We start from the raw sequence: 57671 nt of genomic DNA, 5'->3' as shown, positions 1-57671 counted from the left end.
TTTTAAACGACTGAAATTTAATAAGGAAGAACTGAACCAGAACACGCAGCTCGCATATTTGGATGGCAGAGGAGATAAAAAAAAGTGGTATCCCGTAGCGGCTAGAATTAACAAGAACTTGAACGCTCTTTACAAAGACCAGCCCGATTTGTTGGGAAAGGTAATCGGATTATCTGCTGCCGGAGTCAGTCGTTATCGGTATCTCGACAGTGGCAATAAAGTGGTCCCTATCGTCCACATAATAGTTGAGCCTTGCCGAGGTCGCGTAAGAATAGGATAGGCGTGTGTTTATATTGTCAAGGCCTGTATGAAACCCGGTATCATTTATTCCGGTATTCTTTAAGTTATCAGTCTTGATAGTTAGAATTCCCTCCTCAAGGCTAATACTGATCCTGCCCGGATCTTCTTTTATGCTCATATTACCGTGCTTGATCATATTTTCTGCTAAGCCTATGAGTATGAGGGGAATTATACTCACCTCCAAAGACTCCGTCGCATAGCTGAATTCAATGTAGATTTCCGGCTGTTTGATCCTGCTCAGTTCGATCAGGTTTTCAACCTGTTGGATTTCAGGTTTCAGTGCGACGATATCGGGGCCGTGGTCACTTTCGATCGCATAGCGCATCAGTTTGGATAGGTACAGTATGGCTTTTCCTGCTTTTGGCTCTTTGCCTAGTGCCTGGTCATAAATATAGGTTAACGTATTGAAGAGGAAGTGCGGGCTGATCTGGGCCCTGATATGTGCATTTTTCGCACTGCTCAGCTCCATGGCCATTTTTTCTTCCCTCAATTCCCGTTCTACTGCCTTTTTTTCCAGGCCGAGGCTTATTTGTTTCTGTACCACAAACTGCTTGATATAGAAAAAGGTGGTAGCAAAGGACATAAAATAAAATCCCCGCCAAAGCGTGCTCAGCACAAACCCCTTCGAGATTTTTCCGGCAATAGTGCCCGGTACCCATGTATCTGCTTCCGTGATACGGTCAACCGCCAGGCTTGAAAACATATAGGCTGCCAGTAGCAGTATTGAAAGTGTAATGGCCTTTGGGATATTGGTAGTCCACCTGTCCACACAGGCTGGGAGCAGGAGGCAGGCATGGACATAAAAAAATAAGATGTTCACCGGATAATGGGAGAAATAATTTATTGGATCGGCAAATCCTCCGGCAACAACAGCCACTGAACTTGATTCGTGTAAGATAAATAGCAGCCATGCGAAAATGTGCCATCTGTAAGTCTTTAAGAATTTTTTGACGCTGTACTTTTTCTTCTTCGCGGTAGTATCCATAGGCCTTGCGCAGTTGGTTCGTTTAGGGTTTTTGGTCAGGCTAAGTTTCCCTCATGAAAACAAAAAGCCACATAAAATTGACGAAAAAAACTGTGTTTATTTTTCGTTCCAAAGATGGGTCTATGAGCATATCGACCGATCCAACCGTTACGACCACTATATTGATCATAACTACCCATCCCCTGGACCGGAAATGATATCAGGTATCCCGTCTGATCCGCGGCGTATGCCGTTCTATATAGGAGACGAAATCTTTTTTGAAAGATGAGGTCATCAAGACCTCGTATTTGCCAAGGCTGATTTTGTTTCCTTCAATGTTCTTGACATGGTCTGCATTAAGAAGGTAGGATTTATGGACACGGTAGAATTCCCTGTTCTTGCACAACAGTTTCTCAATCTCTCCAAGGGGCATATAAACAGAAAAATTTTCTGTAGGGGTGTAGATGTGAATGTGGTGATTCGCACCCTGTATATACATAATATCTCTCTTTTCAACCCTTTTCAATTTTCCCGGTTCCTTATCGGTCCTGAAGAAAAAGGCCGTACAGTCCGCGCTGTCGAAATTTTTAAGGACGTAACATTCCCTGATAACTGTATTTACAACCTCTGCAAGATCGTCTAAGCCGAATGGTTTAAGCAGGTAGTGTTTTGCCCTTACTTTGATGGCGTCCAGGGCATACTCCTGATAAGAGGTGGTGAAAATGATATTGTGGGGTGTATTCCTGAGGTTTTCTGCCAACCTCATGCCGGACATGCCAGGCATATCGATATCCATGAAGATTAGATGGTTGTCTTGGTAACTGTTGATCGCCCCGAGTGCTTCGACTGGTCGGGTAAAGGTTTGATATACCGTCAGTTCGGGTATGTCTATTATGTGCTTTTCAAGTATGCTGATAGCATACTGGTCATCATCAACGATGGTGCACCTGATTTGTTTTTTCATGGGATGAAGGTTAGATAGAACTAATTTAAGAAATATTCTTTTAGGGAGTATAGGCGTTTAGGATGACTATCTAAAAAAAAAGTTCTGACGAGTTTTTTGGCCGTCAGGAAAAGGCTTTTTTGGAATTCCGGCTATGAATATTCGGATTGTAGTTTGTTAGGCTAAGAGAACCCAGAACAAGAAAAGCTAATTGTGCGGCGAATATCAGGTTTTATGGAAACAGTTTTTCATCTAAGCAGTGCAATTGCCTAGTTTCATACTTTATGATTAATAGAGTTTAGTTGGCTTTAATTCGGCTTATTACCGTTGACAATGACCAATTATCTCGTGATTTATTATTAAAATTCTAGTATAAATAGGCGAAAAACGATTTTTAATGTGTAAAATATAATTAATGCTTTTTTAAATAAATGTTTGTGTTTTTCTTTGTTTCGTGTCTTTTTACTTCAATTTTATTAGGCATCCGAGTTAATGCGTTGGTTATTGCAGAACTCTTGAAGAACCAATTGTACTTCTTGAAGAAATTGCTAATTTCCTTAATCTCTTTTGGTTTGTCTAGAAAATCACTTGATAATAATTTATTTTTAACGGCATATACAATTTCTGGAGTTTTAGTCAAAATACTTTTTACTTGAAGATTATTGCTATGTAATAGAACTAAATCTTCTCTAAGATTTGGACTGGGTTTGAATCTCTCTTCAGAAAGTTGGTGTAAAGAATATCCTGTCAAAGTGGTGATTTTTTCTAATAAATTTAAATTGTAGCCAGTTTTTGCTTTCTCAATATTCACAAGACTAGTTTTTGAAATTTCGGCTACTATTGAAAAATCTTGCAAAGAAAGTCCAATACTCGTCCTTATAAGTTTTATATTTTTACCAATGATTATTTTTCCAAGGCTCATTCGCAAATAAAATCAGTTAAATGATTTCATTTTGAACACGGAATATTTTGAATTGAAATCGTTTTTTTTTATATTTGATAATAATTGAAGCATTAATAAGAGTCTTGTGGTTCGTAATCTCACGCCGTAACACGAGACAGCAGTTTTTTAATGCCCACGTCTATAAAAGAGATGCTATATTTGCATATCTAAGTAGATGTGGGAGCTGCTGTAATTCCATGTTACGTAAGGCGTGAGAACTTTAAGAACCGTGGTGTGCAGCTCTCACATTTATTGAGAACTATACCTAACAGGACTCGTATTTCATACGAGTATGAGAAAACAGATAATCAGGCGAAATTTAAGTTTTTGCTCATCTATGATGGGCGATTCGGATATCTGTGTCTATTCCATGCTCGACTTTCAGGTGCTTCTGCACTTGGCTCTATTATCTTGTCCCTTCAACAGGCTTTATGCGCTAAAGCCGAAAAATCCCGAGTGAGAAACCGTAGCCCTGCCAACTGATATTTCAGAAACATGGTCCTTATAATGCTTTCAGTTAGCAGGGCTTGCTTTTTATTTATTATCAACCAATAATTTAATTACAGCGATTGGATCGATGCGGCATTGCTATGCCTAAAATTTTGACTGATGTGGAACGACGCGCTATGCGTATGTGCGGTTTGCTAAGTTATTCTGAATCCTTCGCTGGCTAACCAAACATGATGAAAAAAATTATACTGATCAAGGTTTTGATCTTTGCATCCCTTGTCTCTTGGGGAAAATTTCAGACTTTGACAATCAAGATAGGGGAGAAAGTGCCTGAAAATTTCTGGACGGCCACCCATAAGTATTTTATTAACGGAAGTATCCGGGAATCGGATCTATCCTCCTTTAAAGGCAAATTTATAGTGATAGATTTTTGGGGGACCTGGTGCGCGCCCTGCGTGCAATCCCTGCCGGATCAGTCCAGACTATTGGCAGATTTTAAAGGCCGGTTTGAAATCCTGCGGGTTTCAAGGGAAAGTGCTGCTGCCGTTACAGTTTTTGGGGCATCTGGTAAGAACCCTTTGGGAAAGCAGCTGACCTCCATTGTGGCTGACACCTTAATAAATGCAATGTTTCCCCATAAGGTTTTGCCGCACGCCATCTGGATTGATCAGGGCGGTACGGTGCGCAATATTACCGATGGGAACGAGGTGAATGCGGTAAACATTGACCTTGCTTTGCGAAAAATCTTCAGCGCACCCGCCGTAATTCCCATTACAGCAGATGTGCCATTATTCACGAATATTAATCCCAAGAATATGTTAGCATTCAATATGATCCTTAAAGGGGAAATCCCGGGGCTGGGCAGCGGCAATGAAAAACGTGAGAACTCTGTAAACACCGGCCTATTGATCAAAAATTCCACCCTTAAATGGGTTTACAGTTTACTTGCACAAAACCGTTATGATTGGTTCTACAGGCAGAGGATGCTGCTTGATTTTAAGGATACGGAGGCATTTGTCAATAAAAAATTGGGGAAAGAGAATCTGTGGACGGTGGATTTCTGGGTTCCCAAAGCTCAGCAGGACAATCTGTGTCAGTTGATGATGGATTTTGCCAACGGCTATTCAGGATATAAGGCAAGTGCCATAAGGATTGATGCCGAATGTTACGTACTGGCCTGCCTGGAACCGGATGCCAGTAAGTTATTGAAAACAAAGGGTGGGAAAGCTTCCAACAATGTATTCTATCCCGGTGGAAGGATGGTCAATCAGCCTATTGCTTATTTTATCGTAAAGCTATTGGGTAGGCGCTGGATGAGCTTGCCGGTTGTGGATGAGACAGATATTAGCTATAAAGTTGATATGGATGTTCCAGTGTGCGATTCTGTCGATGAACTGAACCGGTACCTGCAAAAATATGGACTAGTGCTTTCGCTTTCCTCAAGGAATATGGAGATGCTGGTCGTGGAGAGAACAAATGGTGCTAACAATTCAGATGATTAAGATGAAACAGATAATCACGATTATGTTTTTGTTGGCTACCGTTAGTGGTTTCGCGCAGAACAAGTTCAAATTGATGGTGTACGATAAAGAAACCGGAGCTGCACTTTCGAAAGCTAAAATCCTTGTTCTGGGGAACGGAACGGTCTTTTATAGTGGTGAGGACGGAAGCTTCCTGCTGCCTGAAGTTAATGGGGAGATGAAGTTGAACATCTCTTATGTAGGTTATATTGATGAACAGGTCTTGCTGACCGTTCCGCTGCCAAAAGATATCGTGGTGTATCTGAGGCAAAAAGAAAACAAGCTGGAAGATGTCGAGGTCAACACCGGTTACCAGCGGCTTCCCAAAGAGCGCTCAAATGGATCTTTTACCGTACTTGATAATAAGCTGTTGAACCAGCAGGCCGGACAGGGCATACTGACAAGGCTCGAGGCGGTCACTTCCGGACTGATTGCAGACCGGTCGACCAGTTCGACAGGCAGGCTGATGATCCGTGGGATCAGCAGTATTAGGGGACCAAAGGAGCCTTTGGTAGTTTTGGACAACTTTCCTTATGAAGGTGACATGAATAACATCAATCCAAATGATGTGGAAAGTATCACCATATTAAAAGATGCCGCCGCGGCAAGTATTTGGGGAAGCCGTGCCGGCAATGGGGTAATCGTGATCACCACCAAAACAGGGAAATACGGAGCTAAAATGACCCTTAGTACCAATGTCAATACAGCATATTCACCAAGACCGGATCTGGGTAGTCTTCCGCAGATGGGTTCTTCAGATTTTATTGATACCGAGATTTTTTTGTACGGAAAGGGTTTTTATAATTCGCAGATCAATAGCAGTACGCATCCGGCACTGACTCCATTGATCGAGCTTTTGCTGAAAAGGGATAACGGGTCTATTTCCACCGAAGCGGCGCAACAGGAAATCCTGCGCCTGAAAGGCCTGGACGTGAGGAATGATTTTAGGGATTATGTTTACCAGAACATGTACAGTAACCAGTTTGCAATGAATCTTTCAGGAGGGGGTACCGCATTTAAGTGGCTTGCCTCAGCCGGATATGACCGGAGTGTTTCGGAACTGGACGCGAAATATAATAGGTTCAGTTCGAAGGTACAGATGGATTTTAAGCCCTTAAAAAATTTGGAAGTAAGCTCTGGTTTTTTGTTCACCCAGAGCAGGTCTTTAGGCGGTAAACCGGGTTATGGAAGTATTTCTTCGGTTAACCAGTCACTATATCCCTATGCGCAGCTCGCGGACGTGAACGGATCAGCCTTGGCTGTTCCAAGAGATAAGAGGATCAGCTATCTGAACGGACTGGCGAACGGACTTTTGGGTGACTGGGCGTATTATCCCCTTGAGGAGTTTTATCATACCGAAAACAGTACAACGGTGTCCGACCTGTTGCTCAATACCGGGTTTAAATATAAATTGCCTTTAGGTTTTTCGCTTGATTTCCGTTATCAGTTTGAAAGGCAGTCCAGTGAAAACAGAAATTTCTATGACGGCCAGAGTTATTTTGCACGTAGCATGGTAAATGACTTTGCGCAGTATGTCAATGGGATAATCGTATATAAGGTTCCCAAAGGAGGGATACTTGACAACCTGAACAATGTGCTCGTGGTCAATAACTTTAGGGGCTTGCTCAAGTATGAATACCAGAAAGCAGACCATGGTGTTAGTGTTTTTGTCGGGGCCGAATCAAGGGACGCTATATCTGATGGTATAACTTCCCGGCTTTATGGTTACCGGTATGATATCCTAACCTCAGGTACAGTGGATTATACCGTGCAGTATCCCTCGCTTTCCACCGGTAACGGTTCCTTTATCCTGGATAGGAACGGAGTGGGGAATACGGTGACCAGGTTTGTTTCGGTGTTTTCCAATGCGGCCTATAGCTATAAATCAAGATATACACTTACCTTGAGCGGGCGTAGGGATGCATCAAACCTGTTCGGTCTGAACACGAACAATAAGTGGAACCCGTTATGGTCAGCAGGTCTGGGCTGGAATATAGACCGGGAGGAGTTTTTTGATGCAAAGTGGGTTTCACTGCTCAAGCTGAGGTCAACCTATGGGGTATCCGGAAATATTGATCCCTCGATGACCGCACTGACCACGATTGCATATGCCGGCACCAACCCGAATGTTTCCGAACCTTACGCAAGGTTTAACAGCTATGCAAATCCCGACCTGAAATGGGAGAGTGTTGCCATGTTCAATCTCGGACTGGATTTCGCGATATTTAACCGCAGGATTTCAGGATCCATCGAGTTCTTTCATAAGAAGGGGAAGGACCTTTTTGGCAATGCGCTGCTTGACTACACGGGTGGTGTGGGGGCAAATATCTTAAAAAATGTTGCGCAGATGAGCGGTAACGGGATAGAACTGCAGCTCAATACGGTCAATGTGGATAGGGCAATGAAGTGGACGACCAGTTTTAATTTTTCAAGGTATGCCGACAGGATCGATGAGTACTTTTTATCGAATATGCAGGGCAGTGCGTTTCTGGGCAGTGCAAACAGTCCACCGGTTTCGGGAGTGATCGGGAACCCGGTATACAGTGTTTATGCCTATAAATGGGCCGGGTTGGATCCGCTCACTGGTGATCCTATAGGGATTTTGAAAGATCAGCCGAGTAAAAACTACAATGAAATCGTCGGTTCCGGAACCCAGCTGTCTGATCTGCGGTTTTTCGGTTCAGCGATCCCGAGAATATTTGGAAGTGTGGGAAACGGCTTGCGATTTAAGGGCTTTGAGCTTAACGTGCAGATCAGTTATAAACTTGGTTACTATTTTAAACGTAATTCTATGCAATATGGTAACCTGTTTTCTACAGGGCAGGGCCATTCTGACTATGCGTTGAGGTGGATAAATCCGGGCGATGAGCTTCTTACCGATGTACCCTCGCAGATTTATCCCAATGTAAATGCAAGGGACAACTTTTACCGTAATGCAGAAGTACTGGTTTCAAGGGGAGACCACATCAGGCTGCAGTACATCAATCTGAGTTATAGCCCTGTACTGAAAAATAACAAGATTTCAAGCTTAACTGTATACGCCAATGTATCCAATCTGGGGATTTTATGGGCAGCGAACAAGCACAACATCGATCCTGACTATGAGATCGGCGTAACTGCGCTTGCCCCATCTAAGCTGTTTTCCGTTGGCCTAAGGGCCGCATTTTAAATTTAATTGGATTGAAGATGAAAAATATATGTTTAATTGCCGCAATTGTTATTGTACTGTTTGGCGGCTGTAAAAAGTTCCTTGACGAAAAATCGGACAGGAAACTGGCGGTTCCACAGAACCTTGATGATCTCCAGGCGTTACTCAACAGTGAAAACCTGATCAGCCTGGTAGACCCTTCTGCAGGGGAGATCAGCTCAGATGATTTTTACCTGACTGATGATGATTATAACGGACTTTCCCAGGACCGTGAACGGAGGCTGTACCTGTGGCAGAAAGACCATTTGTTTGCAAATGCTTCCTCGCCCAATGACTGGCAGAAGCTTTACAGTCTGGTGTATACCGCTAATACCGTTATTGAAGGCATTGGGAAAATAGAAAAGAACGGACAGAATGAGATGCGGTATAACAGTATTCTGGGGCAGGCTTATTTTCACAGGGGCCGCGCCTATTTTAGCATCCTACTGCTGTGGTCAAAGGCTTATAACCCTGTGACGGCCAGGGATGACCTTGGAATGGTGATCAGGGAATCCACTGATTTCAACCTTCCTTCTAAAAGGTCTGACGTGCAGGCTAGCTATGATTATGTGCTCTCGGACCTGAAACGTGCAGCTGCGCTGTTGCCATTAGTCTCGCCGAGCCCGGTCAGGCCGGGCAGGCAGGCAACGCTGGCTATGTTGTCGCGGGTATTCTTAAGTATGCGGATTTACAGTCAGGCATATCTTTACGCAGATTCCTGCCTGAAAATCAGTGCGAGCCTGTTTGATTATAATACGGTTAACGCTGCTAAGACGATTCCCTTTACCAGGTTTAATAGTGAGGTGCTTTTTGACTGCTATAATTCAACCCCAGCTGCATTGGCAAATACCCGGGCCAAGATCGTTCCGGAACTTTATGGCAGCTATCTGGACAATGACCTTAGGAAGACACTGTTTTTCAGGAGCAACAGTAATGGAACTTACGGCTGGAGAGGCAGTTATACCGGCTCTACAGGATTGTTTCCAGGGATTGCGGTAGATGAGGTGATTTTGAACAGGGCTGAATGCCTGGCTAGGAGCGGTAACTTTCAGGAAGCACTCGATGATCTCAACGCCTTACTCATCAAACGGTACAGGACAAATTCGTTCAGGCCGCATACTTTGGCCAATACGATGGATGTAAAAAAACTGGTGCTGGATGAGCGGAGAAAAGAACTGACCATGAGGAATATCCGCTGGTTGGATCTGAAAAGGCTTAACCTGGAAGGGGCAAACATTAACCTGAAAAGGTCTGTTGGGGGGATTGATTACATCATGAATGCAAATGACCCAAGGTATGCTTTAGAGATACCCGAGGATGTAGTGTCACTGAGTAATATTGAACAGAATCAAAGGTAAGAAAGGGCAGTGGAGATACTCCGCTGCCCTTTGAATTGATTTACTGTTCCGGTGTTCTTCCCGAAGATAAGGCAAGGATGTCCTCTGTATCTTTTCCATCCAGGAATGTTTCCAGCGCTTCTGGTGTATTTACCCCATTTGGAACTTCGATCACACATGGATAATCACCCGGCGCACATAATTCGGATGGCGTAGAAGTGTGCTCATACTTCTGGTAATCTGTGGGATCATTGTCGCCGTCTGGTTGATATGCCCAGAATGTACTGAAACGGGTAGTAAATGCACTTTGTGTAAATACAAGGCCGAACCCTAACAAAAGGGCTACAAGGCCTAAGTTGAACTTTTTTAACATGGTATTTTAGTTTAAGTTTCCCTTATCTGAAAAGGAAAATAAGTTAATTGATCTTCTCTGTGGTCGTGCGATCTTTGATTTTTGTTGCATATCGGATCTGACCGGGATCCATTGTTTTAATAACTATATGTCACCCACCTCCCGCTTTAGATGAATATATATTACAGATGCCGACAATAGCAGAAAGAATGAATTGAAGTATAAATGGGCCTTCCACCCGAGGAATTTCAGGACGCCCCCACAACTGCAGGGAACCTTATTGAAAAACCCTGATAGGATCAGGATGATATAGGCTGTAAATGCCGAGATCAGAAAAAGAGAAATTACAAGACCAGCAAGTCTTGTCTTATCGAATGTGAGCAGGGCTGCTGTTACAAGTTCTGTTATTGGAACGGCATATAATAGCATTCCGGTGAAGATTTTGCTAAAAACCTGCCTATCCAGGTCTGAATGAAATCCATTAAGATTTCCAAGCTTACTGGCTGCCGTAGTGGCCCATAACAGAATCAGCATGATATATCCAGCTGTATAGATGTTATTATATTTCTTTATGCCCATATTGTTTAATGCATCTGGTTTTAAGGGGATGCCTGGTATAAAGTTCATAAAAGCAGAATGTCAACAGGTTAGACTTAAATAGCCAAATCCGCTTGTAAGCCAAAATACCGGGTAATATTTATTACCTTTTTAAAGCTTTTGATCTTAACTGGCTCAATACTTTGGGATGTATTCCAAGAAAATTTGCAATATGTTTAAGTTCGCAGATAATAAACAGTTCAGGCCATACTGCCATAAGGATTTCTAGACGACCCCGTGCATCCTGTTGTGCAAGGGAGATCGAATGTTCCATCAACCTGCAGAAGATATCCTGGGAAATCCTGGCTTCCATCTTCGAGTATTCAGGGAACAGTTTAAAGAGGTTTGGGATATGTTTTTCCGGAAAGCCCAACAGTATCGAGTCCTCTAAAAATTCAAGGATAAGGTCTTGCTTAAAATAACCGCAGAGTAGGTTCATGTGTGGAAGGAAAGTGTTTTTCGGGTAGAATTGGACAGTTATCTCTTTTTCCTCATCGAAAAAAAAGAGCCGCACCGTTCCCAATACAATGAATACGGTTGTGCTGAAGAAAACGTCGGCGAGTTTTAGGGCATGTTTCCTTTTAAAGCTTTTCTCCTGTAAAATTTAGGTGAGGTAAGATTTTAAGCCTATCGATGGTTTTTGATAGGATTCAAGTTTTTCAAAGTAAATTTCTTTTTCCATGATCTTATGTTTTTCATAAAGAAACAATCTTTTATGATGTTGTCAAGTTGCTGTTTTAGCAACCCACAGCAACCATGGCCTGTAATTATATTTTTGGTATTTTTTGCGATCAAATGGGATAGAATAATATTGGATTGGAAAAAATTGGACAATAATGATTTGGGGATGACTGTTGTGGTACGATAGAAATCAGAAGAAAAAATATTCTGAAGCTTAGTGAAAGCTTGTTAACTGGGATGGTTACGCGGGGGAGAATAGGGTATCATGCTGGCATCGACATTATATCATAGAGCCGGTGATAATAATGTTTGGTAGATTGCCTTTATTGGGCAGGCTGGTCATGGGGGGGGATGACTTCGACTGGGTTTTGGGCTAGCAATCGGATTTGCGGTTCTCCTATGAGTTCTTTTTACAATATACAGGATAAATAACAGCCTATAATTTTTCCTGTGCCAGTACCAGCATATGGCTGATCTTTGCAACCACTTTTTCAATATCTGAAATTGAGCTTCCATAATATGCATTTTTGAAACTTTTTTCAGAGATGGACACCGTATCTGGAGTTGTGAAATGCCTTGATGCATACTGGTGGATGGTCCGAGGCTTGTCGGTGATGATTATTCCCGTTTTTACCTGTAGGTGTATAAAGATTGCCAGTTGCCTTACAGTAAAACTTACACGGTAGTTCTTTTCGATCAGTCCTCCGCTGGACAGTTCTTCTGAGAGAAAATCAAGGGAACGGATATAGTCGAGCTCGGTATTGATGAACCCGATGACCGCCTCCTTGATTCCTGACAGATCCGGCTCGTAGATCAGGCTATGGACCGGTTCTATCTGGCGGATTTTTTTTAGCAAAAAATTCAGGCAGTGGACCTGTTCCGATATGTTTTCTTTCAGTTCCATCTGTTCCCTTAAATAACTGCAGCAGAAAGTATAAAAGGCGGGATGGTTACATTGTAGCGAGATGAGCATAGCTACCGGAGTAAAGGGATCGACTACGTTTTTTCGGCTTATGATTTCAATAAACCTATGCAAGGTCTTATCTAAATAATCTATCTGAGCAAATGTAATGTTGTTATTAAATTGTATGGTGGTACCAAATATTTCATTCAAAAGGATTTCAAAGCCTGCCTCTATGCCAGAGGTTTTTAAATAATCCGTCAACTTAGCTAAACCATCATGGAGATTTATGCGTGCTGATTTCATTATGTTGGAAGTCACTTCGACGTTGTAATCAAAATATCCCGGAAACGAGTTTTTGATCTCATTCACGAGTTGGGTGAGCTGGTTTTCACAGGTTTCCAGTTGGTTGATATTCCGACAGGAAGGTGAATCCAGAATTCTGAGCAGGTCAATTTTTCTTAATATGTTTATCAGTCCTATCTGGTGCTGGATAACATAAGTCCTGGCAAATGATGGTTTATTATTTGCGGAATTGGTATGCAATGCTACCAATATCCTGGTGCATTCATTTTTAAATATTTCTTGAGTTTCAGCAACATCATGGTCAATCGGCTTACCTGTTTCGCAGTAGCTATCGACCATTTTAGATAGATTGAAAAGTTCAAAATCCATATTTTCTTGCCTTAAATAGCATAATATAGGATTGTTGCAGCGGAAAAGTCAGTTGACTGCGCAAAGTAGCGCAAAGTTGACGCCAATAATTGTTTTTCCGGCGCGAAATTGATCTGTGATATTGGGTATAGCCAATTTATAACTGTAGTAATCACTGTCCTGTTAGCGGTGAAGCATGGTTGCTGCAAGCGGCAACCAATCAGCCACTTGACGGCGCTTAAGCTTTGTCTTTCCTTTGTGGAAGATAAATACATGTTTATCCAAACAGGATAAACCTGTATGGTTTTTGTTCACTAAATCCATGATTTACCATGATCAAAGAATTTTCAAAACGCAGTCTCTCTGCTATGCTGGATGAGCTGCACCAGCTGGACCACTCCTTAAATGATCCATTGGAGAAAATGAGCAGTTCGCTTAAAGTTGTCCAAACAAATATTAAACGTTTGCAGCAGATCTGTGAGGAGCAGGGGTTTTCGTCCGATGAGGAAGAAATCTATTTTTTCAAACATATCAAGCCTGCCTTCTGCTGCCAGCAGATATTTGTGGTGGAGCGTTTTATAATGGAGCGCAATATGCCCCAAAGGGATGCCGAGGCGCAGCGATTATATTTTCTCGCTGAAGTTGCCTATGTGGAACGTTTCTTTCTCTCGCAGCCACTGGCTTATGAATACTTTTCTTTAGGGCTTACGGAGCTTGACGGACGGTATTTCCTGAGGAACGGGGATGGCGGTGGACTATTGTTCCCGGAGGGGGTAGGCCTTGATCCTGATTTTTCATCTCCTGCGGATTACCTGTTTTCTCGGTTCAGGGCATATGGTATGTTAAAAGAGTGGGTGCTGGAGAAACTGGATTGTCTGACGAGGAATCCAAATGTGGCTTATGTGATGGGAATGGAGACTGGAGAGCTAAAATGGACAGGGGATAGCGTGAACCTGGCAGAGCTGGGTTATGCAATGGCATTAAGCGGGCAGCTGAATCATGGGCAGGCCGGTATTGCGCAGGTGTTCAGGTGGCTGGAGGAAAAGCTATCGGTGAATATCGGTGTGCCGGCAAGGAGGCTGGCTTCGATCAGGAGCCGTAAAAGATTGAGCAGGACGAAGTTTCTGGATGAGCTGAAAGAGGTGCTGGAGCATAAGATGGATGAAGATGATGGGCGGTAATGATTGGTTATTAAATATTTGATGGTAACGGATTTAAAGGCTAGGGAAGCCGATCAAGAATGCGCTAAGTTACTATTGAAATAAGCCTTTGTGTTCAGTAGTTTTGAGTGCCATTTTTTTAAGGATGCCATTTCTTAGGGGATTTTGGGGAAAACCTTAGTCAATTGGCTAGCCTAATCATTGGAGATGCCCATAATATCACCCAGCTGTTGCCAGAACGTAATTTTATAAGGAGTAGGATCGGGAATTCGGCTGTATTTGGCTTTAATTCCAAGTCTTTCCGTGGCAACTATCAGCAAAGTGGTGAGTTCAGACTAAAATTTGGGCTTTTTTCCAAGCGATATGAATATAATCCCGCTGGAACCAAAAAAGAAATGCTTGATTATTTCAATGGATATACGTTAACCTATGGTTTTGGCAGTACTGGTGAATTTGGATCAGAGGTTGCAAGAGAACGGGTTCGTTTAATAAAAGGTGAGATAAGGAGCAATTATGACTTACTGGATCACCGATACGAAGTTTTTGGATTTTGTCAGTTACATGGAAGCATGAGTTCAGTTTAACGATGGAAAGATCTCGCCTGTGTTTATGCCGTCCGTTGGTGTACAGTTGGAGCCACTATTAAGTATTAGTTATTATAATATGCTATTATGATTGAGCATTTCGGTGCAGTTTATACTGCGCTAGAAACGAGGATTGGTCGTGTAATCGGGAAAAGAAAGCCTCTAGTGTTTTCAGGGCTTGATTTGAATTATGTGTTTTAACCAAGTCACAACAAATAAAGGCTAATTGGGATACTTACTTTTAAGTATTGTTATCGAACGATGGTTTCGTTTTATTTGATAACATGTTTAATAGCTTAAAATTGATTGTGAGAAATGTCAACATTATGGGGAACCGTAATTAATGTATAAATCATTTCCTTACTTTCATTCAAAATAAAGGCAGTGTAAATTTTCATTTTAAATTACTAGATTTTTAACCTAAAATAATGGCAAGTAATGCTCCCGGTCAACTGTTAGGTTTCTCGTTACAATATCCAAGGGCTCTTTGGCATCTATTGAAATGCGGTCCTGAAGATAAGGTATGTTTAGAGGTCTTTGGAGACGTTGGAATAACTAAAGAAGACCACTCAAAGATATCTGAAGAAGATAAGTCATCTCAAGTAGGAAATCCGGTTACAGACCGTTCTACGGATTTGTGGAAGACCTTCTTCAATTGGACCAATGCTGTCCTCGCTGGGGAGCTTGATGCTGAATCTACCACATTTATATTATATGCGAACAAGAAGGGGATGAAGGCGATTGTCGACACTTTCCACGCAGCAAAAGATTTCGCGACATCATCCAAGGCAGTAAAAGCCGCATGGAAGAAGTTAGGTAAGATCGACGCCAAACATGAGATTTTGCCTTATGTTACTTTTCTAAAGACTAACGAGGATAGTTTGGCAAAAATAATAAAGAACTTCGAATTTGTTACGGGCTCAGGAACGGGAGGTGTAGAAGTCAAAAAGGCAATTAAGGCCAAGCATGTCAGTGATAGTCAGGTTGAATACCTTGAGCTCAGTCTTTTAGGTTGGTTGCAGAAATTCGTAATGAACAAGCTTGTAGAAAAAAAGGATGCAGTAATCACTTGGAAGGAGTTCGATGAATATGCAAGGCAGGTATTTGAAAGCGCGAGACAACGGGAACTGATTGATTTTACTTTGATTTACCCTTTAAAGGAGCACGAAGTAGATAGCCAAAAGCTTGAGAGACCACCTTATATCTTGCAGCTAGAGGCAATAGGGGTTAATGATGATGCGATTCAGGGAGCGGTTACTGCATTTCTGAAAGCAAAAACCAACAGGTTTAACTGGATTGAGCAAGAACTGATCAATGATGTTGTAGCGCAGGATTTTGAGGATAAGCTTACTGGGTTCTGGGAGACGCAGCATGAGATGGTCGAAATTACAAATTCGGCACTAAGTGAAGAGAATAAAGGAAAATTGGTTTATCTTCAATGCAGGGCCAGGAAACAGATAATCAGAGATCAGGACCCACCTGCACTTACAGTTGAGGGTACTTATCATTTCCTGTCAAATAACCTAGCTATCGGATGGCACCCAAAATGGAAAGCCACCTTTCCAAAACCAAAAGATAAAGAATAATGAGCGAGTTATTGGAAGAGGTTCGTCTTTGGAACACCCCTGTTGTGGGCGCATATTTATTATACCGGTTTACTCAAGGATATGTTTTGCGGCATGCCATTGGTACGGCCCCCGTGGCAATACATCATTTTATTGCGATCGCGATTCTAACCAGCGATAGGCTTAAAGCACCCATCAGTAATAAAAGAGAAAATCTGCAATCATATGTTAGAAGTTTTGAGGACAGTCACAGTTCGGATATTTTATTGGGCATTCAGGAACGAGTCAAAGAAAAATTATCTTATTGCTGGACCTCAATTGATCTGGCAGTTGCCAAAGGTCTGCTTTTTTGGGATTTTGATGGGGCAAAACTCTACGTAAAGCCTGAAGAATTTGTTCCCGCCTATGGTCACGGGCCTAAACAACAATTGAAAAGGGACGGGGAGAAGGCTGAAATACTTGGACAATGGTTCGCCGAACATGATATCACTACCATTTCTTCTTATCTAAAAATAATACTCTAATGCGCTTTCAGATATTAAAATTGATTATTTGGCCAAAGCTTGAGGGCTTGTTGCCTCAGATTGTGGAATTCAAGCCTGGAAAGCTCAACGTCATTACAGGTGCTTCGAGAACTGGTAAGTCTGCGATCATTCCGATTATTGACTATTGTCTGGCTTCGAAAGATTGTTCCATTCCGATTGACACGATAAGGGATCATGCCAGCTGGTACGGGATAGTTGTTGGTACGACACTGGAACAGGTACTGATTGCACGAAGAGTACCGGTAGGAAATCTGTCATCAAACGATTTTTACCTAATGCGTGGGGCAAATCTTATCCCTCCGGTGGTAATCGTTGATGCCAACGAGAGCAGGGATGGCATAAAGCTTTTTCTTGACAGTCTGGCTGCAATACCATATCTCAACCTGCATGGAACAGATGAAAATGTTCCTTACCAATCTAGGTTAGGGTTCCGCGATTTAATGGCATTTGTTTTCCAAAGTCAGGATATAGTAGCCAATCAGAATATACTATTTTATAAAACTCATGCCCATGAGCACAGGGAAAGACTGAGAAATTGGTTTCCATTTATAATCGGGGCTGAAACTACACAAATTCTACAAGCAAGAATCCGAATTCAGGAAATTGAGAAAAGCCTTGTACGCCTTAAACGTGAGGTAGAAAGAATGGGGACAGTGTCTGCTTCCTGGGTACAGAACATGCAGGGACATCTCAGGATTGCACGGGAATATGGTTTACTGGATGATGACTATGTTGAAAGCGACAATACCGATTATCTTTTGGAATCTGCTGCTGCTTTGTTAGAAAATATTCCGGATCATTCCAAAAGCTCCCTTGTTGACATTGAAGGCTCAACGGACGAATTCAGAGCCCTGGAAATGCAGGAAGAAGAACTGAGTTTTAAAATTGCATCGGCAAAAAAACGTCTTGGTGATTTAAAAGGGCTGCAGGTAGGGCTTGTAGATTACGGGAATTCTGTTAAGCGCCGAAAAGACAGGTTGCATATTTCTCAGTGGATCCAGGATATGGGTACTCCGGCTGGTGAATGCCCGTCATGTGGGAGTAAGGAACATCCTGCTGGTGTGAAAGAACTTGAAAAAATTTCCAAAGTATTCAGGGAGTTGGAAGCAGAGTCTAAAAAGGTCGCGGAGATTCCGGGAGCATTTCCACGGGAGGAGGAGAAACTGAAAATTGATCTTGACCGGTTACTAGCGGAGAAAAAACTGCTACAGGAGCGCTTTGACCTAATCCGAGCGAATGACATCAGAGTACAGGGGGAGTTTCAGAGAAGAAAAAATATGTTCCTGTTTTTAGGTCAGCTAAAAACCAATTATGATTATTTCAAGAAGCTAGGTGATGATGGAATCTATCAGAACCAGATCAACGGCTTGCAGAAGGAACTTGACGACCTTAGGAAAATTGTAGACGCTCAGGGTGTTTCCAAAAGAATCAGTGCTGCCACCGACAGGATATCAGCCAAAATGTTAAACTATCTAAAAACACTTGACGTTGAGGATAAATATCAAGATGTTGCTCCTAAGTTTGATATTAAGGATTTGAATATCAAAGTTCTGGGAAGTACCAATGACTGGCATTATTTGGCCCAGGTGGGAAGTGCATCAAACTGGGTATCTTTTCATATTGCTTTAATGTGCGCACTTCAGGACTTTTTCAACGAACTGAAAAATTCGCCGGTTCCAGGTTTTGTCATCTTTGACCAACCCAGCCAGGTTTACTTTCCAAAATTGGCAAAAAAACCTTCCGTTGATTCCCTAGATCAGGATGTCAGTTTTACCGATGATGAGGATGCAGATGCCGTAAAGAAGATTTTCCGTACAATCGCCTCCTCTATAAACAAAGGTAATGGGAACTGGCAGGCTATTGTATTGGACCATGCAGATAATACCATTTATGGTGGAGAAGATGTTCACGAAGTTGCGGTCTGGAGGAATGGTGACAAGCTGATCCCTAAGGAATGGTATACATAGTTATTGAATGTTGGCGTGGCAAGTCCTCATCAGCTTTTAGAATTTGAAAATTTACTCACCATAATACTAACGTATGGATAGAAATTCGGCGCTCGAATTATTACGCAAATCGCTCCAAAACCCTGTTGCCGATTTCAGGGAACATCAATGGGAGGCAATCGACCTTGTGGTTAACCAAAAGAAAAAGCTACTGGTCGTAGAGCGGACCGGTTGGGGGAAAAGTTCGGTCTATTTTATCAGCACAAAGATATTAAGAGACCAGGGAAAAGGACCAACGATCATCATATCTCCATTATTGGCATTGATGCGGAATCAGATTGAGGCTGCCGGACGTTTAGGAATCCGGGCAGCAACAATAAACACCAGCAATATGGAAGATTGGGATGAGATCAAACAGGCTGTTCTCAACGACAACGTTGATGCTTTGCTTATCTCGCCGGAACGACTGGCAAATGAGCGATTTGTGTCAGGTTTTCTGGAACAGATTGCTGGGCGCATCGGTTTATTTGTAGTAGATGAAGCACATTGTATCTCCGACTGGGGGCATGATTTCAGGACCGATTACCGCAGGATCACCAATATCCTTAAAATGATGCCGGATGGTATGCCAATACTGGGGACTACAGCAACGGCAAATGACCGGGTAGTAAATGATATTGTTAGCCAATTGGGCAATGTGGAAGTCATACGCGGTCCCTTAACCCGGGAAAGCATTTCGTTACAGAATATTGTTATGCGGGATCAGTCGGAACGATTGGCATGGCTCGTTGAAAATATCCCCAATATGGAAGGTAGCGGTATAATTTATACCCAAACCATACGTGATGCGAAACTGGTAAGTGCTTATCTAAATACATTTGGGATAAATGTTGAAGCCTATTTTTCCGGCGCGGAAGGTGAGGAAGCAGATAGTAATGAATATAGGCAGCAATTGGAATCAATGTTGTCGGAAAATAGAGTCAAGGCACTTGTCTCTACATCTGCACTTGGAATGGGATATGACAAGCCTGATCTTGGGTTTGTTGTCCATTATCAGGCTCCCGGTTCAATTATAGCCTATTATCAACAGGTCGGAAGAGCAGGACGCAACATACCCAACGCCTATTGTATATTGCTTTTCGGAAGGGAAGATGAAGAAATACATGAATATTTTAGGGGATCATCATTTCCTAGCACCCATGAAGTGGCACTTATACTTGAGAACATAGGGGAGAATGGTGGAATGTCCATACCCGAATTGGCACAGAGTATTAATCTTTCAAAAGGTCAGATTGAAAAAACAATCAAATATATCAGCGTAGAAGATCCCTCGCCGATTTACAAGGAGAAGACCAGATACCTGCGCACGGCTATTGAATATAAGCTGGATGTTGAGAAGATTGAGCGGTTGATGATTCAAAAGACTGATGAATGGCTAGAGGTAAAAGATTATATAGGGTATAACGGTTGTCTGATGAACTACCTGCAGCAAATTTTAAATGATGAGGTTATTGTTCCTTGCGGTAAATGTGCGAACTGTCTTGGCGGTGCAATTTTTCCGGATGAGGCAGACCATGGGCTTATCGTAAACGCGTCAACTTTTTTAAGGCATTCCGAATTCTATGTTCCCCAAAGAAAACAGACTAATAAGGGGGCTTTGAAAGAATATGGCATCCCAACGAAAATCCCCGCAGAACTTCAATCGGAGGGAACATGGGTTCTTTCGAGATGGGGGGATGCCGGATGGGGAAAGATTGTGGCAGATGACAAACACAGGGGTTTTTTCAGGGAAGAACTCGTGAGTGCTATGGGCGAGATGATAAGGAATAAAATTGATAAGAGAAATCTTCCAACATGGGTAACCTGTGTTCCTTCAAAAAGACATCCTGAACTTGTACCAAATTTTGCAGAAAGATTAGCTAAGAGTCTTAGTTTACCTTTTATTTCCTGTGTTGAAAAGATAAAAGATACTGAACCGCAGAAAGAACAGCAAAATAGTTATTTTCAATGTGTAAATTTGGACGGTGCATTCACGGTCGATGAGGAAATTCCTGATGGGTCGGTGCTACTGTTGGATGATGCTATCGATTCAGGCTGGACGTTTACCATAATCGCGGCGCTATTGCGTCGAGCGGGTAGCGGACCTGTCTATGCGGCGGCATTAACTTCAACAGCTGTTAACTAATTGAACATGACTGAAAGAACGAAAGCGACTTTACTATTCACTGCCTACTTATCCAAAATTCTGGACAAGGTACACAAACCCCTGTCGTTAACTGAATGGAATAAATTCGTAAGATGGCAGCAAAGCAAAAACCTTAGCCCTGAAGCATTCCTGGGTAAAGATGGGGAGTCGATTCTCTCAGAGTGGAATGACCAGGGGATAAGTAGGAATAGGTTGATTGGCCTTTTGGAAAGAAAGGTTGCTCTGGGAATTGCATTGGATAAGTGGAACCGGGCTGGGGTTTGGATTATCAATAGGGGGGATCAGGAATACCCGGTGAAAATAAAGGAAACACTGCGCGCTCAGGCACCAAGTATATTTTTTGGGATTGGTGACAAGGAATTATTACAGCAGAAGTATGCTGGTGTGGTTGGGTCGAGAGATGCCGATGATCTTGATTTGGAGCGCTCCACTCTCATCGGAAGGAACGTCGTACAGCAGGAATATGGGATTGTTTCAGGGGGAGCAAAAGGCGTTGACGAAACTGCAATGATTGGGGCATTGGATGCAGGAGGACACAGTGTTGGAATTCTGACGGACTCGCTCATCAAAAAATCCACAGGTTCACAGTACCGCAAATACATCATTTCCGGACAGCTTGTATTAATTTCACCATATAATCCGGAAGCTGGTTTCAATGCCGGCAACGCCATGTCCAGAAATAAACTCATTTATAGTATGTCCGATTTTTCTGTTGTGGTAAAATCGGATGTCAAGGGAGGAACTTGGGAAGGGGCGAAGGAAAACCTAAAAAATGATTGGGTGCCTTTATGGGTTTGCGAAAGTCCGGAAAAAGGTAACAGAGAGATCATAAAGCTTGGAGGACGATTACTTACTGACATATCCGGTCTATCGGTTGAATTACTTAAAGCGCCAACTAAAGACAGTAATCAGGGAATTCTATTTGAAAAAGTCTCAGTTGACAAGTCTTCATCCGGGGATTCGCTTTTAGATATCGATCAAAAAAATATTAACTCTTCGAATCAAACTACACCCAAAGCAAATGAGGATATTGGATCTGAATTCTATCAGCTTTTTCTAAACAAATGGAATTTGGTATTTCAATCCAATCCTGTAACTAAAAGTGCCCTTTGCGCTAAGCTACTCCTTACGCAGTCACAGGTTGAAACATGGATTGAACTGGCGATAGCAGTAAAATCAGTAGTTATTCAGACAAAAAAAGGCGAAGACTTGTATTCACTCGTTATATAGTTCTTTGGTTGTATGGGCAGATATAAATTACTCGTATAAATAAGGACTAAAAGAGAAACGGCATACCTTTGGTATCCAAACCCTGAATAACTCAGGTTTCTTGCGGAAGTCTTGGCTGTCAATGATTTGTTTAAATTCTTTTATGTATTCACTGGTTGCAATATCTTTCTTTCCGGTTTCAGAATAAATGGTTTTTGATTGAAGTCCCTGGCGGTAAATATTTTGAAATAAAGATTGCGAGACAGTAGGGTTGCCAATTTGTACTGCGAGCAGAAGCATTGGTATCCTGAAGCTTCCCAGCTGCTGGGGCGTTCCCTCAAAGTCATGAAGGTCATGCTGGGGAACTCCCGCCTTAAGTATCCTGTAAATATTGGTGAATCTTTTTGCTGCACGCGGGGTAACAAGGAATCTGGCAAGACTTGTTGCAAACTCTGACTCCCACACATTTATAATCATTGCATCTTCATTCAGCTCGAATGGTAAAGGTATTGCCTCGCTGTTAGGCAAGTTTCCTGGGTTTATATAGAGATCCGGCTCTTCAATAAGAATCAACTGATCAGGGTTTTTCTTGATGTGCTCCTGGATTTTGTCAAAAAAAACGTTATTTTCTTTAATTTCAGTTTCAAGCGTTGAAGAGAGTGAGCCCTGGCTTTTTGGCAAAAGCAAACCGTTCATTAGGTGTGAAAAGCTGCCCTTGCTCATTTTTTTTAAATGGAAGGGAATCTGAAAAATTTTCTCCAAAAAGTCCTGTGGACTGGCACTGATGGCAGAACCTTGCTCATCGCTGTTTGCGCCGTTTAGATTAGAGTAGGTAGCATCCAGAGATTTTAACAGCCATCTGGGATCTACACCAACCACAACGACGAAAAGAGGATAGGCCAATAGCAAGTGGACTGCCTGCAATACCTCTACAACCTTATTTGGGGGACAACGGTCAAGGTCATCAATATACAATATGATCCGCCCCACTTTTTTGCCCCCATCCGGATCATTGGCCAGTTTGGATATTAGTAATTCGAAATCTTTTCTTATGGTTGATATCAGGCCAAGGTGCTGGGTGTATTGATCAGAAAGGGATCTGTCTGCCAGAAAATTCGCAAGACTTTTTTTCTTTCTATAGTCTATAAGATCATCTTTTGCCTGCTTGACCTGGTTGGATTGCAGTATGATCTTTCGAGCCGCGTCCTGTTCTGCTTTTTGAAATTTCTCAATCTCACTGGCCAGTTGCTCTTCCTGGGAACTTGGTTTTACCCGTTTGGATTCCAATATGGTTTCTATTCTGGATTTCGAACTGCTGATTACTGAAATACTTTGCTTAACTTTTGACAGGGCTTTTCGCAAAATTGCGGTAAAGGCAACTAAGGCAGATGTAAATGAAAACATAAAAGTGGAGATGAAAGAAACAAAATCTTTCAACTCTGCTCTGAATATAAATGACAATAAAGGAACCACTAGCAGTAGCAACAACATCAATCCAACCAATAGGTAGAATTGATTTGATCCAATGATAGAAAGCCACATAGCATTTATTCTTCCAGAGGTAGTGTTGACATCGTTCAACACGTGCTGGAGGTCTACAATTCCGTCATTTGCTTTTGGAAGGCCCATTTCAGACAGACCGCTATTCAATGCGGTTAACTCATTTTTAGCCAGCATCTTTTTGATGTCTTCAAAGCTTATTTCTGATATTCCGACTGGTCTGTTAAGCCTGATCTGTTGAAGGTTTTCAAGCTTAGCTTCTTTTTCCAGTTTGGAGACCCTCGCTTTTTCCTCATCTGATTTAGTAGTTTGCAGTGCTAGTTCAAGATCGAGTATTGTTTTATTTAACGTGGATATATGCTGCACTTCCGTTTGCTTTGGAGTGACATAATCCGAAAGATTTTCAAAGATATGGTTAACAAGACTGGCCCATAGATTTGAATCTGAATAATTCCAGGCATTAAAGTTAATCTGAACAATATCTGTGTGAAAGGGCGACTGCACGTTTTGACCATATGCGTATTCAATTTTAGAACAGGCCGATCTGAGGGACTGCATAAAGAAACTTTTTCCCGTTCCCCAGTTTCCGAAGAGGCCAATTGCTAAAGGAGGATGGATCTGTTTTGACAGCATAATGGTACTGAGGCCGATCACATCCTCTTTAATGTCAATCATATCATTTTCAATATCAATAGCATCTGAGGAATAACCTGGGACAATTGTTGCGGAACCCTGAAGACCTTGAACCAGATTTACCTCACGTTGAATTGCAGACGCGACCTCCCTTGTCTGAAGTGATTTCATTGCCATTGAAAGTGCACTAGAAACACCTTTGCTTGGAAAATTCATCAGTATTGCAGCAAATGAAACAACAGCCCTCCCGTTAATATTTTTGAGAGAAAAAATGATTTTATCCAGAAATTGTCCAGCGGTAAAAGCCTTTTTTAATGCTGGCAACGCAGATTTGAGAAATGCAGCGTTACTAAGGGTATATATTGCATCGTAAGTGACATTTGGGTCGTTTGGTGATTCTAAAATAATCGCAATGACCTGTGGTATTAAATCCGGTATCGGAACTATCCTCATAATGAAAAGTATCCGCCATCTGAGCTCATAGTTGTTTGCCTGCAGATTGTTTTTAAAAAGCTCTATCAGTTCCTTATCTTTAGGGTTTTTTATAATGCGAGCAAAGTCGCCCATTAGATTTCTAGGAGAAATTTCTATACCTTCAATTAGTTTTTGCAAGTAGGGGGCTTTTCTCTGATATAAGCCGGCTAAGATCCAGAATCGAACCTTTTCGCTTGTTCTATGATCATGAAAGTATCTGGAAATGGCTTTTTGTACTTCCTCACCATTTGGATCCGCCCAAATTAACCCGCTCATAAGCCAGGATGTGGGGTTATTTGACGAACCTTGGCTATTGGCTGGCTCAGAAGCCTGTTTGGGTAAATTACCCCAATCTCCATTTAATCTGAAAAGGATTTTATTGATAAGCTCCCTTCGTTCAGAATCCGGAATTTTTGATAACCGGTTAATTATGTTTGCTCTTTCAATGTCGCTTCCGTTTACCAATGTTCCAAAAATGTCACCTCTGTTCTCACTTGCAGGTTTGATCACCGGGCCCAGCGCAATCATTAAATCGTTCATTCCCTCAGCAAAGCTGTTTGAGAGGTCAACATATCTCAGAGTTCTGAAAATGCCTGCTCCGCGATCTAACTCAGCCTCAGTGACTTTTGAAAGCAGTACCGGAATAACATGGAGCTCGCGGTCAATAGCTTCCTGAAGCAATTTAAGTTGAGTCTCGCCCCATGAAGCTTCGCCGAGAAATACAAGTATGTGGCGCGATAACTGCAAGTGGCTAATTTCTGTTTCCTCAATATTGTCGCCAAATCCAAGATCTCTCCGCCATAAATAGGTCTGGTATCCTTGTGCATCGAGTTCCTTAACTACATTGGAAATCTCTTTTTCACGGTCATTGTATAGAATAAAAGCATCGAATTCAATCAGTTGCGACAAGTTTGCCATATTTGGGGTTGTATTTATTGTACCCCAGCTGTACTATGAATTTGAGACTTAGCAAACTTTAATAAATTGGAGCGTAGGGGCTAAATTATCAAATTTTACACAAATCCTTCACACTATTTTAAACCATTTTTCCTTAAATGATTATTGATTGATGATTTGATTTTACTCGTAATTCTGTTTTGTATTTGGTAACAGATAATTCTCATCAGAAAAACTGCGGTTTTATGGGCTGGCGGATATTTAGAATTGAGGATTGGCCCAAAGAAAAGAAATGTTTTGAGTTTTCAGCACTTCTGGGTAAAAAACGTTATCCATATAAAGTGTGTATTTTACGAAAATGGTCAATCCGTTTCGGACCAAACTTTACGCGGATTTGATTGCCGGGCAATTGCCTAAATTGTCCCTTTCCCTCTGAACGCATAGAACAGTCGGTATCAAAATTCTTTCCTCCCCTAGGCCCACACTTTAGTCCAGTCAAACCCGATATCACACTCTTTCTCGCAGGTCAGCAAAGCATTGCTACTTACAAACACAACTGAATATATCGAAAAAAAAACGCACTGAGACGTTTAAATCCCATCTGAAAGACCAAAGATCACATCGAATGCAATTTTAACGCCTGGGCCTTTATTTTGGCCTGAACTTAAAAAATTAAAGGGAAGTACTTGTAAGGAAAACCCTGACCCATAGATCAGCGCGTACAGTTTGGCCCGGAACGGACTGTCACTTTGCAGCGAAAGAGGTGTCAGCTTAAACGCGGAACGCGCGTACAGAGACCATTAAGTAAGTTTATGCAGTGACATTGCCCGTGATCTGAAATTGATTGTTTAAATAGCTTTATATTTTGGCCATTGGCATAATACATACCAAAAGAGAGCTAAAACATGAGTTTTACGGCAAAGATAACGCCTGTGGCATGGGGGTTGAACGATCAAATGGCACAATCTTTTTTCTCATTTGCTGTTTATTCTTAAAATGCCTTGAGATCTCCTGGGTGATGGTTGTATAGTTGTTAAAATCTTTAGCCTGATAATAGAATATCCTGACCGATTTACAATTTTCATGTTCAAAAACCATATTGAGCATTGTCCGGTCAGAGAGGCCACAGGAATGGCCGAGGATGTAGACCTGATAGGTTTTTGAATCAATAAACCTGATCAGGTCATGATAATTTGAGGTGCGGAAATACCAGAAGGATTTAATGTAGTCGAATATGCCCCTGGTACGGTCCAGCTCAAAATTGGCATACTCCTGATCGAGTTCATCCCCAAATCCGAAGATAATCCTATTTTTTTCATCACCGAGTTTGCCGTGGATGTAATTGAGGTGGATTTTTTGTTCTTTTTTATTTTTTATATATTTCTCGGCAGTGCCGGTATAGTTAAAGTTGAGCACATGGGTTGAATCGATTGAGAATAGGTTTTCAGTGTGCATATCCTCATCGACAAAATCAGAGGGGTCAAACGGGTTATTGATGATATCAGCATACCCTTGTACCGTATTATCTGTTTCAATGGTTGTTAAGTAGGATTCGAGTTCGGTGACGATCGCTGAGAGGGATTTGTTTAGTGCGGTCACAAGTTTTGATTTATTGGACGGTTCAGTAAGGGCCAATGCAGACTTTAAATGATCATAAAAGGTATTCTCGATATCTACCCAATTTGCCATTTTACAATCTATCAGTAGACTGTAAAGTAGGTGTGATTTGACATTGATCTCAAATGGGTTGATGAAGTTCTGGCTCCATGTTCCGATTTTAAGAAATCGTTGCTTGATCATTTCTTCAAATCCGTGCTCGTAATAATGATCTATAAAGGATGGCACAGTGGAGAGCTTAGGCCCACGGAGCATATCTATCGTATTGACATCCTTAACTGTGACCGTTAGGAGCTGATCATCGTACTGGTGATTTTTCTGAGCATATCCCAAGGCCTTATTGAGGTACCATATGATAAAATCGTTGTAGCCGGTCTTGAGGCCATGGGCAAGATCAAAGCCGTTTCCGATCAATATCAGCCTGTTAATTCCAATCGTTTCATCCTTTGGTGTGTTTGTCATTTTACTTGCTATTTTCTTCAGGCAATTTAGTACTTCTGTTTGTGAATTGGAGCTTTTAGCATCAATTGTGCAGCTAAAAATATGCTGTACCTACTTGTGGGGTTTAAATAAATTGTACCGAAGATCAGTTTGAATAATTCTTTTGCATATACAGGTCAGGTTCGAGCTGGGGTGTGCTTTAATAGTTTTTAATTTTGTGTGGGTATGAAAACTAATTCGTTGGTCTATTGTTTTTATGGTGAACTTGTGTAAATTTGTAGAATTAATTCGAAAAACGATATGTTGCTTCAATTTAAGGTTGCCAACTTCAGGTCTATTGGTGAAGAACAGACATTGAGTCTGATGCCAGCGGAAAACCAGAAAGATTATCCCGAGAATATACTTGAACAGGGCAATTACAGATCTGCTAATGTCCTGAGTATCTATGGTGCAAATGGTAGCGGGAAAAGTAATCTCATAAAGGCTTTGAGGCGCTGTGTGGTGATGGTTAGCAAATCAAGTAAAGGCGCTTCATCTGACAAGCTTGATTATGAGCCTTTTCTCTTGCGTGAAACCTGGGATGGAAAGCCAACAAGCTTTGAACTGGTGTTTGTGATTAACGAACTTCGTTACCGGTATGGATTCAGCTACAACAGGGATGAAATTTTAACCGAATATCTCTTTCGAAAGAACCTGTCCAGAGAGGTTATCGTCTTTCAACGGAAAAAGGATATCATTGACACCACCTCGGCGTTAAGTGCAAATAACAAACTGCTGGATGCAGCGGTAGAGGCAACGCGTGATAACGGCTTTTTTCTTGCCGCTATGGACAGTTTAAATATTGCGGAGGCCAACCTGATTTTCAGGTTTATCAAACTTTTGATTGTTATCGATGGCTGTGAGACCTCGTTACTTTCCGGTATCGAAGAGCTATGGAAGCTAAAATCTGTCACTGACCTGGTCAATATGCAGTTTAACAGGTTGTCATTGGGCCCTGTGGGCGTCAAGGCTACAGTTGATGAGGATAGGGATAGAAGCGGCGCTTACAAAATTTTGGCAGAACATATTTATTACGATAAAGATGGTAACAACAGCGGGAAAACTGTTGAATGGGATTTTATGAAGATGGAATCAAGTGGGACAATTAAAGCATTGGAATACGCAGGCCCGATTATGGCGGCGCTGACCGTTGGGGGGATTCTGGTAGTAGATGAGATAGAGGCAAACATGCATCCCTTATTGACGCTTGACACCATTAAATTGTTTTTGGACAAAAAGACCAATCCTAATGGTGCGCAACTGATTTTTACAACCCACGATACCAACCTGTTGAGCTATTCCAAGCTCCGCCGGGACCAGATCTATTTTACTGAAAAGAATAAATGGGCATCGACAGAAATCTATTCATTATCGGATTTTGTCTATGTCAATCAGGATGGCAGCAAAGCTGGTAAAGAAAGGCCGGATACCGATAAGGAGAAAAGGTATATTGAAGGAAGGTACGGGGCTATTCCGGTTTTTGGGCGGTTGGACTATCAGCACATCGAAGAAAACTTAAACCGGGACAATGGCTAAGCGCGGTAAGTTAAGTAAGGATTTCGAAGCTGTAGATGAGGTTGTACGTCCGGAGCGTGTCAGGCACTATGCCTATCTGATTTTGATTGTCTGTGAGGATCAGGTAACCGAAAAGGTTTATTTTGAAGCTTTTAAGGATAAAATTCCCAGGGAAACAATTTTCTTGACCGCGGTTGGTACCGGGCTTGACCCGTTGGGTGTTGTGCAGCATGCAAAGTTAAAGCGGGATGAACTCGCTAAGATGTGCAAGCGTGAAGTGGATAGCGTATGGGTGGTTTTTGATAAAGATGATGCAGATAAAGAAGCTGGCAAGATTGCCCGTTTCGAAACTGCCCTTAGCGAAGTGGCGGACAATAAGTTCAATCTTGCTTACAGCAACGAGGTTTTCGAACTTTGGCTGTTGCTACACTTGATGGAGGTTGATCCCGCCAAAGCGTTGCCAAGACAAGAAATCTATCAATTGCTGCAGGATCATATTGCTGCCCAGGAGGGTCATGGGGAATTTGTGTACGAGCACGGTAACAGTAATATACTCGAAAAGATCAGGACTTTGGGTGATGAGCAAAAGGCAATCGAGCGGGCGGAGACGTTGATGCAGTATCACAAAGAGAAACATCTTTTGGCATGTAATCCAAAGACTCTGGTTCATCTTTTGGTCAATGACCTGCATGGCTGGATCCGATATTATTCTTACCAGTAAGGTGATTTTGATATTGGGGAATTGCAGCGCTTTTTTAATGTTTTTCAACCTAAGGCCAGCTGCTTGATCCGTTAAATTGACAATCCTCCTCTTGAAGGGAAGAGGTGTAATGTAAAACTGCCCCCTTTCAGGGAGGCAGATTACAGACGGTTTTTAACAGCTATTTGAAATCAAAAACGAACTTCCATTGATGATCCCCGACCTTCAAGGCCATATCCCTGTTCTCTGGAAGCAGTTTTTTTGTTGGATCAAAAGGATTATTGAAGTTAAAATCTTTTGTTTTTTCAAGATCCGCAGGGTCGAGTTTGATCGGGGTCTTAGAGAATTTAAATAATTTGACGATTTTGCGCAGCATTTTGGCCTTAAGCGGTGAACCGGTTACTACCAGCGAATCCGCGACCGGTACCATCGTCATTTCCAATGTGGCCGGCCCGGAATCGGTCCGTAATACAGGCAGCAGCTTGATCCCAATGTTTGAAAACAGTATATTAATTTTAGGTTTGCGTCCCAGGAATCTCCTTAAGTGAACTGAACCTTCTGCGCCAATATCCATCGAATTATCACTATTCAATTTTACATAGTTTAGCTTTACAATGCGGTAGTGATTTCTGGTTATGTCAAAGTCTTTACATTTTTTATCTAAACTTATTCGTACCCCATGAGTGCTATCCAGTGCTTTGTTGATTAAGTTTTTAACAAAATCCTCTTTAAAAGCCAAAGCCGCAGAGTTGAAGGGTATGTTTTGGTCAATGGTATTGTCTGTATTGTCATGGTAAGTTACACCCAGACTATTGCTGTTGATGAAAAGTTTGGTGTTTAAATGGGTTGTAGTGATGTTCAAAGCGGTTATATCCGATTTTGCAACTTTGGCTTTTGATCTGATCAGGTCAGAAAGCTTAAAGGTCTGCGAAAATTTCGATACGACTGCATCCTGCAGGTAATAGCACAAAGTTTCGTCGAGTTTAGGCAGCAGGTTATCAACGTCAAGATAGATCAGTTTTAATTTTAAGCTTATAGTGCCGTCACCGTTATCAGCCATAAGGACCTGCGACCTTAGTTTTTTGATGCTTATGGTAGCAGAGACCCGCATTCCTGCCGATGGCTGATTGTGCCTGATTTTGGCATCATTTAGCTCGATAAGCAGCGTATTGGTTTCTGGGTCAAATTTAAGTGAGCCGGATTTCACGGAAACGATCTGAAAAGGCTTTTCATAGGTGGCATTTTTGGTAATCGGTATGTCGTTTTGTAAAAGCCTATCTACGATCTTAGGCAATAGTGTGGCATTGATATTGAGGCTTGCAATAGCGGCCTGCTTGGTGAGCTGGGGCATTTTTGTTTTTGCGGGAAAGCCGTTGGTGGTGAGCAGCAGGTATTTCGAAAAATCATCAAGTGATTTGGCAGTTCCGTCGAGAATATCATTTTGAATATTTGTGCTCTTAACGTATAGTCGTTCGAGTTCAGCTATACCATTGCTGTTCAGGCTGATGTAGTCAGACATTGCCTTGTCGATATTTGGCGGTAAAGTAACCCCGATAGTTGAAAGCGATGCGTTTTTTATTTTGATCAGGTTTTCATCTATTGGTTCAGCAATTTCCTGATATAAATTGACTGCTTCAAGCGATATGTCAGAAATCAGCGAATTATTGTCACTGTAAATCTGTATCAGTTGGCCGTTGACCTTGGCTGCTTCTCCGAAAAGTTTTGTCGTTAGAACTTTTGCTTCTTCGGGAATAATTTTACCTGTTTCGTCCAGCACCTTCTGGACACCTTTAGTGAGCCCTTCGAATGGTTTATTACCTATTGTAATTTTGGGTTTGCCAATAGTCACACTTGGTGTTCCGATAGTAACCCTTGGCGTTCCGATAGTAACTCTCGGTGTTCCGATGGTAACTCTAGGCCATTGGGCTGTTGCATTGACATAAGCAATCAACAGTAAAAGCGTAATTTTATATTTCATAATTATAGCGTTTGATGAAGGACAATAACCACAGATAAGTTCGAGTGGTTGTATTTAAATTTCTGTTTATCAGATATTTGTCAATAGTATGGCTAATTGTTAAACTATGAAATACCCGATGTTGGGTATTTTTGCTAATTTGCAGTATGAGATTCTTCCGAAAGTTGTTTTACTTCATTCCGCTTAAACAACAAAACTTTAATTATTGCTCAAAGGAAATTCTATCCTTAAGTGGGGAAGAACCTAAAAGTGTGCACCCAGCTTTTTACCATCCGGTCTTGATGGAATCGTAAAGACTGAGCCAAATATATCCAATCTTCCCAGATTCCCTCCCTTCATTTTCCAATCTATCTTTCCTGCATTTGATCAACCAATCCTCAACAGAAGATGGTTTTGTAAGAAAAACCACCTTCCAGGACACGATTTAAAACAAATCAGCCCATGTTTAAAAACACATCAGCATAAGAATTATAATTTTTGATTTTAAGGCTATTAGAACATCTCCATTTCAGTTTCTCTAGGCAAAACGGCCAATTGATCTAGTCATGCTTTTTAAAAGCTTAAAACCGCTTAAGATGAGCCGATTGGCCGCTTTCAAGCGAAATCTAGTGAACAATATAGGCCGAAAAAGATGGCCACGATGGATGAAAACCAGTGGCCGCGTTTAGCGGAACCCCCATATTGGCGTACCTTCCTAGAGATGGGCCCGTTTTCCTTCGTGCAGTTCGCTGTTTCTTCTCCATATCAATCCGTTTTGGACCGCTGGTTTAGTGGATATATTTATTATATTTAGCTAAAGAAAATTAACCAGATCTCGACATGAATTTTATCATTGAACTTCCAAATCAAAAAGATTTCCAAAAGGCTAAGGAAATTGAAAAAAAGCTGAAAAGCTCAGACATTGACGGTCTGGTCATCAAAACCCGCCAGGATGAACCTGGAGTTGGTGAGATGGGCATAGGTGCAATCATGCCCTCTGTTATAGCGACCATCAAGGCCGCACAGGAACCGTTGACAAAACTTGTAGAAGTACTGGGCAGTGTTGCGACCCTTTGGAAGACCGAACTGAAGCTGAGCCGGAGCACCGAACAGGGCGAGAAGGAGGAGATCGGTATTATCACCTCAAGGCTTGGCAAAGAGGAGATACTGCAGATAGTGGAAAAATTCTACAGCAATAAAGATAAGTAGGAATGAATAGTACTGAAGATAGTCCTACGGGTAGTCTGAAGGTATTACTTGTCGGGGTAAGTCACTATTCCAATCCCAAATGGAACATACCTAATGTTGCGGTAAATATCAAAAAGCTGGAAAAGGCTTTTTTGGATAGCAGTATATTGGGGGTGCCAAGGGCCAATCTGACGGTTCTATCAAATGACAGGTTTACAAGGGAGGATTTTCTGATCACCCTGGAGAATTTTATAACCACAGTTTCCAAGGATGATATATTTATCGTGTATTATTCCGGTCACGGGGTTTTCGACTATTCGAAGGTTCAAAATAAATATACAACCTTTCTTACCACTCCCAAATCCATTGACAGGCCAACCATCAGCGGTGTGAGCATCGAAGAGTTCAGGGAGTTTATCAAAGACTCACCTGCAAAACGAAAAATCATTATCCTGGACTGTTGTTATAGCGGACGGATCCATGACGGAAAAATGGACCTTACTGCTGCTGGTTCACTTAACCATGAGGTGACCATCAAATTTAGTAAGGTAGAGGGGACTTTTACCATGTCGGCAACTTCTGAGGATCAGACAGCAGGCTACTCTCCGACAGAACCTCACAGACCAACCTATTTTACCAGTGCGTTGCTTGATGTGTTCCATGAAGGAATCGAAAACGGGGAGCCTTTCTGCTCGATCAACGAAATTTACCAGGAGGTGGAGAACCGGCTGGTAAATGGCCAAAAGAGCAAACCGGAGGCATCGTCCTATAAAAGGGGCTTTGAGATCCAGATCTTAAAAAATAAAAAATTCGTACCAAAAAGAGTGGAAGCATCAGTTATTCTGCCCGCAGTAGAGGGGACGAGCATAAACCCGGACGGAGATTCCTTTCAACAGCTGCAAAGCGGTAATGAAGGCCAGGATATTAGGGTCAGGAAACTGTTCAGGGGGCAGATCGGCATAACTTCATTGCTCATCCTGCTCTGTCTTTTGTCTGTTCCTTTTGCTAGGATGTCCTATTATTCCAGTGGCGATGATTCAATGGTGTTTACGATCGCAACAATGCTTTCCTTAATACTGTTCATCATTTCGGTTACCATATCGTTCATCACATTAAAATATCCAAAGATGTGGCTATTGACTGCCCTTGCACTACTGACCATAATCTTTCAGTTCAGGTTACCGGAACTTTCGGTAAAATATGGCTGGATCAGTGATAAGGGAGAAAATACACCAGATGTTCCCGAACTGACCGGCTCGATTGAAAGGGCGCGCAGCCGCTACGGTGACGGCAACTGGCGAAGTGCTCTTGAAATATTTTCGCTGTTAAAAGCGCGCATGCCAAAAGGGGATCCAGCGATCGGAGAAATGAAGATACTGCTTTCCCGTGCCGGTTATTATAAAGGAGAGATCAATGATGGCTATTCTGATGAAATCCTGACCGCACTGAACAACCTTAAGACACATTATGGGCTCGAGGCAGACGGTATGGTTGAAGACACAAAACCAGGTATCCAGGTATCGCTCAATACACAGACCGTTTTGTATGCGCTGGCTTATGGTGAGCTTTTGGGATTAAAGGTCCCTGCAAAGCCAACATTGTTGGAGATAAACACGGCGGTAAAAAACTTCCAGCGGCTGAACGGGCTGCATCCTGACGGTGATATTGGGGGCGTCACTATAGCCAAGCTGAAGAGTGGATTTGACCTTAATACCGGAAAGGCAATTGTTGATCAGGGCAAATAATCATGGGTAAACTTAACTGATCGGTTCATTGGGAATGATCAGTTAAGTTTTTTATTGTTTTATGGTTTAAGGAGTATTGGGACTGTCAAAAAACAGCTTGAATAACTGCTGCACTACTGCGGCTAGAATGGGCGAAATATTGATCAGTACTGTCCCCAGGCCGGCAAGCATGGCCTCGAAAGGCTTTTGGTTGGGTACTTGGCTTATTTTCATTTCCTCTGGCTGGGTGATCTGTAGTGCGTTGAACCTGAGTTTGATGGGGATATAGAAGGTAAGTAGGATCAGCGTGTGGAGCAGTCCCATCAGGTAAACAAAATCACTTGGGATAAGCGGCGTGCCAGTTACTTTCTGGTAATACTGAAAGGCTTGGGTGCTGTTCAGCGAATAAATGAGCAGCCCTGCCCAGAATACAAACAAACTCAATATGATTGCGCTGCAGGTGAAGGAGTTGTCGAAGGCCTTTTTGATCGCCAGGAACTTTTTGGCAAACTCGTCGGAGGTGATAACAGTCTTTTTTCCCGCCGACTCCGTGTTCAGGTTGTCAAAATGCCGAGACATGGTTAAAAAGCTGGTAAAACAGAAGGAGGAGATCAGGTAACCTGGAATGGCATAAAAGCGCATCCTGTTATTGTATGAAGTAAAAAAATAGTCGTCCCTGATAATGGTACTATCTGCCAGCCCCACGTAAAAGAAGTAACAGAAGATCCCCATAAAGATCAACGGCAGAAAGGTATTGATAGCCCTGTCCGTGGCCGATATCTGGTAGACCTCTCCAGCAAGCGGTTCTTTCAGGTTGAGCATATTGGCTGAAAGTATGGGAAGGAGCAGTAGCCAGAGCATCATCTGCCCGATAGTAAATACGATCCATAAGCCGAAGGCGGGGTTTTCGGCAGCGAAGGCAGTGAGCTCATGCCGTTTGTCCTGCTTAAGGATCAGGCTGGCCGTATAGCTTATCGGGCCATTTTTGTACAGGGGGTGGTCATCGATCATCCTGACAGCGATCCTTTTTTCGTGGTTTGCTGCCTGCAGCCATCCATCACCATGCAGAGTATCGGTAAAGGCTTTTTTCTCAAAATGAATGTACTTAAGGTAATAGTTCTGGCTTGCCGCAGTATCGCGGTAGGCCAGAAGAAGCTTTTCCCTACGTGTATCTGCCATGGCCTTGGCGATCAGAGACTGCTCTGCAGGAATCTTGGAAAGGGTATCTTTTTTGAGCACGGTGAGAGTGGCTTTTTCTACCATTTTGGCTATTTCCTTTTCCAGGCGTTGCTGTTTGGCCGTGACCTGGGTGTTGATTCCGTTCAGGCTGTTTAGTCTTTTGGATAGTAGGCTATCAACAAGCTCGGTACGGTTCGGCAGGATCACTCCGCCATAGGGCTTGGCATCATTGTTAAAAAATGAAACTAATAAGCAGGAGGCATATACAAACCCAAGCATACCCAAACTGATGCAGATAATAATCTGATAGTTGGTGATGAACTTGCTGAATTTTAGCCAACGCCGCTGGAAGGTGCCCACTGTTTCTGTCTCCTTTGCCTGCTCTGCTGTGATGTCCTCTTTTGCTAGATCTGGGCTGCCGCCTGTATCCGGATTATCATTTGGTGTGGATGTTTCCATGATCAGTTGAGTTTAAAGTTGAGTCCGAGAGAATAAATGGCGTCAGATTTGGCATCAAAGGGAAGCTTGCCCTTGGCATAGCTCACAAAAAGGCCAGAACTGCTCTGCAGTGCACTGACAAAATAGGTCTGGCTGGCCAGTCCTGCGTTTTTGACAGCGAGGGGCGCGCCGAGTTCCCGGTAATAGCGCAGGTTTGCATTCAGGAATACTTTTTCTTTGCCGACCTTGGCTACCAGCGTTCGGAAGGAGGTTTCCAGTTTAAAGCGGGGGAAGGGGTCAAGGTTTCCTACAAGTGTATTCCGGTCGGCATCATCTTGCGGCACGACGTAGTCAATTGTTCCTTGGAGGGTCGGTAGTGTTGCACCATAAACGGTGTAGGTCTTGTCAGCCCCGGTAATGAGCCTGATCAGGGCAAACGGGTAGTCAAAGACGTTCAGCCAGGCGAGGGTACTTTTGTTGGACCATGCCTTTGCGCCCAAATCGAGTGAAAGGCCCGGGGAGAACTGTTTTTTGCTGAAGTCCTGATTGCTTTCCAGAGCGGCCTTAGGCATGAAGCCGATGTAATACTGATCGCTGAGCTGCAGGAATTTATCGAAGCTGTCCCATTCTTTCATTGCCTCTGGGCTCTGGGGGTCTTTATACTTGACCAGGTTCGCTTCGATGCGGTTGAGTTCGGTGAAAATTTCCGGATTACCCTTACTGCTCACCCCACCAAAGAAGAACACATAGCTGAACTTGAGCTTGGTATCCAGAAAGTCCGCGGGGTTGAAGGCTTTTTTAAAGGCAACGTTTCCGGTTGCAGAAAGGCCAAAGCTGACTTCTGATCTGCGTAGCGCTTTTTCGGAATATTTGGCGTAATCAAAATTGAAATCATAGGATAGCCCGAGTCTGGTGGAAGGGTTGTCCTCGGTCTGGAAGGTCTTGAATTTGATGTTGAGGTCCCTTAAGAAATTCCATGGCTGTTTTTTATCCCCTGCCAGGCTGTCGATCAGTCTTTTCCAGATGTGGTTGTATAGGTCAGGATCTTTTATGACTGAGGCAATGGCGGTCTTGAAGCCTTCGTCCTTGCCTTCATTGGCTTTTATGATCTTCGAGGCATCATCCAGGGTAGTCTGTGCGGTAGCACCGGCCATTATGGTCGCGAGCGCTAAGGATAGGAATATTTTTTTCATATGCTTTATACGTTAACTGGTTCTTGCCAGAAATGGTAAATATCATCCGCTGCACTGGCCAGGTCTTCCACCAGTTTGTCCGCATCCAAAAGGATCGGGACAAGGACTTCCATGGCTTTCTCACGGTCGATGCTGTCCTCATAGACCGCACCGCGCCCGAACCTAAAGATCACATCGAGCTGATCAGCCATGATTCTGGCGCTTTTTAACTTGTCTGCCGCTGTGCCGAGCGGATTAAAATAAAGCAGTTCGCTCATCTTGAGCGCACCGCTGTCGGTGAAATTGCTGTCAAGCTGTTTCATTTTGAACAGGGTTGTCCACAGGGTGGTACAGGCGAGATTGTTGGGGTTCCAGTTTGGCATAATATAGTTTTTAAATTGGTTTTGAACTGTTTGCCAGCGCTTTTGATGCCGGGGTAAAATGTGCGGCTGTCATTAGTATAATATACTTAAGGGCAGTTTTTGTTTCTATAGCTTTTGCTTGCTAGTTAGGGCATATCCTCTAACCGCTTTCAAGCCTGTTAAACGAATAGGTGTTTAACTTACGCTCGGTGAGTTTTCTCTCGTTTAGTGTCCGGATGTGTGCAAGACCGATCGCTGCCCCCACTTTTGATCCCGCATCCGTTGAGCTCCAGTATGCGGTATGTGCCAGAGAAGTATCGGTTGCTCCCGCGTTCCAAAGATCCCATGGTTCTCCTTTGTAGCCGACGGCTGCAGGAAACAGGCCTTCCCTCGCCAGTGTCTGGGCAGACGGGAATACGGAGGCCAGCATGAGATCTTTGGTTGAACTGAGGCCGAGGAATCTCTTCCCGTTTTCCCTTATCGCAGACAGCCGTCCTCCAGGCCTGAGCATTCCGGTCGGGACAGCCGCTGCCATCAGCGCAATGAGCGAAAGACGAGGGCCTGACCAGGGTCGTTTTGATTCCATAAAGGTTATCGCCTCCAGTATAAGTCTACAGCCCATTGAATGGCCGATAAAGATCAGCCGGCTCTGGGGACGCTGGATAGTGAACCATAGGAGATAATCGGCTAACATCCGCGCACATATTAACGATTTTTTTAGCTGCTGGACATAACTCGCAGCCGAAACCAATGCGTTCCGGCGGTTTGATGGCCAATAGAAGGGGCAGATCACAGCAGGGTAATTTTCCATTCCCGCCTGGCGGGTAAGTTTGTCGGTGAAGGATTTATAGTTGTCACTGGATGCCTTTTGGGTATTGTTGAAGCCATGGACCAAAAGGATTAGATCTGTGCCGTTCTGTGGCAGCAAGCCCTTGATCCTGATCGATGGGGCCATTTGTCCTGTGTCGGGATCAGCGCGCAGCGAAATTTCAAAATTGGCGGTTATTTTTTTCATTTCCGGTATTTCTCGATTAAAGCGGTGATGTCGCGGAATATTCCGGCGGTAAATGCTGCCAGATAGCCTACAGTCAATACCATTATGATTAAGGCAGGCGCTGTTTTAACGGTGGTAAGCGAATAGGCTATTGACAGGGACAGAGCCGTAGCAATGGCAAATGCAGCCGTTCGTATCCTGGTTTTCCAATCGCCTGCTGTAGTGATCTGGTAAGCATCGATACGCCGCTGGATGTGGTTGCTGATGCGGTTGCGTGCAGCTATATAATCCATTTTTTTTCGGTTCATGCGCTCTTCGTGTTCTTCTTGATAATAGCCGTCCTGATAGGAATTTCGGGAAATAAACAGATCAAGGTCCATTTCTTCATCACTGCTTTGCCTATCGTAGGCTATAAGCGCGGTTAACAGGCTCCTGTAACGTTGGGGAGATTCGAGTGCGCTCTGGACACCCAGGGCGAGCTGACCGCATAACTGTTCCAGCTGAAGGCTAAAAAGTGCCCGCTCATCACCCGCTGTGGAGAGTTTTACAAGTTCCTCCATAGCTCTGTTGGCCCTTGATGCGCTGTCCCGTTCCGCATCATCACCTTCTGAGGGTGGCCGATGGGCCGATCTATAACCTTGTAGCAGCCAGGTGTTCATTTTGATGCGGTGAAAATTTAGGCGGTAGTAAGGTTTAAGGTATTCAATGACACTCATGGTCAAAAAGCCAATGGCTAGGGTCGCATAGAGTAGTGAGATGGACCGTTCGCTGAAAAAGCTGATCAGTTCCGCATTGAATTGCTGTGAAGTGTAGGACTGGATCATATGATTATCATTTTGGAGTTGAGCGTGAAATGGATATGCAATGTTGGACTCATAGCGGTTTATTTAGATGTTCTGGGAAACGTGGGGAGAGAAACCCACTTACCTCACCTTTTGGCATAACGGGAATCTGCCGGATTGGTAGGTTAAATCTATTCTTAATAGTTGTGGAAACAAATACTAGATAATGGGTATTTTGCTCATAATCAGATTTGTAGTAGTTTATTGCGGCTTTTTCAGCTTTTTGTTCACTATATAGGGGCATCCTATATCGTTTGTAGTGAGCGATAAACTGCCACCACTCCCAAAATTTAAATGGATTGATTTGGAAGGTGCGGTACAGGGTCTGGTTTGGATTGTGCGGATGCTGATTTTTGAAGCGTTCCCATCTGGTTATCCCAACTTCAAAGTTCAGGCCTTTTGCTGGGAATTCGGTGTAGGTAAAACTGCCATCTGCATTCTGGTAATGGTAGCTGTCAAGGGTAAAAAACTGGACAGGAGGTGTATTGCTGATGGCGATTAGGCACAGGAGAATGATAATGATGGTGCGTATCGCGCGATATTTCTTTTGTTTTTTTTTCATGGTTTTCGATTTATAGTTATTTACATGGCCCTTTACTTGGTCCGACTTTTCCGCCGCCCTGGTTTAGATCCATGCTGGGGTTCTTGAATTTTTGTTCACGTAGGGCGGCTGCCATTCCAGATGGCGTATCGGCAAAGCTGGTTCCGCCGGGACCGGAGAGACCAACTGAGGTGAGGGGATTGGGGATGTTGATTCCTGCCGACTGTCCGGCCTGATAGACATAACTGGCGCAGTTGAAATCGGTAAAATGGTAATCTTTTCTTTCTCCAGAAAGGTAGTTGATGAGTTTATTGAATGTGTCGCTGTTTACGGCATAGGTCGCACACATGCCATATTCCATATCGCCGTTGTCCAGGATTTGGCCGCGGGATTCCAGTTTAGCCAGGCCTGTTCCGGTGGGGTAAAGACCCATGGTCTGGGTAATGGTCTGGCCGTTTCCGGTTTTGGATAGCTGGATGGCTACATGGCCGAAACTGTTAGGGCCGACATTGAAGCTGGTGCCGGCAAATGCTTCACTGACCAGCACACGCACAGTGAATGCCGCATTAGGGGTGGTAATGGCCGAAAAACAGTCGGTCATTTCTTTGGGATTTACCGGTTTGGCATCCTCCATAGGCAGATTTGACGGCTCAGGAACTGTAGGGTTTACAGGGCCTGTACTTCCAGAGCCTCCATTACCATATTCATAATAGTAATCACCACCACCACCTCCGCCGCCGAAGTCATCGGAGATGCTCCACATCATGTCCTGGTAGAAGGAATAAGAGCAGCTCATCGAGCTATGAATATTAAGGCCGCCTTCACTGTCAATGTACCAGTCCTGGGTCCAGCCGCAGGATTCGGTGATGAACATGAGCGGGTCTCTGGGACTGGAGCCTTTCATTGTTCCGGGGTTATCCAGTATCAGGTTTTGTGACGGGGCAGGTCCCGGGCGGATTTCTCCGATGGTTTTTCCTTGAGAGAGGATGGAGCCGCCTTTAAAGTTATAGCCAAGGTCATATCGGTATATCTTTCCGGTAAAGCTTTGCTGGTTTTTGATCTTTCCGAGTTGCAGGGCAATGGGATCAGGCAAAACTTCTATGATTTCGGCTGAGATTCGTCTGGTGGTGCTGTCGCGGAAGATGCGCAGTTTGCGGTAGCCGAGTTTCTGGCCAAGGTATGTTGGGGAACCTTTTAAGACAAGGTTCCAGGAATCCGTGCCTGAATTTTTCCTATGGTATATTTTGGTGTAGTCAGGGTTTAGCTTCGCAAGGAAATGGTTGGTGCTATCTGCAGGGTGATGTTTGGCTGTCGCAATACTGTTTTTTAAGAACTGGGTGGCTTCTTCAATCGTGAGTGATAACAGCTCCTGTTTTTCTTGGCCAGGTAATGGGGCGGGTTCCGTCTTCTTGCAGGAACCGAGGAGTATGGCCTGGCATAAAAGGAACAGAAAAATGAGGATAAGGAAATTGGGAATGAGCGGGTGCTGCCCTTTGAGGTTAAAATTTTTCATGATGGTTTTTGATTTGGTTAGTGTTGGTTGTTTTTTATGTGGTTTTTGTTTTTATGGTTTAATGATGCTCCTGCCCGAGGCCGTTTTTGTGCTTGAAATCACTTTTTAGTTTTTGGACGGTTAACCTGTTAAGTGTTTCTCGGCCGATACCGAGGTAGGAGGCGATGATAATCTGTGTGGTTTTTTGGGTGATATCAGGGTGGGTTTTAAGCAGCTGCTCATAGCGCTCAGATGGGGTTTTACAGCGTAGGAATATTGAGCGTTCCTCACTCATCATGTAGTAGCGTTCCATCATTGCCCTGCCAATTAAGTTGCCTTCGCGGAAGTCGGCATAATAACTTTGGAGCTGCAGATAAGTGATGTGCTGAAGCGTGCTGTCCTGCAGGACCTCGATATATTCGTATGCGGGTCTTTGGGTGAAAAAACTGTATACCGATATCATCAGGTCATATTTTCCCATAAACCACGTGGTGCATTCGCGGCCCTCACGGTCAAGGAAATAGGCGCGCAGGAAACCTTCCTTGATAAAGTAAATGTGACGGGCTGTTTCGCCAGGCCTTAGCAGGATATGGCGCCGGGGGAATTTGTCTGTCAGCAGCTGCTCATTGAGCCGCTGCTGGAAGGGCTGTGAAATTGGGGTGATGAACGAAAGTGCGGCGAGCAGTTCGGTAGCCTCGTCGTAATGTTTTTTCATGTGGTTCGATTGTGCTTCAAACCAACTTTTTTCTTAACTGTGGGAAATAGATTTGTCTTATCAGACGGGGATACAAAAATGAATATCGGAAATTTTATGGAAAAGGTTATTGTTCATTTTTCATTTTCTGCCTGAATGCAAGCCTTATAATGTTTGCGCTTTTTGTTCACTAACCATTTATCCTATGATCAAAGAATTTTCAATGCGCGCCTTGGCGCAGCTTATGGATGAACTCCATTCCATCGACTATCAGGTGAGCGATCCGCTCGAAAAAATGAAATCCTCGCTTAAAATCGTGAGGACTGCAATTGAAAAGCTAAGAATGTTGTGTGCGGAGCAGGGCTTTAGCTCGGAAGAAGAGGAGGTTCATTTTTTTAAACACATCAAGCCGGACTTTTATGGCCAGCAGGTTTTTTTTATCGAGCGTTATACGCTGGAGCGGAATATGCCTTACCGTGATGCGGAGGCGCAGCGGCTGTATTTTCTGGCGGAGGTAGCTTATGTGGAGCGCTTTTTTTTGTCGCATCCTTTTGCCTACGAATATTACCGCGCAGGTGCAACAGAGCTGGACAGGCAGTATTTCCTGAGGTCTTCTGAAGGCGGGGGACTATTTGGGTCGGAGGCAGTGGATCTTGACAGGAGTTTTTCAACGCCTGCTGACTACCTGTTTTCGCAGTTCCGTGCCTACGGGCTGTTAAAGGAATGGATTTTTGAAAGGCTGGATTATCTGGCAAGGAATCCTGCTGTAGCATATCAGCCAGGGTCGGAGGCGGGGGAGTTGAGGTGGACGGGAGACTCGGTTAACTTAGCGGAACTTGGTTATGCGCTGGTGTTAAGCGGGCAGTTCAATAACGGGCAGGCAGGGGTGGCGCAGGTATTCCGCTGGTTGGAGGAAAAGTTGTCAGTGGCTATCGGCGTGCCTGCAAGGAGGCTGGCTTCTATCAGGAGTAGGAAACGGTTGAGCAGAACGAAGTTTTTGGATGAACTTAAAGATGCTCTGGAGCGGAAAATGGATCAGGATGATGGGCGGTAGCAGAAATAGGTATATATGTTTATGGTTTGGAATTGATTTTTGATCTGATCAATAGATGAAATATTTTTGAGAAAAGGAGCCTAAGTTTCATTAAGCTCCTTTCAAGTAGTGGACGGTTGTGTGTTTCTCATTGATTTGTTAGTACTTCCAGCGCTTTTTATCCCCTTGATTTTTTTGGATCCCTATCCCTTGGGAATGTCCTTTCCTCTTGGATTGTTCCGTCAAGCTTTTTAATCTTTACAGACCCACCATTTGTACCCAAAACTTTTGTAAGACTTCCTCCGCTTATAGCTTTTTCTTTTGTGTCAAATTTTTTGACAATTTCTTTGCTCTGGTCTTTTTTTAACTCCCATTTGTTCTCTTTGGTGTTTTTGGATAGAGTAAACTTTTCTAGATTTTTCATGATTAGTTGATTTAATGTTCTGGTAAGGCTAGTAAATTATCGTTCCATTTTCCATCTGCATGGGTACGGATGTAGGGCGACCTGCCATCGGTCGGATTCACAACTCCCACATTCGATCGGTTGCCGTTTTCTTCGACAAAAAAGGTATTTGTGCTTTTGTTGATACTCTCGATGATCTGTTCTCTGGTCCAGTACCAACTACCGGGTACGCCAGCGTGGGTAATATGTTCGCTAGTACTGTTGCGATCTTTTTTTCTGATATGTGTAATTCTACTGTCTGCCATAACTTTTATTTTATTTGGTTTATAATGTTATTTTTTCCCATCTGTCGGCAATTTCGGCACAACATGCGCTTAGCCCGTCTATGATTCTCTTATCTCTCTTTGGTGCGCAAAAAACCTTATTTGCAAATACGTCGATTACAATACAGTCTTCTGGTAAAAGGTCTAAGCCTTCGACTTCTTTAAAATAGCGCCTCGACAATGAGGCGATGCCTTGGCCAATGCTGTCATTTAGCGGCTTGGTTTTGTTAAAGCAGAGTTTTATGAATCCGTGTGTACTTAATCCCGAATCATTGCTTAATAGTATTTCTGGTCTCGCGCTAACAATAACCCCATTAATAAGTAGCTTTTTCCCCTTGATAGAGCCAGCATTCCGCATGCTCATATGGTTAAATCTTTTAGTCAGCAGATCATCCATTGCATAGAACTTCTCCAGAGCCTCTGCGCAAAGGATGAGGTTCTCAGATGATTTTCCAGTCACTGTCCTGCTTTTTTTTCGTAAGTCGCCTGCGTAGACCTTCAATACTTCCATGAATTCAAAGGAATGTTGCACGCATCCGATAATCAGATCCCTCGCATCTCCATATCTCTTAGAAATGGCAATGACAGCTGGGTTCTTAACTTTGCAGCTTTTTAGGATGTTAAGCCTGGCTAATGCGCTTGCCTCGTTGTACTCACAGAGCATCTTCGCTGTAATCTGGGGGTCTTTTACGACCTTGATGTCGATAGTTTTCAACATTTTGTTTGTCCTCCCTTTCCATGCGCAATGCGTTATGCGCTGGAAATCTTTAAGTTAAATGAATAATAATTTTAGGTAAAGACTGAGGGAGGGTTATGAACACGGTTGCGTTTATAACTTTTTTTGCCAGATCGACTAAATTTCTTGAAAATTGTAGCAGAACAAAAACCCGGTTGGTACCCTCAGCTTTGTCGGTACTAACTTATTGGTCATCAGTGCTGAGAACATTGGTGACCTTTTTTATTAGTGCCAAACACTAAATTACGGACAATACAAGGCGTGCTCGCAAAATAATTATTAACACTTATTGCGTAAGATTGGTTAAATGTATTTAATCAACTGATTGTCAGATGTTTAATGTGTTAGTAACGCTAGGCTGACGTGGTGCAAAACTTTATCTATCTGTAGTTTCCCAATTACACTTCTTTGAAAAAATGGACTCAATGGTTTTGTTCTGTTTTTCTGCTTCTTTTAATTTTTAAGATTTTTAATTAAACATGGTCAAAGGCCACAGGCAAATTTCAATGCCTATGGCGAATTGCTCTAAAACTAGGAAGCTGGTTTTACCCACGGTATAACAGGGGGCTTTCTGTGTGCTCTGGAGTTTGATAGCCATTGAAATCGCTTTTCTCATCCCTCAAATGTATTTTTTGGTAAATGAAAATGAACGGTGCTTTTCAGATACCCGTAGAAAATCTTCCTTCAGCGCTGTTTTCCGTAATATATTATTATCTCAGGGTAGTACACTTTCTTTACCTTGTTTGGATCTGTAGGCTCCCCAATTTTGTTTCATCGCCAGGCAATTGTGCAGGGCCGAAAATGATTCATACTTATGTTGGAACAATTTACATGGGGACAGTTTTTATGCTGTTATGGAGCGGTAAGCCTGCTGTGGTATCTGGGACTGCTGTTTACCGCTTACCGAAAAGAGACGCTGGCCTTGCTGGGTTTAGGGACAGACGGAGATAGAGTAGGCAGTGTTTTAAAGTTCAAGTCTCAAAATAATGCTTTTCACGATGATAAATCTGGTTCCCGCCCGGTGCAAGGAAAAGATTTCAGTAATGATACAACAGGGCTAAGTGGTAATGGAAGTGTGGTGAATGAGACAGATACTAATTGTGAAACGGGATTAAACCTGGTTCTAAATAATCAAGCTGATAAAAGCGGAGCAAGGGATCATGATCTGATGGGCAAGGCCAAACCGCAACAGGGAATGGAAAGAGTGGCGAGTGGAAACCCGGTATTTGCCCCTGCGCAAAAAGATAATGGCGAGGCCGATCAGGTGGCGAATGGTGAGGTCGCTACTGTTAGCCTTTATGAGGACCTGACGGCAGGTATTAGGGAGATTTATGAGATACTGGCAGCAAACGATGGTAACAAACAGGACTTCTTTGGAATGATCGCGGAGCTAAAGGCTCAGTTTGGTCCATTGGGTTCAAGCCCCTGTATTGCAAGGGTGAATACATTCATTAGGGATAGTGCACCGTTTGCGGTCAGTCAGGGAGAACTGGAAAGTCTTTGGGATTAAAAAATCAACTACTCTTTTCTATTGCCAGCATTTTTTGATACCGCGGTTATACCGGGCATAAATGAATAGATGAAATGCTTTTGGGGTGCAGGCTTGAACTGGGTACAATGCCAGGCAAAAAATAAGGAAAGTTTAAGGGGAATATTTTATGGATTATTTCTGGGATGGAGGCTAGGTAACACTGGCAATAAGAAATATCGGACAGGTAAAGCTTGAGAAAAATTTAGGGGATAACATTTGATGGGTTTAGGATATGAGATATAGATATAAAGCGAAAAGGAAAGAAAAGCATGCATATTTTTTAAAGGTAATCTACATCTTTTCGATGCTGCTGCTTGTGATAGCAATAGGTGTGAGGGCGCAGGACGGCAATGCCGGGATACAGGAGGCTGCGAATAAGGTGAAGGGATATTTTGATACAGGCTGTGACCTGATGTATGCCATCGGTGCAGTGGTTGGTATCATAGGCGCTGTCAAGGTATTCAACAAGTGGAATGCAGGGGAGCCTGATACAAATAAAGTGGCCGCGGCGTGGTTTGGGAGCTGTATATTTTTGGTGGTCGTGGCCACTGTTTTGAAATCGTTTTTCGGGATATAAGCCATGGCAAGGGTATTCCAGATCAACAAGGGCGTGTCGAGGCCGATCGTTTTTAAGGGATTAAAGGCGCAGTATATCGCTTATCTGGCCATTGGGCTGGTATTGCTGCTGATCACCTTTGCGGTGCTGTACATTTTGGGCTTGTCGCTTTTTGTGGTGTTGCCGGTGATACTGGGTTTGGGTACACTGCTGTTTTATGGGGTATTTGCCTTAAGCAGACGGTTTGGGCAGTATGGACTGATGAAATACCTGGCAAAGCGCAGTCTTCCAAAAGTGATCATTTTTCGCTCAAGGAGGGCATTTACCTCGCTCAAAGCTGGATCACGGAGACCTGTGGGAATCTGGTCTGGAGGCGGGGTAAAAAGTCAGCAGAGAGGAAACGGTTTGGGAAAGGATTTAAGGGGTTAGGCTATGATAGAATCAGCAAATATATTTCCCATCTACAAAATAGAGAATGGCTGTATCCTTTCGCGCAAAGGCGATATTACCTATGCCTACGAGCTGAAACTGCCAGAGATATTCTCGATGTCGGCAAGTGACTATGAAGCTTTCCATGAGGTATGGGTGCGCGCAATCAGGGTTTTGCCGGAGTATTCAGTGGTTCATAAGCAGGACTGGTTCATGCAGGAAAAGGTGAAAGCGGATTTTGAGACTTGCGGTGATGCTTTTTTGTCCAGGTCATCAGAGCGCTATTTTGCGGAAAGGCCTTATCTGGAGCATAGCTGTTTTCTGATGCTGAGTAAACGACCTGCGGGTAAAAGGCTTTCGAGTTCGGCTTACAGCAATATCCTGCGCAAAAGCCTGGTTCCGGTGCAGGCGCTGGACAGGAGCTCAATAGAAGATTTCAGGGACAAGTGCAGCCAGTTTTGCCAGATTTTAACGGATAGTGGTTTTGTGAGGGTAGCCTCGCTGGGTGATGACGAACTGGCTGGAACCGCTATAAAACCTGGCCTGATAGAGAGATATTGTTTTTTGCTCAGCTCAGATGGGATGAGTGTAGTGCGGGATATCAGGGTAAAGGATGGCCTGGTGGTAGGGGATCTGCCTTTGGAGTTATATACTTTGGGTGAGGTGGACTCCTTGCCAGCTGTCTGCGGGAGTAGGATCGATTATGATGCTTATTCGACCGATAAAGCTAAGTTTTCTATCGGTTTTGCATCTCCCTTGGGACAGTTATTGGACTGTGAGCATATCTGTAACCAGTATGTATTCGTGGGTGACGGGCAGGAAACGATCAAGAGGCTGGAAGCTAAAAAACTGCGTCTGGGATCACTGGCAGGTTATTCAAGGGAGAATGCAGTGGCAAGGGATGCGGTGAATGATTACCTGTCGGAGGCTGTGGCAATGTCGAGGATTCCGGTAAAGGCACATTTTAATGTACTGGCCTGGTCGAGGGATGTGGCGGGAAGAAGGGAAATAAGGAACAAGGTAGCCTCAGCCATGTCGCGCATGGATGCGGTGGCGAAACAGGAAAGTGACGGGGCAGCGCAGATCTGGTTTGCAGGGCTGCCGGGCAATGGGGCGGATTTTCCGATGAACGATAGCTTTGATACTTTTCCAGAGCAGGCGGCCTGTTTTTTTAACCTGGAGAGTAACTGCCGCTCGTCACTTTCAAGCTTTGGCATCCGTATGGGGGACCGATTGTCCGGAAGGCCCTTACATGTTGACTTATCGGATGAGCCGATGAGAAAGGGCTGGATCACTAACCGCAATAAATTCATTATTGGAGGAAGTGGTAGTGGGAAGAGTTTTTTTACCAACCATTTGGTGCGCAGTTATTTTGAGCAGGGAACACATATGCTGATCGTGGATGTTGGCCATAGTTACCGCGGCTTATGTGGGCAGGTGGGCGGATATTACTTTACCTATAGTGAATCTGATCCCATAGCCTTTAATCCATTCTTTCTGGGCAAAGGAGAAGTGCTGGATACCGAGAAGAAGGAAAGCCTGAAGACGCTGTTGCTTTCGCTGTGGAAGAAAGAGGATGAGGAGTATCGGAGGTCAGAATATGTAGGATTAAGTAATGCACTGACGATGTATTTTGAGCATCTGTCGGTTTCACCTGACGTTTTTCCATGTTTCAATACCTTTTATGAGTTTCTGGGTTCTGGCTATTCAGAGGCCTTAAGAGATAAGGGAGTAAGCAGCCGTGATTTTGATATCCAGAACTTTCTGTACGTGCTGGGGCCGTATTATCGGGGTGGAGAATTTGATTACCTGCTCAATGCCAGGGAGAACCTGGATCTATTGCACCAACCCTTTATTGTTTTTGAACTCGATGAGATCAAGGACCATCCCATTCTCTTTCCAGTGGTTACGCTGATCATTATGGAGTCTTTTATCTCCAAGATGAGAAAGCTCAAAGGTGTGCGTAAGATGATCCTGATTGAGGAATGCTGGAAGGCGATCGCTAAGGAAGGCATGGCGGAATACATTAAATACTTATTTAAAACGGTAAGGAAGTTCTTTGGTGAAGCGGTGGTGGTCACGCAGGAGATCGAAGATATTATTTCCTCACCGATCGTTAAACAGGCCATTATCAATAACGCAGACTGTAAGATACTGCTGGATCAGAGCAAATACCAGAATCGGTTTGAGCAGATACAGTCTTTATTGGGACTCTCGGATAAAGATAAATCATTGATCCTGTCGATGAACAGGGCCAATGAGCCTGGAAGGAAGTATAAAGAGGTGGCTTTTGTGCTTGGAAACCATTCGCAGGTGTACCGGACAGAAGTATCGCTGGAGGAGTATCTGACCTACACAACGGAAGAATCGGAGAAACTGAAAGTTTATGAATATGCCCGTATGTATGGATCGATCCGTAAGGGGATAGAGATGCTGGCCGCAGAGATGCGGGAAGAGGATTTGAAGGGGAAACCATCATGATGCAGCGTATAAAATTCAAACAATTTTTGACTAGGAGTATACCGGGTCTCTTTCGGTCGGATGCAGAAACCAGGGTTAGGCTGGGTAAAGCAATAAAAATGGTGGTGCAAATTTTAGAGGATATGAAAAGGAAATTTTTGTGGCCAGGAATAATGCTGGGAATCGTTCTAGCGGCCTGTAATGCGCTAAAGGGCAAAAGTACACTAGAAGGTACTTATATCAACCACAGCGAAGGAAAATACAGTGTCGCGAATGATACCCTGATGGTAGAGGAAGGCGGTGGCAATCTGGTACTGATCCATAGGAGGACGGGATTTAACAGGGTTGTTGATGGGAAACTGGGCAAAAGGGAATATGAAAAGGAGGAATGGAAAGCGGTATGGGACAAAGATCAGGGTATTTTGAGGGAGCTGCGAAAGGGACGGTTATTGTATCTCGACCAGGATTCAGCCCGGCTTATATTGGGAAAACGGGTGTACGGAAAGGTAAATTAAAAAATTAAGCAGAATGGTATAACATGAATTGGATCAGGAAGATGAAAAAGTATATGGTGATCCTGCCGGTGAGCACGATGACGCTGTTTGTGGCGGTGCCAAAAGGTGCCAGTGCACAGATTGCGGTGCTGGAGGTAATCAAGGCAGGAGTTAAAAAGGTGATCAAGGCTGTGGACCTGAAAGTGCAGCGGCTGCAGAATGAAACGATCTGGCTACAGAATGCGCAGAAGGTATTGGAAAACCAGTTATCGAAGCTAAAGCTGACCGAGATCGCAGATTGGACGGAAAGGCAGCGGAAACTTTATGCGGAGTATTATGAGGAGTTGTGGAAGGTGAAAGCGGCGATCAGTTATTACCGACAGGTAAAATCATTGACCGAGAAGCAGATTGCAATTGTCGACGAATATAAGTGGGCCTGGGGGCTGTTTTCCAAAGACAAACATTTTAGTGGGGAGGAGCTGGAAAAGATGGGGCAGGTGTACTCGGGGATACTTGAAGAAAGCCTGAAGAACCTGGACCAGATCCTGCTGGTGGTGAATGCTTTTAAGACACAGATGAGTGATGGGGAGCGGCTCGAGATTATTTATAAAGCTGGTGAACAGCTGGAGGATAACCTGCGTGATCTAAAGCAGTTCAATACCCGGAATGCGCTGCTCAGTATCGACCGCGCTGCATCGGCTGATGAGGTGGTGGTGCTGAAAGAGCTGTATGGGGTTCAATAATCCAATGCGGATGCTTATGTCTTAACATATTGGCTTTCTTTCAAATTTTTATGATAGGGCCAGGTGAAATCCCGGTGTGAAAAACTAAAATATTATGAATGAAAATATAGGCTTTGGCCATGAACCAAGTTTAGGACCTGGTCATAAAACAACGGTAATGAGAATTGGCTGCCTGCTATTGATGTTATGCCTACTTAATTGCTTGGCTTATGGACAGACGTTCGGCGAGTTTTTTAACCAGAAGAAAACGCAGCGTAAATACTTCATTGAGCAGTTGGCTGCGCTGAAATTATATGCTGGCTATCTGCAGAAGGGTTATCAGATCGGAAGGGATGGGATCCAGGCTGTTCGGGATATTACTAATGGTGAGTTTGGTCTGCATAGCGCTTTTATCTCATCACTTTCCAAGGTAAGCCCGGTGATATCCCGGCACAAAAAGGTGGCGGAAGTCATTGCCATGCAATTGGAGATGGTGTCGGTATTTAGGGTTTTGGGAAGGATGCATGATCTGGAGCCTATGGCGCTGGCATATATCGCTTCGGTTGGTGGCGAAATACTGGAGGCATCGCTATCCGATGTGGAGGTATTGATGATGATTATCAGCTCAGGCAGGCTGGAGCTGGATGAAGAGGAGAGGCTCAGGAGGCTGGACGAACTGCATGCTTCGGTTGAAGAGAAATACCGCTTTGTGCGATGGTTCAGGGGTGAGGTGTTGCTACTTAATAATCAGAAGGATAGGTTGTTGAATGATCTGATCGGAATTGGAGGTTTATATGAAAAGTAAGATATGGGTTTGGTTTGAGGTGTCTTATCGCTGGGCAGGCTGGTTACCTGCCCGGCATAAGATTAACATACTGGCGATGTGTTTGCTTGTCATGTTTGTTTCCCTTTTTGTGCCGGGTAAGGCAAGGGCGCAAAGCGTGGAGGTAGAGCAGTTGCTGATCAATGTAGAGAAATTGACCCAGTTCAAGAACATATTGGAAGATATGAAGAAAGGCTATGAGGTGGTATCGAAAGGTTATCAGGCCGTCCGGAATATCTCGCAGGGGAATTTTTCGCTGCACGAAGTCTTTTTGGATGGGTTGATGCTGGTCAGTCCAGAGGTCAGGAAATACCATAAAGTGGCCGGAATTATTACTGCGCAAGGGAGGATTGTATCGGAATACAAGGCAGCACTTAAGGGTTTCAGGTTATCCGGTGTCTTCAAAGACGGGGAAATGGATTATTTTTCAAGGGTTTATGGAGAGCTGTTTCAGCAGAGTCTGTCCAATCTGGATGCGCTGACCACGGTATTGACGGCATCCGAGCTAAGGATGAGTGATGATGAAAGGTTGAAGGTGATCGATAGGTTGTTTGGTGAGGTGGAAGACCAACTGGGTTTCCTGAGGAGTTTTAATGGTGAGGTGGTGCAGTTAAAGATGCAGCGGGAACGGGAAAGAACATCAATTTCCGGTATGCAATCGCTGTATAAGCAATAGGCATTTTCTTTCATGCCTGGTTTTGAGCCAGAACACGAATAGCCTTTTAAAAATGATAAATAATGATTTTATGCCGGGAAGAACAGGGTTTTGTATTGGTGTTATGCAGGAAACGTGTTTTGACCGGGAACAAGAATAGAATACGTAGAAAAGGTAATAATGATTTCATACCTGGAGGAACAGGGTTTTGTATTAGTGTTATGCAGGAACCAGGTTTTGACCGGGAACAAGAATAGAACACTTAGAAACGATAAATAATGATTTCATGCCGGGAAGAACGAGGTTTTGTATCAGCATTACGCAGGAACCAGGTGAAAACCGGGAATGAAATTAAAATGAGATAATAGAAAATAATGATGAGTGTGATAAGAAAGAACTATAACCCTGGGGGGTACGGGCTGCTGGCCATCGTGTTCGTATTAGTGATGTTGGGCAATCCTGCCATGGCGCAGGGCGTAGCGGGAACGATCAAGGGCATGCAGCCGGTACTGGACAGAGTTTATTCAGAGATGCTGCCGATGTGCTCCAGGCTGATCGGTGTTGCCCGGGGACTGGCCGGGTTTGGTGCGATGTGGTATATCGCGCACCGGGTGTGGCGGAATATCGCATCAGCTGAGCCCGTGGATTTTTATCCGCTGCTGCGTCCTTTTGGACTGGGAATGTGCATTATGATGTTTCCTACGGTGATCGGGATCATGAACGGGGTATTGCAGCCAACAGTTTCGGCAACGGGACAGATGGTGTCGGACAGCAACCAGGCGATAGAGCGGCTATTGAAAGCCAAAGAGGAGGCCATTAAACGAAGCAAATACTGGCAGATGTATGTCGGGGAAAGTGGGATGGGCGATAGCGATAAATGGTATAAGTATACCCATCCCAAAGACCCCGATCGTGACGAGGAAACTTTTCTGGATGGGCTTGGGAATGACCTGCAGTTCTGGATGGAAAAACAGAACTATAATTTCAGGAACTCTGTGAAGACCTGGCTGAGCGAGGTATTGGAGGTGCTTTATGCAGCGGCAGCGTTGTGCATTAATACCATCAGGACGTTTTTTCTGATCGTGCTGGCAATCCTCGGGCCACTGGTATTTGGTTTTGCGGTCTTTGACGGCTTTCAGCAGACGCTTACCATCTGGCTGGCCAGGTATATCAATATCTTTTTATGGCTGCCGGTGGCCAATATTTTTGGGAGTATCCTTGGAAAGATCCAGCAGAACATGTTAAAGCTTGACCTCTCACAGATCGAAGCGCAGGGCGATACCTTTTTTTCTTCAACCGATACCGCATACATGGTCTTTCTGATTATTGGTATAGTAGGCTATTTTTCTGTTCCAAGCGTATCCAATTATATTGTCAATGCCGGTGGAGGCAATGCAATGTTGAGCAAGGTTAATTCTGTGGTGAGTGGGACGGTTTCTACCGGAACCAAGATCGTCAGCGGTGCTGGCGGGATGGCGATGGATGCTTATGGGGATATGGCCAGAAGGCAGGCCGGGGGATATGCTTCGGATGCATCGGGTGATTACTTTAAAGATGGTGATGGGGGATCTGCGCAGCAGAAAAGGATTTCAGGTAAAAGTTAAGATCGGGGGAGAAACTTATGTTCATGCAGTTAAAAAATATCGATACTGCCTTTAAACATGTTAAGGCGCTAAGCGTAGGTTTTATGGTGGTTAATTTTCTGTGTATGGTATTCTGTATCTATCAGAGTTACCATATGGTGGGGCTGTCCCAGGAGCGAGTTTATGTGCTTCATAATGGGAAAGTATTGGAGGCATTGGCCGCAGATCGTCGTGCAAACCTGCCGGTAGAACTGCGGGACCATATACGCACCTTTCACGGGTATTTTTTTTCGGTCAGTCCTGATGACGGGGCGATCAAAAGGGATATGGATAAGGCGCTTTATTTAGCCGATGAGTCAGCGAAAAAAGAGTATGATAACCTGCGGGAATCAGGCTTTTATAACAGGATGATTGCAGCCAATATTTCGCAGGAAATAGTAGTGGACAGCATCCGCTTAACGCTGGAAAATTACCCCTACAAATTCACCTGTTTTGCCACTGAAAAACTGGTACGCAGCAGTGGCATTTCTTTTCGGAAACTGGTGACTGCAGGTGAGGTCAGAACGCTCGAGGATAGGAGTGATGAAAACCCTCACGGCTTTCTGATACAGAAGTGGCAGACGCTGGAAAACCGGGATTTGGTCACGAAATAGGGCGGTTTTTTATGTACGATCTTGTCATCTGGTGGTTTTGTGAAATATTGGTATTTGCGGGTGAATTAAATTAAAAGCCTTAATTACAGGTAGTTATCGTTGTTACTGCTTGAAGTTTATGGTTTTTTGACTATCAAATCGTTAAAAATCAATTATTTAACAAATTTTATGTTGTGTTTTTATGACCGGGTTATTCCTGGTTTATAAGAGTGGATAGCCAGATATAATAAAATATAAAAATCGGTATGTAAATAATTTATATAAAATCATATAAAGTAAAAATTAATATGAGATTATTTCAATCACGGCCCGGTTATGGCCATGTCAAAAATAAAACAATCTGCATGCTTCGCGGCCGGTTACTATTAATGGAAAAGCAAACGGCCGATTGGCTAAACGCGCGGACAAAAAACATTTCTGCAAGAATATTACTGGCAGCGCTGGTGATATTCTGCTGCCTGGGAACGCTCGTTTGCCTGGCACTGATAGTGGGAAAAATCAAATAAAAAAAAGGATATGGAAACAGGAAAAAAAAGGGATGCCGGAAAGATATTACTGGTGCTCCCATTGATGGTTTTGCCCTTTGTTGCACTGGGCTTTTATGCGCTTGGCGGAGGCAAGGAAAACGGGGGAATAATAGCGGAGGCAAGAGGGATCAATACCTCATTGCCCGACGCTAAACTAAAGGAGAAAGAGCCATCAGGGAAGATGGATTTTTACGCAGTGATGCAGGCAGATTCTGCAAAAAAAGCAAGGTCTGAAAATTATGTTGCGGAGGTCACCGGACGAAGTAACGGCGATCAGCAGGCAAAGGAACTTGAAACTAAATTATCGCTGTTGCAGAAGACACTGGCCTCCCCTCAGGATGATCTTAGAAGCCCGGACCGCTCAAGGGTTTTACAGGTGCCGGGAATGGGCGGGGATGTCGACAGGCTGGAGCTGCTGATGAAAAGCATGCAGGAAAATAAGTCGGAGGACCCGGAAGTGACCCAGCTGAATTCGATGCTGGAGAAGATAATTGAAATCCAGAACCCTGGAAAGGCAGCAGGAAACAAGGTAATTCCTGGTGCGGAAAAAGAAAGCGTGTTTGCTGCAATCCCGGCACTTATCGAAGAAAAGCAGAAAGTCCGCGAGGGCGCGGTATTGCGGCTGAGGATTCTGGATAGCACGCTGCTCAGTGGCGTAATGGTGCCGGGTGGCCATGAACTGTATGGCATCTGCAAGTTTACCAACCAGCGCCTTCTGGTTGATATCAAAACAGTAAGGATAGGGAAGCTGATCCTGCCCGTTGACCTGAGTATTTATGGGATGGATGGGATAAGGGGGATTGAAACTACCGAGGCGGTGATCGGAAATGCGGCTTCGGGAGGAGCTGACGATGCGGTGCGAGGTTTGCAGCTGACCAGCTTTGACCAATCGGTCGGGACGCAACTGGCAGGGGCCGGAATTGATGCTGCCAAGGGACTTTTTTCGAAAAAGGTCAGCTCGGTTAAAGTGCGTGTGCCGGGAGGGATCCAGGTACTGCTCAGGGATAATGGTAAAAAATAAACGGTAAAATTTCTAACCAAAACAAAAGATGATGAACGAGAACAACATCAGGGGGCTAAAGGAAGAACTCGTGAGCCTTGGTTTCAGTCAGGAAACAGGAGATAGGATGCATGAGAGCATCGCACTGGGGATTACTGCCTTTACCCTGCGTGAGCAGGTGCAGGGTTTGAACGGACCAGTTGATCTGGACCTGTATTTCAGGCAGTCCAATAAGTCTGAATATTATTATTTTAATAAGTTTGAAGTGACGCAGGGCAAGGGCTGGAGTTTGGAGGAAGGACAGCAGTATTTTGTACTCTCGCCATCTGCCGATGGAAAACTGGAACTTAGACTTCAGACGCCCAGGGTAGCCGAGGCTTTGGAGGAATTCAAGAAATTCGACCAGACCGCCAAGCTTGGCTTTGGCAGGTCGCTGGAAGATGCACAATTGATCGTGGAGAGGGTAGATGGTAAGCTCTCGCAGATCCCCACGGAGTTTATTGCCACTTACCGGAACCCTCCGGTAACACAGACGATGTGGGTGGACCGCGGCAGGGGCTTTACAGCCCAGCAGGCGGCAAACCTGATGGAAGGACGGAGTGTTTACCGCGATGACCTAATGAGCCAGGCGGGTACGCCTTATAAAGCCTGGGTGAAGCTGGATATGGATGCGGAAAGGGATCGGCACCATAATTATGCGATGAACACTTACAACGACCCTTCTTATGGCTTTGATCTCAGGAGCCTGCTAGGCAGCTATCAGATCAACGGCATGGAAAACCGTACCATTTCGGATGGGATTATAGCGGCATTGCAGAACGGCGACCGGGCGTTGGTATCAATTGAAAAAGAAGGTAAGCTGGTGCCGGTTTATCTTGAGGCAACGCCCCGTTTTCTTCAGCTGAACCTTTACAATAAAGAGGGTAAGGCAGTAAAGCGTGAGGAGTACCAGAAACAGCTGGTGCAGCAGGTCGGAAAGGAAAAGACCAAACACCAGAAGCAGTCTGTAAACAGGCAGATGGGGATTTGACAAAATTTATTACTTTAGTGTCCTGCTTTTAAGCAGGTAAACCTATTGTTAAACATTTAACCAATATCAAAAATGGAAAAATTCGGAAAAGTTAAAGAGCTTGTGGCAGCAGTTGAGGCTGATGCGGTAAAGTTTTATGAGAATGGAAATGCTGCTGCGGGAACGCGTGTAAGAAAAGGCATGCAGGATCTTAAGAACCTTGCGCAGGAAATCCGTGCTGAGGTAACAGAGAAAAAGAACGCAAAATAAACATTAGCTGTTTTGGGAATA

At 43.7% G+C, this 57671-nt stretch carries 49 protein-coding genes; 28 read left to right on the top strand and 21 right to left on the bottom strand.

From position 1 onward, the window contains the following. Positions 1–169: 169 nt before the first annotated feature. The 3 genes from LQ227_RS18380 to LQ227_RS18370 form a co-directional block, all read right to left on the bottom strand. A complete protein-coding gene (locus tag LQ227_RS18380) occupies positions 170–1285 on the bottom strand; it encodes a sensor histidine kinase (protein WP_230150430.1) in 1116 nt (371 codons plus the stop codon). 199 nt (positions 1286–1484) lie between these two features. After that, the gene (locus LQ227_RS18375; protein WP_230150429.1) at positions 1485–2228 is read right to left on the bottom strand and encodes a LytTR family DNA-binding domain-containing protein; all 744 of its coding nucleotides are present in this window, start codon (positions 2226–2228) and stop codon (positions 1485–1487) included. A gap of 391 nt (positions 2229–2619) precedes the next feature. Beyond that, positions 2620–3129: a helix-turn-helix domain-containing protein gene (locus tag LQ227_RS18370; RefSeq protein ID WP_230150428.1), complete on the bottom strand. Its 510-nt coding sequence runs from the start codon at positions 3127–3129 to the stop codon at positions 2620–2622. Between the two features lie 701 nt (positions 3130–3830). Here LQ227_RS18370 and LQ227_RS18365 point away from each other — a divergent pair. From LQ227_RS18365 to LQ227_RS18355, 3 genes are read left to right on the top strand one after another with little or no spacing between them, the layout of a single operon-like run. Then, positions 3831–5102, top strand: a complete 1272-nt coding sequence (locus LQ227_RS18365) for a TlpA disulfide reductase family protein (protein WP_230150427.1) — start codon at positions 3831–3833, stop codon at positions 5100–5102. A gap of 1 nt (position 5103) precedes the next feature. Further along, entirely contained in the window at positions 5104–8289 is a 3186-nt protein-coding gene (locus LQ227_RS18360; RefSeq protein ID WP_230150426.1) for a SusC/RagA family TonB-linked outer membrane protein, read from the top strand. Positions 8290–8306: 17 nt separating this feature from the next. Continuing rightward, the gene (locus LQ227_RS18355; protein WP_230150423.1) at positions 8307–9665 is read left to right on the top strand and encodes a RagB/SusD family nutrient uptake outer membrane protein; all 1359 of its coding nucleotides are present in this window, start codon (positions 8307–8309) and stop codon (positions 9663–9665) included. A 40-nt stretch (positions 9666–9705) separates the two neighbouring features. Here the strand turns inward: LQ227_RS18355 and LQ227_RS18350 are convergent, their stop codons facing one another. From LQ227_RS18350 to LQ227_RS18340, 3 genes are all read right to left on the bottom strand, one after another. Continuing rightward, positions 9706–10017, bottom strand: a complete 312-nt coding sequence (locus LQ227_RS18350) for a hypothetical protein (protein ID WP_230150421.1) — start codon at positions 10015–10017, stop codon at positions 9706–9708. Between the two features lie 123 nt (positions 10018–10140). Continuing rightward, the gene (locus LQ227_RS18345; RefSeq protein WP_230150419.1) at positions 10141–10623 is read right to left on the bottom strand and encodes a MauE/DoxX family redox-associated membrane protein; all 483 of its coding nucleotides are present in this window, start codon (positions 10621–10623) and stop codon (positions 10141–10143) included. Positions 10624–11710: 1087 nt separating this feature from the next. Beyond that, positions 11711–12850, bottom strand: coding sequence for a hypothetical protein (locus tag LQ227_RS18340; protein WP_230150417.1), 1140 nt, complete (start codon positions 12848–12850; stop codon positions 11711–11713). A 311-nt stretch (positions 12851–13161) separates the two neighbouring features. Between LQ227_RS18340 and LQ227_RS18335 the strand changes: the two genes are divergently transcribed. The 7 genes from LQ227_RS18335 to LQ227_RS18305 all read left to right on the top strand — a co-directional run bounded on the left by LQ227_RS18335 (position 13162) and on the right by LQ227_RS18305 (position 22065). Further along, positions 13162–14010, top strand: a complete 849-nt coding sequence (locus LQ227_RS18335; RefSeq protein ID WP_230150415.1) for an RteC domain-containing protein — start codon at positions 13162–13164, stop codon at positions 14008–14010. Between the two features lie 164 nt (positions 14011–14174). Next, entirely contained in the window at positions 14175–14573 is a 399-nt protein-coding gene (locus LQ227_RS18330) for a hypothetical protein (RefSeq protein ID WP_230150413.1), read from the top strand. A 428-nt stretch (positions 14574–15001) separates the two neighbouring features. Further along, a complete protein-coding gene (locus LQ227_RS18325; protein ID WP_230150410.1) occupies positions 15002–16159 on the top strand; it encodes an ABC-three component system protein in 1158 nt (385 codons plus the stop codon). Next, a complete protein-coding gene (locus LQ227_RS18320; protein WP_230150408.1) occupies positions 16159–16662 on the top strand; it encodes a three component ABC system middle component in 504 nt (167 codons plus the stop codon). The genes LQ227_RS18325 and LQ227_RS18320 overlap by 1 nt, the downstream gene beginning before the upstream one ends. After that, on the top strand, positions 16662–18650 hold the full coding sequence (locus LQ227_RS18315; RefSeq protein WP_230150406.1) for a DUF3732 domain-containing protein: 1989 nt from the start codon (positions 16662–16664) through the stop codon (positions 18648–18650). The genes LQ227_RS18320 and LQ227_RS18315 overlap by 1 nt, the downstream gene beginning before the upstream one ends. A 73-nt stretch (positions 18651–18723) precedes the next feature. Next, complete coding sequence (locus tag LQ227_RS18310; protein WP_230150404.1) at positions 18724–20814, top strand: RecQ family ATP-dependent DNA helicase; 2091 nt, start codon at positions 18724–18726, stop codon at positions 20812–20814. 6 nt (positions 20815–20820) lie between these two features. After that, positions 20821–22065, top strand: a complete 1245-nt coding sequence (locus LQ227_RS18305; RefSeq protein ID WP_230150402.1) for a DNA-processing protein DprA — start codon at positions 20821–20823, stop codon at positions 22063–22065. 27 nt (positions 22066–22092) lie between these two features. Here LQ227_RS18305 and LQ227_RS18300 read toward each other — a convergent pair whose 3' ends face one another. Both LQ227_RS18300 and LQ227_RS18295 read right to left on the bottom strand, forming a co-directional pair. After that, positions 22093–25569 carry a P-loop NTPase fold protein gene (locus LQ227_RS18300; protein WP_230150400.1) on the bottom strand — a complete coding sequence of 1159 codons (3477 nt, stop codon included), beginning with the start codon at positions 25567–25569 and terminating at the stop codon, positions 22093–22095. An 891-nt stretch (positions 25570–26460) separates the two neighbouring features. Then, positions 26461–27627, bottom strand: coding sequence for an AbiH family protein (locus LQ227_RS18295; RefSeq protein WP_230150398.1), 1167 nt, complete (start codon positions 27625–27627; stop codon positions 26461–26463). Between the two features lie 279 nt (positions 27628–27906). On the opposite strand from LQ227_RS18295, the gene LQ227_RS18290 reads away from it, so the two are divergent. Further along, entirely contained in the window at positions 27907–29181 is a 1275-nt protein-coding gene (locus LQ227_RS18290) for an ATP/GTP-binding protein (protein ID WP_230150396.1), read from the top strand. Continuing rightward, positions 29174–29881 carry an RloB family protein gene (locus LQ227_RS18285; RefSeq protein ID WP_230150395.1) on the top strand — a complete coding sequence of 236 codons (708 nt, stop codon included), beginning with the start codon at positions 29174–29176 and terminating at the stop codon, positions 29879–29881. The genes LQ227_RS18290 and LQ227_RS18285 overlap by 8 nt, the downstream gene beginning before the upstream one ends. A gap of 160 nt (positions 29882–30041) precedes the next feature. Here the strand turns inward: LQ227_RS18285 and LQ227_RS18280 are convergent, their stop codons facing one another. Together LQ227_RS18280 and LQ227_RS18275 are read right to left on the bottom strand one after the other, a co-directional pair. Beyond that, entirely contained in the window at positions 30042–31838 is a 1797-nt protein-coding gene (locus LQ227_RS18280) for a hypothetical protein (protein ID WP_230150393.1), read from the bottom strand. A 605-nt stretch (positions 31839–32443) separates the two neighbouring features. Next, positions 32444–32581: a hypothetical protein gene (locus LQ227_RS18275; protein ID WP_230150391.1), complete on the bottom strand. Its 138-nt coding sequence runs from the start codon at positions 32579–32581 to the stop codon at positions 32444–32446. A gap of 76 nt (positions 32582–32657) precedes the next feature. On the opposite strand from LQ227_RS18275, the gene LQ227_RS18270 reads away from it, so the two are divergent. Both LQ227_RS18270 and LQ227_RS18265 read left to right on the top strand, forming a co-directional pair. After that, positions 32658–33026: a hypothetical protein gene (locus tag LQ227_RS18270; protein WP_230150389.1), complete on the top strand. Its 369-nt coding sequence runs from the start codon at positions 32658–32660 to the stop codon at positions 33024–33026. A gap of 2 nt (positions 33027–33028) precedes the next feature. Continuing rightward, the gene (locus tag LQ227_RS18265) at positions 33029–34750 is read left to right on the top strand and encodes a caspase family protein (RefSeq protein WP_230150386.1); all 1722 of its coding nucleotides are present in this window, start codon (positions 33029–33031) and stop codon (positions 34748–34750) included. A gap of 66 nt (positions 34751–34816) precedes the next feature. Here LQ227_RS18265 and LQ227_RS18260 read toward each other — a convergent pair whose 3' ends face one another. The 8 genes from LQ227_RS18260 to LQ227_RS18225 all read right to left on the bottom strand — a co-directional run bounded on the left by LQ227_RS18260 (position 34817) and on the right by LQ227_RS18225 (position 42464). Then, positions 34817–36367, bottom strand: a complete 1551-nt coding sequence (locus LQ227_RS18260; protein WP_230150384.1) for a hypothetical protein — start codon at positions 36365–36367, stop codon at positions 34817–34819. 2 nt (positions 36368–36369) lie between these two features. Further along, the gene (locus tag LQ227_RS18255) at positions 36370–37539 is read right to left on the bottom strand and encodes a hypothetical protein (RefSeq protein ID WP_230150382.1); all 1170 of its coding nucleotides are present in this window, start codon (positions 37537–37539) and stop codon (positions 36370–36372) included. 5 nt (positions 37540–37544) lie between these two features. Next, positions 37545–37901, bottom strand: coding sequence for a hypothetical protein (locus LQ227_RS18250; RefSeq protein ID WP_230150380.1), 357 nt, complete (start codon positions 37899–37901; stop codon positions 37545–37547). 139 nt (positions 37902–38040) lie between these two features. Next, positions 38041–38895, bottom strand: coding sequence for an alpha/beta hydrolase (locus LQ227_RS18245; protein ID WP_230150378.1), 855 nt, complete (start codon positions 38893–38895; stop codon positions 38041–38043). Next, entirely contained in the window at positions 38892–39590 is a 699-nt protein-coding gene (locus tag LQ227_RS18240; protein ID WP_230150376.1) for a hypothetical protein, read from the bottom strand. Before LQ227_RS18240 ends, LQ227_RS18245 begins: the two co-directional genes overlap by 4 nt. 157 nt (positions 39591–39747) lie before the next feature. Then, positions 39748–40278: a hypothetical protein gene (locus tag LQ227_RS18235; protein ID WP_230150375.1), complete on the bottom strand. Its 531-nt coding sequence runs from the start codon at positions 40276–40278 to the stop codon at positions 39748–39750. Positions 40279–40294: 16 nt separating this feature from the next. Beyond that, positions 40295–41770, bottom strand: a complete 1476-nt coding sequence (locus LQ227_RS18230; protein ID WP_230150373.1) for a hypothetical protein — start codon at positions 41768–41770, stop codon at positions 40295–40297. A gap of 58 nt (positions 41771–41828) precedes the next feature. Then, positions 41829–42464 (bottom strand): Crp/Fnr family transcriptional regulator, encoded by a 636-nt coding sequence (locus LQ227_RS18225; protein WP_230150370.1) that lies wholly within the window; start codon positions 42462–42464, stop codon positions 41829–41831. 184 nt (positions 42465–42648) lie between these two features. On the opposite strand from LQ227_RS18225, the gene LQ227_RS18220 reads away from it, so the two are divergent. After that, positions 42649–43497, top strand: a complete 849-nt coding sequence (locus LQ227_RS18220; RefSeq protein ID WP_230150369.1) for an RteC domain-containing protein — start codon at positions 42649–42651, stop codon at positions 43495–43497. 157 nt (positions 43498–43654) lie between these two features. Here the strand turns inward: LQ227_RS18220 and LQ227_RS18215 are convergent, their stop codons facing one another. The 3 genes from LQ227_RS18215 to LQ227_RS18205 are packed head-to-tail and all read right to left on the bottom strand — an operon-like array spanning position 43655 to position 44920. Beyond that, entirely contained in the window at positions 43655–43900 is a 246-nt protein-coding gene (locus LQ227_RS18215; RefSeq protein WP_230150366.1) for a DUF2188 domain-containing protein, read from the bottom strand. Between the two features lie 11 nt (positions 43901–43911). Next, positions 43912–44184, bottom strand: coding sequence for a DUF3892 domain-containing protein (locus LQ227_RS18210; protein WP_230150364.1), 273 nt, complete (start codon positions 44182–44184; stop codon positions 43912–43914). A 19-nt stretch (positions 44185–44203) separates the two neighbouring features. Continuing rightward, on the bottom strand, positions 44204–44920 hold the full coding sequence (locus LQ227_RS18205) for a hypothetical protein (protein WP_230150362.1): 717 nt from the start codon (positions 44918–44920) through the stop codon (positions 44204–44206). An 832-nt stretch (positions 44921–45752) separates the two neighbouring features. Between LQ227_RS18205 and LQ227_RS18200 the strand changes: the two genes are divergently transcribed. From LQ227_RS18200 to LQ227_RS18140, 13 genes are all read left to right on the top strand, one after another. Further along, positions 45753–46448, top strand: a complete 696-nt coding sequence (locus LQ227_RS18200; protein WP_230150360.1) for a hypothetical protein — start codon at positions 45753–45755, stop codon at positions 46446–46448. Positions 46449–46773: 325 nt separating this feature from the next. Then, entirely contained in the window at positions 46774–47046 is a 273-nt protein-coding gene (locus LQ227_RS18195; RefSeq protein ID WP_230150577.1) for a DUF4134 domain-containing protein, read from the top strand. A gap of 3 nt (positions 47047–47049) precedes the next feature. Then, the gene (locus LQ227_RS18190) at positions 47050–47454 is read left to right on the top strand and encodes a DUF4133 domain-containing protein (protein WP_230150358.1); all 405 of its coding nucleotides are present in this window, start codon (positions 47050–47052) and stop codon (positions 47452–47454) included. Between the two features lie 3 nt (positions 47455–47457). Next, positions 47458–49935 carry a TraG family conjugative transposon ATPase gene (locus LQ227_RS18185; protein WP_230150356.1) on the top strand — a complete coding sequence of 826 codons (2478 nt, stop codon included), beginning with the start codon at positions 47458–47460 and terminating at the stop codon, positions 49933–49935. A gap of 122 nt (positions 49936–50057) precedes the next feature. After that, positions 50058–50429 (top strand): hypothetical protein, encoded by a 372-nt coding sequence (locus LQ227_RS18180; RefSeq protein ID WP_230150353.1) that lies wholly within the window; start codon positions 50058–50060, stop codon positions 50427–50429. 23 nt (positions 50430–50452) lie between these two features. Next, positions 50453–51151, top strand: a complete 699-nt coding sequence (locus LQ227_RS18175; RefSeq protein WP_230150351.1) for a conjugal transfer protein TraI — start codon at positions 50453–50455, stop codon at positions 51149–51151. 94 nt (positions 51152–51245) lie between these two features. Continuing rightward, a complete protein-coding gene (locus LQ227_RS18170) occupies positions 51246–51935 on the top strand; it encodes a hypothetical protein (protein ID WP_230150349.1) in 690 nt (229 codons plus the stop codon). Beyond that, the gene (locus tag LQ227_RS18165; RefSeq protein WP_230150347.1) at positions 51925–52629 is read left to right on the top strand and encodes a TerB family tellurite resistance protein; all 705 of its coding nucleotides are present in this window, start codon (positions 51925–51927) and stop codon (positions 52627–52629) included. The genes LQ227_RS18170 and LQ227_RS18165 overlap by 11 nt, the downstream gene beginning before the upstream one ends. A gap of 356 nt (positions 52630–52985) precedes the next feature. Further along, entirely contained in the window at positions 52986–54212 is a 1227-nt protein-coding gene (gene traJ, locus LQ227_RS18160) for a conjugative transposon protein TraJ (protein ID WP_371824749.1), read from the top strand. 23 nt (positions 54213–54235) lie between these two features. Beyond that, the gene (gene traK / locus LQ227_RS18155; RefSeq protein WP_371824746.1) at positions 54236–54844 is read left to right on the top strand and encodes a conjugative transposon protein TraK; all 609 of its coding nucleotides are present in this window, start codon (positions 54236–54238) and stop codon (positions 54842–54844) included. A gap of 516 nt (positions 54845–55360) precedes the next feature. Next, entirely contained in the window at positions 55361–56392 is a 1032-nt protein-coding gene (gene traM, locus LQ227_RS18150) for a conjugative transposon protein TraM (RefSeq protein WP_230150343.1), read from the top strand. A 28-nt stretch (positions 56393–56420) separates the two neighbouring features. After that, positions 56421–57401 carry a hypothetical protein gene (locus LQ227_RS18145; protein ID WP_230150341.1) on the top strand — a complete coding sequence of 327 codons (981 nt, stop codon included), beginning with the start codon at positions 56421–56423 and terminating at the stop codon, positions 57399–57401. Between the two features lie 72 nt (positions 57402–57473). Then, entirely contained in the window at positions 57474–57650 is a 177-nt protein-coding gene (locus LQ227_RS18140; protein ID WP_230150339.1) for a histone H1, read from the top strand. The last annotated feature ends 21 nt before the right edge of the window (positions 57651–57671 follow it).

This window comes from Pedobacter sp. Bi27 (assembly GCF_918698255.1).
Taxonomy (GTDB): Bacteria; Bacteroidota; Bacteroidia; order Sphingobacteriales; family Sphingobacteriaceae; genus Pedobacter.
Note: the sequence above shows the minus strand (reverse complement) of the source record. Positions and strands in the feature narration are given on the sequence as shown.

Excerpts from the sequence above, each read along its gene's own strand:
- LQ227_RS18380 (WP_230150430.1), bottom strand. The coding sequence starts at position 1,285 with ATGGATACTACCGCGAAGAAGAAAAAGTACAGCGTCAAAAAATTCTTA.
- LQ227_RS18375 (WP_230150429.1), bottom strand. The coding sequence starts at position 2,228 with ATGAAAAAACAAATCAGGTGCACCATCGTTGATGATGACCAGTATGCT.
- LQ227_RS18370 (WP_230150428.1), bottom strand. The coding sequence starts at position 3,129 with ATGAGCCTTGGAAAAATAATCATTGGTAAAAATATAAAACTTATAAGG.
- LQ227_RS18365 (WP_230150427.1), top strand. The coding sequence starts at position 3,831 with ATGATGAAAAAAATTATACTGATCAAGGTTTTGATCTTTGCATCCCTT.
- LQ227_RS18360 (WP_230150426.1), top strand. The coding sequence starts at position 5,104 with ATGAAACAGATAATCACGATTATGTTTTTGTTGGCTACCGTTAGTGGT.
- LQ227_RS18355 (WP_230150423.1), top strand. The coding sequence starts at position 8,307 with ATGAAAAATATATGTTTAATTGCCGCAATTGTTATTGTACTGTTTGGC.
- LQ227_RS18350 (WP_230150421.1), bottom strand. The coding sequence starts at position 10,017 with ATGTTAAAAAAGTTCAACTTAGGCCTTGTAGCCCTTTTGTTAGGGTTC.
- LQ227_RS18345 (WP_230150419.1), bottom strand. The coding sequence starts at position 10,623 with ATGAACTTTATACCAGGCATCCCCTTAAAACCAGATGCATTAAACAAT.
- LQ227_RS18340 (WP_230150417.1), bottom strand. The coding sequence starts at position 12,850 with ATGGATTTTGAACTTTTCAATCTATCTAAAATGGTCGATAGCTACTGC.
- LQ227_RS18335 (WP_230150415.1), top strand. The coding sequence starts at position 13,162 with ATGATCAAAGAATTTTCAAAACGCAGTCTCTCTGCTATGCTGGATGAG.
- LQ227_RS18325 (WP_230150410.1), top strand. The coding sequence starts at position 15,002 with ATGGCAAGTAATGCTCCCGGTCAACTGTTAGGTTTCTCGTTACAATAT.
- LQ227_RS18320 (WP_230150408.1), top strand. The coding sequence starts at position 16,159 with ATGAGCGAGTTATTGGAAGAGGTTCGTCTTTGGAACACCCCTGTTGTG.
- LQ227_RS18315 (WP_230150406.1), top strand. The coding sequence starts at position 16,662 with ATGCGCTTTCAGATATTAAAATTGATTATTTGGCCAAAGCTTGAGGGC.
- LQ227_RS18310 (WP_230150404.1), top strand. The coding sequence starts at position 18,724 with ATGGATAGAAATTCGGCGCTCGAATTATTACGCAAATCGCTCCAAAAC.
- LQ227_RS18305 (WP_230150402.1), top strand. The coding sequence starts at position 20,821 with ATGACTGAAAGAACGAAAGCGACTTTACTATTCACTGCCTACTTATCC.
- LQ227_RS18300 (WP_230150400.1), bottom strand. The coding sequence starts at position 25,569 with ATGGCAAACTTGTCGCAACTGATTGAATTCGATGCTTTTATTCTATAC.
- LQ227_RS18295 (WP_230150398.1), bottom strand. The coding sequence starts at position 27,627 with ATGACAAACACACCAAAGGATGAAACGATTGGAATTAACAGGCTGATA.
- LQ227_RS18290 (WP_230150396.1), top strand. The coding sequence starts at position 27,907 with ATGTTGCTTCAATTTAAGGTTGCCAACTTCAGGTCTATTGGTGAAGAA.
- LQ227_RS18285 (WP_230150395.1), top strand. The coding sequence starts at position 29,174 with ATGGCTAAGCGCGGTAAGTTAAGTAAGGATTTCGAAGCTGTAGATGAG.
- LQ227_RS18280 (WP_230150393.1), bottom strand. The coding sequence starts at position 31,838 with ATGAAATATAAAATTACGCTTTTACTGTTGATTGCTTATGTCAATGCA.
- LQ227_RS18275 (WP_230150391.1), bottom strand. The coding sequence starts at position 32,581 with ATGGAGAAGAAACAGCGAACTGCACGAAGGAAAACGGGCCCATCTCTA.
- LQ227_RS18270 (WP_230150389.1), top strand. The coding sequence starts at position 32,658 with ATGAATTTTATCATTGAACTTCCAAATCAAAAAGATTTCCAAAAGGCT.
- LQ227_RS18265 (WP_230150386.1), top strand. The coding sequence starts at position 33,029 with ATGAATAGTACTGAAGATAGTCCTACGGGTAGTCTGAAGGTATTACTT.
- LQ227_RS18260 (WP_230150384.1), bottom strand. The coding sequence starts at position 36,367 with ATGGAAACATCCACACCAAATGATAATCCGGATACAGGCGGCAGCCCA.
- LQ227_RS18255 (WP_230150382.1), bottom strand. The coding sequence starts at position 37,539 with ATGAAAAAAATATTCCTATCCTTAGCGCTCGCGACCATAATGGCCGGT.
- LQ227_RS18250 (WP_230150380.1), bottom strand. The coding sequence starts at position 37,901 with ATGCCAAACTGGAACCCCAACAATCTCGCCTGTACCACCCTGTGGACA.
- LQ227_RS18245 (WP_230150378.1), bottom strand. The coding sequence starts at position 38,895 with ATGAAAAAAATAACCGCCAATTTTGAAATTTCGCTGCGCGCTGATCCC.
- LQ227_RS18240 (WP_230150376.1), bottom strand. The coding sequence starts at position 39,590 with ATGAGTGTCATTGAATACCTTAAACCTTACTACCGCCTAAATTTTCAC.
- LQ227_RS18235 (WP_230150375.1), bottom strand. The coding sequence starts at position 40,278 with ATGAAAAAAAAACAAAAGAAATATCGCGCGATACGCACCATCATTATC.
- LQ227_RS18230 (WP_230150373.1), bottom strand. The coding sequence starts at position 41,770 with ATGAAAAATTTTAACCTCAAAGGGCAGCACCCGCTCATTCCCAATTTC.
- LQ227_RS18225 (WP_230150370.1), bottom strand. The coding sequence starts at position 42,464 with ATGAAAAAACATTACGACGAGGCTACCGAACTGCTCGCCGCACTTTCG.
- LQ227_RS18220 (WP_230150369.1), top strand. The coding sequence starts at position 42,649 with ATGATCAAAGAATTTTCAATGCGCGCCTTGGCGCAGCTTATGGATGAA.
- LQ227_RS18215 (WP_230150366.1), bottom strand. The coding sequence starts at position 43,900 with ATGAAAAATCTAGAAAAGTTTACTCTATCCAAAAACACCAAAGAGAAC.
- LQ227_RS18210 (WP_230150364.1), bottom strand. The coding sequence starts at position 44,184 with ATGGCAGACAGTAGAATTACACATATCAGAAAAAAAGATCGCAACAGT.
- LQ227_RS18205 (WP_230150362.1), bottom strand. The coding sequence starts at position 44,920 with ATGTTGAAAACTATCGACATCAAGGTCGTAAAAGACCCCCAGATTACA.
- LQ227_RS18200 (WP_230150360.1), top strand. The coding sequence starts at position 45,753 with ATGTTGGAACAATTTACATGGGGACAGTTTTTATGCTGTTATGGAGCG.
- LQ227_RS18195 (WP_230150577.1), top strand. The coding sequence starts at position 46,774 with ATGCTGCTGCTTGTGATAGCAATAGGTGTGAGGGCGCAGGACGGCAAT.
- LQ227_RS18190 (WP_230150358.1), top strand. The coding sequence starts at position 47,050 with ATGGCAAGGGTATTCCAGATCAACAAGGGCGTGTCGAGGCCGATCGTT.
- LQ227_RS18185 (WP_230150356.1), top strand. The coding sequence starts at position 47,458 with ATGATAGAATCAGCAAATATATTTCCCATCTACAAAATAGAGAATGGC.
- LQ227_RS18180 (WP_230150353.1), top strand. The coding sequence starts at position 50,058 with ATGAAAAGGAAATTTTTGTGGCCAGGAATAATGCTGGGAATCGTTCTA.
- LQ227_RS18175 (WP_230150351.1), top strand. The coding sequence starts at position 50,453 with ATGAATTGGATCAGGAAGATGAAAAAGTATATGGTGATCCTGCCGGTG.
- LQ227_RS18170 (WP_230150349.1), top strand. The coding sequence starts at position 51,246 with ATGAATGAAAATATAGGCTTTGGCCATGAACCAAGTTTAGGACCTGGT.
- LQ227_RS18165 (WP_230150347.1), top strand. The coding sequence starts at position 51,925 with ATGAAAAGTAAGATATGGGTTTGGTTTGAGGTGTCTTATCGCTGGGCA.
- traJ (WP_371824749.1), top strand. The coding sequence starts at position 52,986 with ATGAGTGTGATAAGAAAGAACTATAACCCTGGGGGGTACGGGCTGCTG.
- traK (WP_371824746.1), top strand. The coding sequence starts at position 54,236 with ATGCAGTTAAAAAATATCGATACTGCCTTTAAACATGTTAAGGCGCTA.
- traM (WP_230150343.1), top strand. The coding sequence starts at position 55,361 with ATGGAAACAGGAAAAAAAAGGGATGCCGGAAAGATATTACTGGTGCTC.
- LQ227_RS18145 (WP_230150341.1), top strand. The coding sequence starts at position 56,421 with ATGATGAACGAGAACAACATCAGGGGGCTAAAGGAAGAACTCGTGAGC.
- LQ227_RS18140 (WP_230150339.1), top strand. The coding sequence starts at position 57,474 with ATGGAAAAATTCGGAAAAGTTAAAGAGCTTGTGGCAGCAGTTGAGGCT.